The 57134-nt window shown below is 57.5% G+C and carries 56 protein-coding genes (2 of these 56 running past the window's edge); 31 read left to right on the top strand and 25 right to left on the bottom strand.

Features of this window, described 5'->3' with window-relative positions:
• From K5Q35_RS10465 to K5Q35_RS10510, 10 genes are all read left to right on the top strand, one after another.
• Positions 1–5 carry the 3' portion of a carboxymuconolactone decarboxylase family protein gene (locus K5Q35_RS10465; protein WP_013962382.1) on the top strand. The gene continues 415 nt to the left of window position 1, outside the view, so the window shows 5 of its 420 coding nt (coding positions 416–420); its start codon lies beyond the left edge, outside the window; its stop codon occupies positions 3–5.
• A complete protein-coding gene (locus K5Q35_RS10470; protein ID WP_013962381.1) occupies positions 2–604 on the top strand; it encodes an NADH-quinone oxidoreductase subunit J in 603 nt (200 codons plus the stop codon). Before K5Q35_RS10465 ends, K5Q35_RS10470 begins: the two co-directional genes overlap by 4 nt.
• A gap of 3 nt (positions 605–607) precedes the next feature.
• Entirely contained in the window at positions 608–1090 is a 483-nt protein-coding gene (locus tag K5Q35_RS10475; RefSeq protein ID WP_220799533.1) for a hypothetical protein, read from the top strand.
• 93 nt (positions 1091–1183) lie between these two features.
• Positions 1184–1489 carry an NADH-quinone oxidoreductase subunit NuoK gene (nuoK, locus tag K5Q35_RS10480; protein WP_011569388.1) on the top strand — a complete coding sequence of 102 codons (306 nt, stop codon included), beginning with the start codon at positions 1184–1186 and terminating at the stop codon, positions 1487–1489.
• 131 nt (positions 1490–1620) lie between these two features.
• Positions 1621–3726, top strand: a complete 2106-nt coding sequence (gene nuoL / locus K5Q35_RS10485; RefSeq protein ID WP_220799534.1) for an NADH-quinone oxidoreductase subunit L — start codon at positions 1621–1623, stop codon at positions 3724–3726.
• A complete protein-coding gene (locus tag K5Q35_RS10490; RefSeq protein ID WP_220799535.1) occupies positions 3726–5267 on the top strand; it encodes an NADH-quinone oxidoreductase subunit M in 1542 nt (513 codons plus the stop codon). Before nuoL ends, K5Q35_RS10490 begins: the two co-directional genes overlap by 1 nt.
• 12 nt (positions 5268–5279) lie before the next feature.
• Positions 5280–6722, top strand: coding sequence for an NADH-quinone oxidoreductase subunit NuoN (gene nuoN / locus K5Q35_RS10495; protein ID WP_013962377.1), 1443 nt, complete (start codon positions 5280–5282; stop codon positions 6720–6722).
• Between the two features lie 33 nt (positions 6723–6755).
• Positions 6756–7517, top strand: a complete 762-nt coding sequence (locus K5Q35_RS10500; protein ID WP_220799536.1) for a biotin--[acetyl-CoA-carboxylase] ligase — start codon at positions 6756–6758, stop codon at positions 7515–7517.
• 16 nt (positions 7518–7533) lie between these two features.
• Entirely contained in the window at positions 7534–8307 is a 774-nt protein-coding gene (locus tag K5Q35_RS10505; RefSeq protein WP_013962375.1) for a type III pantothenate kinase, read from the top strand.
• 4 nt (positions 8308–8311) lie between these two features.
• A complete protein-coding gene (locus K5Q35_RS10510; protein ID WP_220799537.1) occupies positions 8312–9979 on the top strand; it encodes a ribonuclease J in 1668 nt (555 codons plus the stop codon).
• 59 nt (positions 9980–10038) lie between these two features.
• Here K5Q35_RS10510 and K5Q35_RS10515 read toward each other — a convergent pair whose 3' ends face one another.
• Positions 10039–11493 (bottom strand): DEAD/DEAH box helicase, encoded by a 1455-nt coding sequence (locus K5Q35_RS10515; protein WP_013962373.1) that lies wholly within the window; start codon positions 11491–11493, stop codon positions 10039–10041.
• Between the two features lie 365 nt (positions 11494–11858).
• Entirely contained in the window at positions 11859–13466 is a 1608-nt protein-coding gene (locus tag K5Q35_RS10520; protein WP_220799538.1) for a peptide chain release factor 3, read from the bottom strand.
• A gap of 119 nt (positions 13467–13585) precedes the next feature.
• On the opposite strand from K5Q35_RS10520, the gene K5Q35_RS10525 reads away from it, so the two are divergent.
• The 4 genes from K5Q35_RS10525 (at position 13586) to K5Q35_RS10540 (ending at position 16352) form a co-directional block, all read left to right on the top strand.
• Positions 13586–14365, top strand: a complete 780-nt coding sequence (locus K5Q35_RS10525) for an SDR family oxidoreductase (RefSeq protein ID WP_220799539.1) — start codon at positions 13586–13588, stop codon at positions 14363–14365.
• A 178-nt stretch (positions 14366–14543) separates the two neighbouring features.
• On the top strand, positions 14544–15650 hold the full coding sequence (locus K5Q35_RS10530; RefSeq protein WP_013962370.1) for an ABC transporter ATP-binding protein: 1107 nt from the start codon (positions 14544–14546) through the stop codon (positions 15648–15650).
• Entirely contained in the window at positions 15650–16000 is a 351-nt protein-coding gene (locus tag K5Q35_RS10535) for a Lin0512 family protein (protein ID WP_013962369.1), read from the top strand. The genes K5Q35_RS10530 and K5Q35_RS10535 overlap by 1 nt, the downstream gene beginning before the upstream one ends.
• Entirely contained in the window at positions 15993–16352 is a 360-nt protein-coding gene (locus K5Q35_RS10540) for a Lin0512 family protein (protein ID WP_220799540.1), read from the top strand. Before K5Q35_RS10535 ends, K5Q35_RS10540 begins: the two co-directional genes overlap by 8 nt.
• 53 nt (positions 16353–16405) lie before the next feature.
• On the opposite strand, the gene K5Q35_RS10545 is transcribed toward K5Q35_RS10540, so the two are convergent.
• Positions 16406–17071 carry a YafY family protein gene (locus tag K5Q35_RS10545; protein WP_013962367.1) on the bottom strand — a complete coding sequence of 222 codons (666 nt, stop codon included), beginning with the start codon at positions 17069–17071 and terminating at the stop codon, positions 16406–16408.
• A complete protein-coding gene (locus K5Q35_RS10550) occupies positions 17058–17387 on the bottom strand; it encodes a hypothetical protein (RefSeq protein ID WP_013962366.1) in 330 nt (109 codons plus the stop codon). The genes K5Q35_RS10545 and K5Q35_RS10550 overlap by 14 nt, the downstream gene beginning before the upstream one ends.
• Positions 17388–17606: 219 nt before the next feature.
• On the opposite strand from K5Q35_RS10550, the gene tatA reads away from it, so the two are divergent.
• Genes tatA through K5Q35_RS10570 form a run of 4 tightly spaced genes read left to right on the top strand, consistent with a single transcriptional unit; the run spans position 17607 to position 19965 of the window.
• Positions 17607–17819 (top strand): twin-arginine translocase TatA/TatE family subunit, encoded by a 213-nt coding sequence (gene tatA / locus K5Q35_RS10555; protein ID WP_011569372.1) that lies wholly within the window; start codon positions 17607–17609, stop codon positions 17817–17819.
• Positions 17820–17822: 3 nt separating this feature from the next.
• Complete coding sequence (gene tatB, locus K5Q35_RS10560; RefSeq protein WP_013962365.1) at positions 17823–18278, top strand: Sec-independent protein translocase protein TatB; 456 nt, start codon at positions 17823–17825, stop codon at positions 18276–18278.
• Complete coding sequence (tatC, locus tag K5Q35_RS10565; RefSeq protein WP_220799541.1) at positions 18275–19123, top strand: twin-arginine translocase subunit TatC; 849 nt, start codon at positions 18275–18277, stop codon at positions 19121–19123. The genes tatB and tatC overlap by 4 nt, the downstream gene beginning before the upstream one ends.
• Entirely contained in the window at positions 19120–19965 is an 846-nt protein-coding gene (locus tag K5Q35_RS10570; RefSeq protein ID WP_220799542.1) for an ATP-binding protein, read from the top strand. The genes tatC and K5Q35_RS10570 overlap by 4 nt, the downstream gene beginning before the upstream one ends.
• A 75-nt stretch (positions 19966–20040) precedes the next feature.
• Here the strand turns inward: K5Q35_RS10570 and K5Q35_RS10575 are convergent, their stop codons facing one another.
• The 16 genes from K5Q35_RS10575 to pyrC form a co-directional block, all read right to left on the bottom strand.
• Positions 20041–21249, bottom strand: coding sequence for a LysM peptidoglycan-binding domain-containing protein (locus K5Q35_RS10575; protein ID WP_013962362.1), 1209 nt, complete (start codon positions 21247–21249; stop codon positions 20041–20043).
• 73 nt (positions 21250–21322) lie between these two features.
• Entirely contained in the window at positions 21323–21976 is a 654-nt protein-coding gene (locus K5Q35_RS10580; RefSeq protein ID WP_013962361.1) for a protein-L-isoaspartate(D-aspartate) O-methyltransferase, read from the bottom strand.
• Entirely contained in the window at positions 21973–22758 is a 786-nt protein-coding gene (surE, locus tag K5Q35_RS10585; RefSeq protein ID WP_013962360.1) for a 5'/3'-nucleotidase SurE, read from the bottom strand. Before surE ends, K5Q35_RS10580 begins: the two co-directional genes overlap by 4 nt.
• 88 nt (positions 22759–22846) lie before the next feature.
• On the bottom strand, positions 22847–23482 hold the full coding sequence (locus tag K5Q35_RS10590; protein ID WP_220799543.1) for an SDR family oxidoreductase: 636 nt from the start codon (positions 23480–23482) through the stop codon (positions 22847–22849).
• A gap of 31 nt (positions 23483–23513) precedes the next feature.
• Positions 23514–23930 (bottom strand): DUF1801 domain-containing protein, encoded by a 417-nt coding sequence (locus tag K5Q35_RS10595; RefSeq protein WP_220799544.1) that lies wholly within the window; start codon positions 23928–23930, stop codon positions 23514–23516.
• Positions 23931–23935: 5 nt separating this feature from the next.
• A complete protein-coding gene (purF, locus tag K5Q35_RS10600; RefSeq protein WP_044025328.1) occupies positions 23936–25420 on the bottom strand; it encodes an amidophosphoribosyltransferase in 1485 nt (494 codons plus the stop codon).
• A 185-nt stretch (positions 25421–25605) separates the two neighbouring features.
• Positions 25606–26160, bottom strand: coding sequence for a CvpA family protein (locus tag K5Q35_RS10605; RefSeq protein ID WP_013962356.1), 555 nt, complete (start codon positions 26158–26160; stop codon positions 25606–25608).
• A gap of 27 nt (positions 26161–26187) precedes the next feature.
• Entirely contained in the window at positions 26188–27549 is a 1362-nt protein-coding gene (gene radA / locus K5Q35_RS10610) for a DNA repair protein RadA (protein ID WP_013962355.1), read from the bottom strand.
• Positions 27550–27704: 155 nt separating this feature from the next.
• Positions 27705–28358, bottom strand: a complete 654-nt coding sequence (locus tag K5Q35_RS10615; RefSeq protein WP_013962354.1) for a hypothetical protein — start codon at positions 28356–28358, stop codon at positions 27705–27707.
• Positions 28359–28551: 193 nt separating this feature from the next.
• The gene (locus K5Q35_RS10620) at positions 28552–29298 is read right to left on the bottom strand and encodes an ABC transporter ATP-binding protein (RefSeq protein ID WP_013962353.1); all 747 of its coding nucleotides are present in this window, start codon (positions 29296–29298) and stop codon (positions 28552–28554) included.
• Complete coding sequence (locus K5Q35_RS10625) at positions 29295–30065, bottom strand: ABC transporter permease (protein WP_013962352.1); 771 nt, start codon at positions 30063–30065, stop codon at positions 29295–29297. Before K5Q35_RS10625 ends, K5Q35_RS10620 begins: the two co-directional genes overlap by 4 nt.
• Positions 30065–31099 carry an alanine racemase gene (alr, locus tag K5Q35_RS10630; RefSeq protein ID WP_220799545.1) on the bottom strand — a complete coding sequence of 345 codons (1035 nt, stop codon included), beginning with the start codon at positions 31097–31099 and terminating at the stop codon, positions 30065–30067. The genes K5Q35_RS10625 and alr overlap by 1 nt, the downstream gene beginning before the upstream one ends.
• Positions 31100–31210: 111 nt before the next feature.
• Positions 31211–31999: a DUF1194 domain-containing protein gene (locus K5Q35_RS10635; RefSeq protein ID WP_013962350.1), complete on the bottom strand. Its 789-nt coding sequence runs from the start codon at positions 31997–31999 to the stop codon at positions 31211–31213.
• A gap of 222 nt (positions 32000–32221) precedes the next feature.
• The gene (locus tag K5Q35_RS10640) at positions 32222–33715 is read right to left on the bottom strand and encodes a replicative DNA helicase (RefSeq protein ID WP_013962349.1); all 1494 of its coding nucleotides are present in this window, start codon (positions 33713–33715) and stop codon (positions 32222–32224) included.
• 236 nt (positions 33716–33951) lie between these two features.
• Positions 33952–34629, bottom strand: coding sequence for an orotate phosphoribosyltransferase (locus K5Q35_RS10645; protein ID WP_013962348.1), 678 nt, complete (start codon positions 34627–34629; stop codon positions 33952–33954).
• 52 nt (positions 34630–34681) lie between these two features.
• Positions 34682–35716 (bottom strand): dihydroorotase, encoded by a 1035-nt coding sequence (pyrC, locus tag K5Q35_RS10650; RefSeq protein ID WP_220799546.1) that lies wholly within the window; start codon positions 35714–35716, stop codon positions 34682–34684.
• 238 nt (positions 35717–35954) lie between these two features.
• Here pyrC and K5Q35_RS10655 point away from each other — a divergent pair, with 238 nt between their 5' ends.
• Both K5Q35_RS10655 and K5Q35_RS10660 read left to right on the top strand, forming a co-directional pair.
• Entirely contained in the window at positions 35955–36863 is a 909-nt protein-coding gene (locus tag K5Q35_RS10655) for a MoxR family ATPase (RefSeq protein WP_220799547.1), read from the top strand.
• A 48-nt stretch (positions 36864–36911) separates the two neighbouring features.
• Positions 36912–38168, top strand: coding sequence for a VWA domain-containing protein (locus K5Q35_RS10660; protein WP_220799548.1), 1257 nt, complete (start codon positions 36912–36914; stop codon positions 38166–38168).
• A gap of 100 nt (positions 38169–38268) precedes the next feature.
• Here K5Q35_RS10660 and purL read toward each other — a convergent pair whose 3' ends face one another.
• Complete coding sequence (purL, locus tag K5Q35_RS10665; RefSeq protein WP_220799549.1) at positions 38269–40428, bottom strand: phosphoribosylformylglycinamidine synthase subunit PurL; 2160 nt, start codon at positions 40426–40428, stop codon at positions 38269–38271.
• Positions 40429–40712: 284 nt separating this feature from the next.
• Positions 40713–41618: a LysR family transcriptional regulator gene (locus K5Q35_RS10670; protein WP_220799550.1), complete on the bottom strand. Its 906-nt coding sequence runs from the start codon at positions 41616–41618 to the stop codon at positions 40713–40715.
• Positions 41619–41786: 168 nt separating this feature from the next.
• Between K5Q35_RS10670 and K5Q35_RS10675 the strand changes: the two genes are divergently transcribed.
• The 10 genes from K5Q35_RS10675 (at position 41787) to K5Q35_RS10720 (ending at position 53086) form a co-directional block, all read left to right on the top strand.
• Positions 41787–45185 carry an indolepyruvate ferredoxin oxidoreductase family protein gene (locus K5Q35_RS10675; protein ID WP_220799551.1) on the top strand — a complete coding sequence of 1133 codons (3399 nt, stop codon included), beginning with the start codon at positions 41787–41789 and terminating at the stop codon, positions 45183–45185.
• A gap of 73 nt (positions 45186–45258) precedes the next feature.
• The gene (locus tag K5Q35_RS10680; RefSeq protein WP_220799552.1) at positions 45259–46143 is read left to right on the top strand and encodes a lysophospholipid acyltransferase family protein; all 885 of its coding nucleotides are present in this window, start codon (positions 45259–45261) and stop codon (positions 46141–46143) included.
• Positions 46144–46167: 24 nt separating this feature from the next.
• A complete protein-coding gene (locus K5Q35_RS10685; protein ID WP_013962339.1) occupies positions 46168–46977 on the top strand; it encodes a glutamate racemase in 810 nt (269 codons plus the stop codon).
• 30 nt (positions 46978–47007) lie between these two features.
• Entirely contained in the window at positions 47008–48036 is a 1029-nt protein-coding gene (argC, locus tag K5Q35_RS10690; protein ID WP_013962338.1) for an N-acetyl-gamma-glutamyl-phosphate reductase, read from the top strand.
• Positions 48037–48043: 7 nt separating this feature from the next.
• The gene (gene ccmE, locus K5Q35_RS10695) at positions 48044–48487 is read left to right on the top strand and encodes a cytochrome c maturation protein CcmE (protein WP_220799553.1); all 444 of its coding nucleotides are present in this window, start codon (positions 48044–48046) and stop codon (positions 48485–48487) included.
• A gap of 78 nt (positions 48488–48565) precedes the next feature.
• Positions 48566–49177, top strand: coding sequence for a holin-associated N-acetylmuramidase (locus K5Q35_RS10700; protein ID WP_013962336.1), 612 nt, complete (start codon positions 48566–48568; stop codon positions 49175–49177).
• Entirely contained in the window at positions 49168–49758 is a 591-nt protein-coding gene (locus K5Q35_RS10705; RefSeq protein ID WP_013962335.1) for a holin family protein, read from the top strand. Before K5Q35_RS10700 ends, K5Q35_RS10705 begins: the two co-directional genes overlap by 10 nt.
• 58 nt (positions 49759–49816) lie before the next feature.
• Positions 49817–51787, top strand: coding sequence for a heme lyase CcmF/NrfE family subunit (locus tag K5Q35_RS10710; RefSeq protein ID WP_220799554.1), 1971 nt, complete (start codon positions 49817–49819; stop codon positions 51785–51787).
• Positions 51784–52239, top strand: coding sequence for a cytochrome c-type biogenesis protein (locus tag K5Q35_RS10715; RefSeq protein ID WP_220799555.1), 456 nt, complete (start codon positions 51784–51786; stop codon positions 52237–52239). The genes K5Q35_RS10710 and K5Q35_RS10715 overlap by 4 nt, the downstream gene beginning before the upstream one ends.
• A gap of 70 nt (positions 52240–52309) precedes the next feature.
• The gene (locus K5Q35_RS10720) at positions 52310–53086 is read left to right on the top strand and encodes an enoyl-CoA hydratase-related protein (RefSeq protein ID WP_220799556.1); all 777 of its coding nucleotides are present in this window, start codon (positions 52310–52312) and stop codon (positions 53084–53086) included.
• A 5-nt stretch (positions 53087–53091) separates the two neighbouring features.
• On the opposite strand, the gene K5Q35_RS10725 is transcribed toward K5Q35_RS10720, so the two are convergent.
• The 3 genes from K5Q35_RS10725 to gltX all read right to left on the bottom strand — a co-directional run bounded on the left by K5Q35_RS10725 (position 53092) and on the right by gltX (position 56501).
• The gene (locus K5Q35_RS10725) at positions 53092–53409 is read right to left on the bottom strand and encodes a hypothetical protein (RefSeq protein ID WP_220799557.1); all 318 of its coding nucleotides are present in this window, start codon (positions 53407–53409) and stop codon (positions 53092–53094) included.
• Between the two features lie 289 nt (positions 53410–53698).
• Entirely contained in the window at positions 53699–54994 is a 1296-nt protein-coding gene (gene gltA, locus K5Q35_RS10730) for a citrate synthase (RefSeq protein WP_013962330.1), read from the bottom strand.
• A 106-nt stretch (positions 54995–55100) separates the two neighbouring features.
• On the bottom strand, positions 55101–56501 hold the full coding sequence (gene gltX / locus K5Q35_RS10735) for a glutamate--tRNA ligase (protein ID WP_220799558.1): 1401 nt from the start codon (positions 56499–56501) through the stop codon (positions 55101–55103).
• Between the two features lie 24 nt (positions 56502–56525).
• On the opposite strand from gltX, the gene K5Q35_RS10740 reads away from it, so the two are divergent.
• On the top strand, positions 56526–57134 hold the 5' portion of the coding sequence (locus tag K5Q35_RS10740; protein ID WP_220799559.1) for a ComEC/Rec2 family competence protein. 1503 nt of this gene lie beyond the right edge of the window; the window shows 609 of its 2112 coding nt (coding positions 1–609); the start codon lies at positions 56526–56528; its stop codon lies off the right edge, out of view.

Consider the following 57134-nt stretch of genomic DNA (forward strand, 5'->3'; position numbering starts at 1 on the left):
AATGACGGTTTTTGCCTTTTATCTCTTTGCGATCAGTGTGATCGCAGGCGGTTTGTTCACCGTCATCAGCCGCAACCCGGTGCATTCGGTCCTGTGGCTCATCCTCGCTTTTCTCTCGGCAGCCGGTCTATTCGTTCTGCTCGGCGCTGAATTCGTCGCGATGCTTTTGATCATCGTTTACGTCGGGGCCGTCGCGGTACTGTTCCTTTTCGTAGTCATGATGCTTGACGTGGATTTTGCGGAACTCAAGGCGGAGATGTCGAAATACCTGCCGCTGGCGTTGCTGATCGGCGTTGTGTTGTTGATGCAATTCGCCATCGCTTTTGGCGCATGGGAAAGCAACGCTGCTGCCGAAGGCATGCGCGCGCAGGTGACACCCGTGGATCGGCATAACACCGAAGCCTTGGGCTTGATCCTATATGATCAGTATTTCCTGCTGTTCCAGTTGAGTGGACTGATCCTGCTGGTCGCCATGATCGGGGCGATTGTGCTGACGCTGCGCCACCGCTCTGACGTGAAACGCCAGGATGTCGTGGCGCAAATGATGCGTGACCCGGCCAAGGCGATGGAACTCAAGGACGTCAAATCGGGGCAGGGCCTCTGATCCATGACGCGTTGGGCTTCATATCATGTGCTGAGCGCGATTGCCGTATTTGCGGCGTCCTCAGCCTTTGCCGTGACGGCGTCGGAGTGCACACGCACCACCCATGTCAGCCACGGCGGTGAGGCGGATCACGTCGATCTGGGAGAGGGTCGCGTGATCTGGCGCGACTGGTGGTCACAGGAGGGGTCCGCAACGGATATCGTAATTGCGGATTGCCAATCGGGCGACGTGCTGCAATTCCGCACGGCTGAGGAAAACATGAACAAACGACCGCCCTTCGACCGGACCGAAGACGCCATGGCAATTGTGGCGCAGCATGAAAAGGGTGCGCGGGTTTTTGCAACGCTGGGGCGCATGTCGGATGACCTGAAAAAGGTGGCGCGGGATGTGTCGGTTGAGGTATGGGCGCTTGAGCCCTGCGCCTGCGCCGCTTTTTATCCGGGCCTGCGGGGCGACAAGGAAGCATTCAGGCTGGAAGGCCTGTAACGAAAGGGCTCGATTTGAGCTTAGCGTGGCGGGGCAAATGCCCCGGCGACATAGGAACGAAAACGGGGTCTTAGCGCTCCGGAAGGAAGAACAATGATTGGTTTGGAACACTATCTTACCGTTGCTGCCACACTATTCGTGATCGGGATTTTCGGGCTCTTTTTGAACCGTAAGAACATCATCATCCTTCTGATGAGCATCGAATTGATGTTGCTGGCGGTGAATATCAACCTCGTCGCTTTCTCAAGCTTTCTCGATGATCTCGTAGGGCAGGTTTTCACGCTCTTCGTTTTGACCGTCGCTGCCGCCGAAGCGGCGATTGGCCTCGCTATCCTCGTCTGCTTCTTCCGCAACCGGGGCACGATTGCGGTCGAAGACGTCAACGTGATGAAGGGCTAAGACATGCACCGATCAAAGACGCACGCGCAGCACACGGCTGACAGTTTTTTGGTCAGCGGGGCGATATGCCCTTGGGCTGGCCTGAACGAATATGACCCAGATTGCCGTGGTGGCACCAAGGAAACAGACTGATGGAAACAATACTCCTCTTTGCCCCGCTTGTTGGTGCGCTCCTGTGTGGTTTCAGCTGGAAATTTATCGGAGAAGCTGCCGCCTGCTGGATTGCCACCGGGCTACTTTTCCTGTCGGCTCTCTTGTCGTGGGTTGTGTTTCTCACCTTTGACGGCATGACTGAACAAATCCAGATTTTGCGCTTTATCGAAAGCGGTAGTCTCAGTACGGATTGGGCGATCCGACTGGACCGGCTGACCGCGATCATGCTGGTCGTCATCACCACCGTGTCGAGCCTCGTTCATCTTTATTCCTTTGGCTACATGGATAAAGACCCGCAGTGGAAAGACGACGAGAGCTACAAGCCGCGCTTCTTTGCCTATCTGTCGTTCTTTACCTTTGCGATGTTGATGCTGGTGACGGCCGACAACCTTGTGCAGATGTTTTTTGGCTGGGAAGGGGTGGGCGTCGCGTCCTACCTTCTGATCGGCTTTTACTATCGCAAACCCTCGGCAAATGCGGCGGCGATCAAGGCGTTCGTCGTCAACCGCGTGGGTGACTTTGGCTTTGCGCTGGCGATTTTTGCGCTGTTTTTCCTGACGGATAGCATCAATTTTGATGACATCTTTGCCGCCGCGCCAGAACTGGCAGAGACGCAGCTGACCTTTCTTTGGACCGAATGGAACGCGGCAAATCTGATTGCCTTCCTGCTTTTCATCGGCGCGATGGGGAAATCGGCGCAGTTGTTTTTGCACACATGGCTGCCGGACGCGATGGAAGGGCCAACGCCTGTGTCCGCGCTGATCCATGCGGCCACGATGGTCACGGCGGGTGTTTTCCTTGTGTGCCGGATGTCACCGATCATGGAATTCGCACCCGAAGCCATGGCATTTGTCACCGTGCTGGGCGCAACAACGGCGTTCTTCGCCGCCACGGTGGGCCTCGTCCAGACCGACATCAAACGGGTCATCGCCTATTCGACCTGTTCGCAGCTGGGGTATATGTTCGTCGCTGCAGGTGTTGGCATGTATTCAGCGGCCATGTTCCACCTGTTTACACATGCTTTCTTCAAGGCGATGCTGTTTCTCGGCGCAGGCTCGGTGATCCATGCGATGCACCACGAGCAAGACATGATGAACTACGGCGGCTTGCGCAAGAAAATCCCCTATACCTTCTGGGCCATGATGATCGGCACGCTGGCCATCACAGGTGTTGGTATCCCGGTTTGGATTGTGACATTGGGCGAGATACCGATCGGGTTTGCGGGCTTCCATTCCAAAGATGCGATCGTGGAAAGCGCTTTTGCTGCCGGGTCCATGTATGGGTTCTGGGCGCTTGTGATCGCCGCACTGTTCACCAGTTTCTATAGCTGGCGTCTGATGTTCCTGACGTTTTACGGCACGCCACGGGGCGACAAACACACCCACGACCACGCGCATGAAAGCCCGATGGTCATGATTATTCCGCTTGGTGTGCTGGCGCTTGGGGCGATTTTTGCTGGTATGGTCTGGTACGGGTCGTTCTTTGGCCACACGGATAAAGTGGCGAAGTTCTATGGCATTCCCTATGCCGAAGCCTCTGAGCATGGCGCTGAGGGTCATGGCGATGACAAGGCCGAGGACAGCCATGGTACCAAAGAGGGCGAGCATCATTACGTCTTTGCCGGGGTGCCGGGTGAAGGGGCGCTGTACATCGCACCCGATAACACTCTGCTCGATGACGCCCATAAGGTGCCATATTGGGTCAAGACATCGCCTTTCGCGGCCATGTTGATCGGCTTTCTGATGGCCTATTGGTTCTACATCGTGAACCCCGAACTGCCCAAGCGGCTGGCCGAAAACCAACGCCCCTTGTACCTGTTCCTCAAGAACAAATGGTACTTTGACGAACTCTATAACATCGTGTTTGTCATACCGGCCAAATGGATCGGCTCATTCCTGTGGAAACGCGGTGACGGGGATGTGATCGACGGGGGGCTGAACGGCATCGCCATGGGCATTATCCCGTTCTTTACCCGCCTCGCCGGGCGTGCGCAGTCCGGTTATATCTTTACCTATGCCTTCGCCATGGTCATCGGCATCGCAGTGCTGGTCACTTGGATGACACTGTCAGGAGGGGCCAACTGATGGGCAATCTTCTTTCCATCGTAACCTTTATTCCGGCCATGGCGGCGTTGATCCTTGCTGTCTTTTTGCGCGGCGATGATGAGGCGGCCAACCTCAACGCCAAGCGCGTGGCGATGTTTGCCACGGTGGCGACCTTCCTTGTCTCGCTGTTCATTCTGGCCGGGTTTGACCCGCAGGACACCGGGTTTCAATTCGTGGAAGAACGCGACTGGCTGCTGGGTCTTGAATACAAAATGGGCGTCGATGGCATCTCGGTGCTCTTCGTGATGCTCACGACATTCATGATGCCGCTGGTGATTGCCGCGTCGTGGAATGTCACCCTGCGGGTCAAGGAATATATGATCGCCTTCCTGCTGCTTGAGACGCTGATGCTTGGCGTCTTCATGGCGCTGGATCTGGTCTTGTTCTATCTCTTCTTTGAGGCTGGCTTGATCCCCATGTTCCTGATCATCGGCATCTGGGGCGGGGCGAACCGCATCTATGCGAGCTTCAAGTTCTTCCTTTATACCTTCCTTGGCTCCGTGCTGATGCTGGTGGCGATGGTGGGTATGTTTGCCGATGCGGGCACCACAGATATTGAAATGCTGTTGCGTCATGAATTCTCCTTTGCCGATTTCGACCTTCTGGGCATTCAGATTGTCGGGGGGATGCAGACACTCCTGTTCCTTGCCTTCTTTGCAAGCTTCGCCGTCAAGATGCCCATGTGGCCGGTGCATACATGGCTGCCGGATGCCCACGTTCAGGCCCCGACTGCCGGGTCCGTGGTGCTGGCGGCGATCCTGTTGAAACTCGGCGGCTACGGGTTCATCCGTTTCTCGCTGCCGATGTTTCCGGTGGCGGCTGATATCTGGGCGCCGATGATCCTGTGGCTGTCGGCCATCGCGATCGTCTATACCTCGCTGGTGGCACTCGTGCAGGAAGACATGAAAAAGCTGATCGCCTATTCGTCCGTGGCCCATATGGGGTTTGTCACGATGGGTATCTTTGCGGCCAATCAACAGGGCGTCGATGGCGCAATTTTTCAGATGATAAGCCACGGGTTCATTTCCGGCGCGCTGTTCCTGTGTGTTGGCGTGATCTATGACCGGATGCACACCCGTGACATCGACGCCTATGGCGGTCTGGTAAACCGGATGCCGGCCTATGCGCTGATTTTCATGTTATTCACGATGGCCAATGTGGGTCTGCCGGGCACATCTGGCTTTGTCGGCGAGTTCCTGACACTCATGGCCGTGTTTCAGGTCAACACATGGGTTGCCGCAGTGGCCACGACCGGAGTGATTTTCTCGGCGGCCTATGCGCTCTGGCTTTATCGCCGCGTGGTGATGGGGGATCTGATCAAGGAAAGCCTGAAATCTATTACCGACATGACGTCGCGCGAGCGTTGGATATTCGCACCCCTTGTGGCGATGACGCTGCTTTTGGGGGTTTACCCCGCATTGGTGCTCGATATTACCGGGCCGTCGGTGGCGGCATTGGTTGCAGGCTATGATACGGCGCTGAGTGCAGCAGAAGCTGCAAGCCAGCTGGCGTCGAACTAAAGGATGGATACGATGATAACCGCTGATCTGACCCTCATCCTGCCGGAAATTATCCTGTCGCTCTACGCCATGGTGATGCTGCTGGTGGCTGTTTACACGACCAAGGATGGCATGGCCTCGGTGCTTGTCTGGTTGACCGCCGGTCTGATGGTGGCACTGGGCGCATGGATTACAGTGGACGGTGAAGGGACAAACGTCGCCTTTGGCGGCATGCTGATCGAAGATGGGTTCGCCCGTTTTGCCAAGGTGACGATCCTCTTTGCCGCCGCCGCCGTTTTGGTGATGTCCGAAGGCTACATGAAGGCGCGCGACCTGCTGCGCTTTGAATATCCGCTTTTGCTGGCTCTTTCCGTGGTCGGTATGATGGTCATGGTATCCGCCGGTGATCTGATGGCGCTCTATATGGGGCTCGAGCTTCAGTCGCTTGCGCTCTATGTGATCGCGTCGCTGCGCCGGGACAGTGTGAAATCCACCGAAGCCGGGCTGAAGTACTTTGTGCTTGGCGCGTTGTCCTCTGGTCTGCTGCTCTATGGGGCATCGCTGATCTACGGCTATGCCGGAACAACGCTCTTTTCGGGGATCATCGAGACGGCGCAGCATGGCGACGTCTCCCTCGGTCTGCTGTTCGGCCTCGTGTTCCTGATCGCCGGACTAGCGTTCAAAGTCTCCGCCGTGCCGTTCCACATGTGGACACCGGATGTCTATGAGGGTGCGCCCACCCCTGTCACCGCCTTTTTCGCCACCGCCCCCAAAGTGGCCGCGATGGGGCTGTTTGCGCGCGTGCTGCATGACGCGTTCGGCAATGCCATCAGCGACTGGAGCCAGATCGTCGCGCTCTTGTCGCTGTGTTCCATGTTCCTCGGCGCGGTCGCCGCCATTGGGCAGACGAACATCAAGCGTCTGATGGCCTTTTCGTCGATTGCGCATATGGGCTACGCGCTGATGGGTCTGGCCGCTGGCACGGTGCTGGGTGTGCAGGCGATGCTGATTTACATGGCGATCTATGTAACGATGAACGTCGGCACCTTCGCCTTTATCCTGATGATGGAAAAGGATGGCCAGCCGGTCACGGATATCTCATCTCTGAACATGTATTCCAAGAAGGAACCGGGCAAGGCGCTGGCCATGCTGGTCTTGCTGTTCTCGCTGGCGGGCGTGCCGCCGATGCTTGGGTTCTTTGGCAAATTCTATGTCTTGCGCGCCGCCTATGAAGCGGGGTTCGCATGGCTGGCCATTGCGGGGGTCATCGCATCGGTCATCGGGGCCTATTACTATCTGCGCATAGTATTCTTCATGTATTTCGGCGACGAAAAGGAAGACGGGTTGGACAAGGGGGGATCGCCGGTTTTGTCAGGCTTCCTGCTGGTGTCCGCGGCCATCATGGTACTGGGCATTGCCAATATGTTCGGTGTCGAAACCGCCGCCGCCTCCGCCGCTGCAACACTTGTTAACTGACCGACAGGATCGCGTGCCTTTGTGCCGGGGTACATGCCGTTGACGGGTGATAGCTGGCCTGAAGGCTATGGTCGATTGCAATTGAACGAAGTCGACAGCACGCTGGATGAAGCCGCGCGACAAGCCCCCAAGGCTGCGACTCCGCTGTGGGTTTTTGCGCGGCGGCAGACCACAGCAAGAGGCAGACGCGGGCGGCCATGGTCCATGCCCGAGGGTAATTTTGCGGCGACGCTGCTCTTGCGTCCCGCAGGGCCACCGACGCAGGCCGCGCTGCGGTCATTTATCATGTCTCTGGCGCTCTACCGTGCGTTTGTCGAAGTGACAGGCCGGGAGAAGGGTTTGGCCTTGAAATGGCCCAACGACGTGTTGCTCAACGGTGGCAAGGTCGCGGGCATTTTGCTTGAGAGCACGGGTGCGGGCCAGCAGACTGGTTTTTTGTCCATTGGCGTTGGGGTCAATCTTGTTGCCGCCCCGCCAGCAAGTGATGTCGAGGCGACCGCCCTGAAACCGGTGTCGATCCTGAGTGAAACGTCCGTTCGGGTGCTGCCTGAGACCTTTTTTGAGGTGCTCGCCTGCCACTTTGCCAATCTTGAACAACAGTTTCAGCAGTACGGTTTTGAGCCGATCCGGACCGGGTGGCTGGCACATGCTGCCCGCATCGGCGAGGTGATAACGGCACGCACGACCCGAGAGGAATACTCAGGGACTTTCGAAGATGTGGACGCCGAGGGGCATCTCGTGTTACGCGGCCCGCGCGGTGTCATGTCCATCGCAGCAGCAGATGTCTATTTCTGAGAAGGGGCGCGCGGCTATGTTACTGGCAATTGATTGCGGCAACACGAATACCGTCTTTTCCCTCTGGGACGGGACCCGTTTTGTTGCGACCTGGCGCACGTCGACAGAATGGCAGCGCACCGCAGATCAATACTATGTCTGGCTCAGAACGCTGATGCAGTTTCAGAAACTCGAAGTCGACATCACCGATGTAATCATCTCCTCGACCGTGCCGCGTGTGGTGTTCAATTTGCGCGTCTTTGCGGACAGGTATTTTAACACGCGCCCGCTTGTGGTTGGCAAACCCGACTGCCTGCTGCCCGTCGATGTGCGCGTGGACGAAGGGACGCAGGTCGGCCCGGACCGGCTGGTCAACACAGTCGCTGGGTTTGACCTTTTCGGTGGTGATCTGATCATGGTCGATTTTGGCACCGCGACAACCTTTGATGTCGTCGACACCGATGGCGCCTATGTCGGTGGTGTGATCGCCCCCGGCGTGAACCTGAGCCTCGAGGCGTTGCATCAGGCCGCTGCAGCCCTTCCGCATGTCGATATCACCAAACCGCAAAGCGTGGTGGGCACAAATACTGTCGCCTGCATGCAATCTGGCGTTTTTTGGGGTTATGTCGGCCTCGTGCGTGAGATATGCGACCGGATAAAGGCGGAACGCGCCCGCGAGATGCGCGTGATTTCAACGGGTGGGCTGGCACCCCTTTTCCAGCAATCTGAGGCGCTTTTTGATGCGTATCAGGAAGATCTGACAATGCACGGTCTGACCGTGATTTATAAGTATAACAAGGAAAAAGAATAATTCTATGAGCAGTGAAAGACTGATCTATCTGCCCCTCGGTGGGGCGGGCGAAATTGGCATGAACGCCTATGTTTACGGATACGGCAAACCGAATGCGGAACGGCTGATCGTGGTGGATATGGGCGTGGCCTTTCCGGATATGGATGGCAGCCCCGGCGTTGACCTGATCCTGCCCGATATCACGTGGTTGCAGGAACGGCGCGACCGGATTGAGGCTGTGTTTGTGACCCATGCGCATGAAGACCACGTGGGCGCCGTGGCACATACCTATGAGCGGTTGGGTGCGCCGATTTACGCCCGCGCGTTCACGGCCAATATTGCGCGCCGCAAAATGGCAGAGCATGGCCATCCTGAAAACGCTGTGCACACTGTATCGCCCTGGCCCGAAACGGTTTCGGCCGGGCCTTTCCAAGTGAGCTTTTTGCCGATTTCCCATTCGATCCCTGAAAGCTCGGCCATGGTGATTGATACGCCCGAAGGGCGCGTGATCCACTCAGGTGATTTCAAATTGGATGAAACCCCGCTGGTGGGTGAAGCCTTTGATCCCGAACTCTGGGCTGAGGTCAGCAAGGACGGCGTCAAGGCGCTGATCTGTGACAGCACGAACGTGTTTTCGCAACATCCCGGTCGCTCTGAGGCGTCGGTTGGGCCAGAGATCACAAAGCTTGTCCAAAGTGCGCAAGGCATGGTTGTCGCGACGACATTTGCCTCCAACGTGGCGCGCGTTAAAACGCTCGCGGATGCGGGGGTGCGGGCAGGGCGTTCCATCGTTCTGATGGGGCGCGCAATGCGCCGCATGATCGAGGCATCAGCCGAAACCGGCGTCTTGCAGGATTTTCCATCCGTCGTGAGCCCGGAAGAAGCCAAATCGATTCCACGCGAAAACCTGATGTTGCTCGTCACTGGCTCGCAGGGGGAGCGGCGCGCGGCCTCGGCGCAACTCGCGCGCGGCAAGTATCAGGGCATGGAGATGAAGGAGGGAGACCTGTTCCTGTTCTCATCCAAAACCATCCCGGGCAACGAAAAAGGGGTGATCCGGATCATCAACGCCTTTTCCGAACTGGGGGTTGATGTGGTGGATGACAGCTCCGGGCTCTATCATGTTTCGGGCCACGCAAACCGGCCCGATCTGGAACGCCTTAGCGAGATCGTCAATCCGCAGGTTGTGATCCCCATGCACGGCGAACATCGCCATCTGCGCGAACATGTGAAAATCGCCGAACAAAATGGCAGAACGGGTGTTCTGGCCGTGAATGGCATGATGGTTGATTTGTCCGGGAACAAGCCCAAGATCGCGGAATATGTTGAAACGGGCCGTACCTATCTGGATGGGACAGTGCAGATCGGTGCGTTGGACGGTGTCGTGCGGGATCGTATTCGCATGGCGCTGAACGGGCATGTGGTGGTGACGCTGATTGTGGATGAAGACGACGAACCGCTTGGCGATCCATGGTGCGAACTCAAGGGGTTGCCGGAAACCGGACGCAGCAAGGCGTCCTTGGTCGACGTGCTCGAAGCGGACCTTGGCCAGTGGCTCGGGCGGGCGGATCCCAAGACGATGCGGGATGATGATCGTCTGAACGAAGGTCTGCGCCGCGTTGTGCGTCAGACGTCACAAGACGAGATTGGCAAGAAGCCTGAGGTCAGCGTGATCGTCAGCCGGTTAAGCTAAACGAAAGGCCGGGCTGCTTTTGGGAAAGCAGCCCGGCCTTTCTTGTCTTGCAGTCGCTATCAGCTCCCGATCCGCTCCTTGAAGCTGAGACCTATGAATTCCGGGGTATGATCGCCCAAGCCGATCACGCCCGCTCCACCACGATCTCTGCCGGACGTGCTGCGGTTCCGGCCGCCCCGTGCACGGGGTGCCTGCGCTGGTTCAGCGGCAGGAGGGGCTTCTGCAGGTGTTGGTGCGATCTCGGGTTCAGGCACTGTATCTTGCGGTTTGTCACTTTTACGCGGCGCGCGTGTTCGCGTGCGTTTCGGTTTTTCCGTTACAGCCGGCTCACTCGCGGTCGTCTTTTCCTCTGGCTCCGCCGGGGTGCCCAAGGGATTGTCCAGCCGCGGTATTTCCCGCTGCACAAGCCGCTCGATGTCTTCGAGGTTGCGCTCATCGCGCGGCACGCAGATCATGATCGCCTTACCGTCACGCCCGGCACGTCCGGTGCGACCGATGCGGTGGACATAATCCTCGGCATGGCCGGGCACGTCGAAGTTGAACACATGGCTGACCGCAGGCACATCAAGGCCGCGTGCGGCCACATCAGAGGCGATCAGAAATTTCAAGGACCCGTCGCGAAACCCGTCAAGCGTGCGTGTTCGCTGGCTCTGGTCCAAGTCCCCGTGAATAGGGGCCGCGTCATAATTGTATTTCTTCAATGACTTGGCGACAATATCCACGTCCGTTTTGCGGTTGCAAAAGATGATGGCATTGGTGCATTTTTCACCTTCGGCATCAATCAGGGCGCGCAGTAACTTGCGTTTTTCCGTTCCTTCACGATCTTTGCGAGAGGCTTTGAACTTGAGCACGCCTTGCTCAATGGTTTCACTGGCCGTTGCCTGACGCGCTACTTCGACCCGTTCCGGTGCGGACAGGAAGGTGTTCGTGATCCGTTCAATTTCCGGTGCCATGGTGGCTGAAAAGAACAGCGTCTGGCGGGTAAACGGTGTCAGGCTGAAGATACGTTCGATATCTGGAATGAACCCCATATCAAGCATCCTGTCCGCCTCGTCCACGACCATGATCTGCACGCCAGTCAACAGCAATTTGCCGCGTTCGAAATGATCGAGCAAACGCCCAGGCGTCGCAATCAGGACATCGACACCTTTATCAATCAGCTTGTCCTGTTCTTTAAAGGACACACCACCAATCAGCAGTGCCTTGGTGAGCTTGAGGTGTTTCGTATAGGTATCAAAGTTTTCAGCAACTTGTGCCGCGAGTTCACGCGTAGGGCACAGCACAAGACTGCGCGGCATCCGTGCGCGGGCGCGCCCACGGGCCAAAAGGGTAATCATCGGCAGCGTGAAGCTGGCGGTTTTACCGGTCCCGGTTTGCGCAATCCCCAATACATCACGACCTGCAAGAGCAGGGGGGATCGCACCAGCTTGAATTGGGGTGGGGGTTTCGTACCCGGCTTCGTCAATTGCCTTCAATACTTTAGGATTGAGGTTCAACTCAGAGAATTTTATCATATGTATCCGTAATTTGCGGACACATTCTCGGCCCGCGGCAGCTTTCACATCGGCCCGCATGGCCCAAAACGGCGGTTCTCCCGCGATATGCTGCGCCTGCTTACCAATTCGTCAGCGATTGGTCAAACAGTTGACACAGAACAATTAAGGATTCCGTTTGTGCCGATGCGCTTTAGAGTAAAACGCGGTGGCATGCGCCCCCGGTTTGTCTGAATCTATGCATGAAAATAGCTGGAAAAGAACGCTTCTGGTATTTTGGCAACTGGCTCAACGCCATGGCCCGGCATGTCAAAACCAGTCCTTCTTTTGCCAGACAGACCAAGATGAGGCATCGGGAATGCGCGCCGTGTATACTGGCGCGCGTTTTACACCATCATTTCCTTGGTCGCGGTTAATGTCACCTGCGGATAATCCCGCTCCACCCTGTCGATGTCCCACTGCAGTCGCGTCAGATAGACAATGTCGCCGTCGTGGTCCTTTGCGATATGCTGCTTGTTGCTTTCGGTGAACTTGTCGACCGCCAGCTTGTCGCCGCTGACCCAGCGCGCTGATGTGAACTGTGACGCCTCGAACCTGACCGGCAGGCCGTATTCCAGTTCAATGCGACTGGCCAGCACTTCGAATTGCAACTGCCCGACCACTCCGACGACAAACCCCGAGCCAATGGCGGGTTTGAACACTTTGGCAGCCCCTTCTTCGGCGAACTGCATCAGGGCTTTTTCCAGATGCTTGGCCTTGAGCGGATCACCTGCACGCACGGTCTGCAAAAGTTCCGGCGCGAACGAGGGGATACCTGTCACGCGGATCGCTTCGCCTTCGGTCAGCGTGTCGCCGATGCGCAACTGGCCGTGGTTCGGAATGCCGATGATATCGCCTGCCCAAGCCTCTTCCGCCAACTCGCGGTCAGAGGCGAGAAACATAACCGGGTTTGAAATCGCCATCGGTTTTTTCATACGGACATGGGTCAGTTTCATGCCCCGGTTGAAATGGCCGGACGCGATGCGCACAAATGCAACGCGATCCCGATGCTTTGGATCCATGTTCGCCTGCACCTTGAAGACAAAGCCGGAGACTTTCTTTTCCTCAGGCAAAATCTGGCGCGGTTCGGCGGATTGAATCTGCGGTTGTGGGCCGTATTGTGCGATGCCCTCCATCAGTTCCTTGACGCCAAAGGAATTGATGGCGGATCCGAACCAGATCGGTGTCAGCGATCCTTCGTGCATCGCTTCGATGTCAAGCGGTGGCAAGAGTTCGCGTGCCATCTCGAGATCTTCGCGCAGCTTTTCAAGCAATTCTTCCGGGACCAGCTCGGCCAGTTTAGGATCGTCCAAGCCATTGATCTCGACGCTTTCCGCAACGCGGTTTCGGTCGGCGCGATCCATCAGTTCCAGTCGGTCCCGTAGGATATCGTAACATCCGATAAAGTCTCGGCCCACCCCGATGGGCCAACTGGCCGGGGTCACGTCAATGGCGAGGTTTTCTTGTATTTCGTCAATAATTTCGAAAACATCCCGGCTCTCGCGGTCCATTTTGTTGCAAAATGTCAAGATGGGCAGGTCGCGCATACGGCAAACTTCAAAGAGTTTCTGCGTTTGGCTTTCCACACCTTTCGCCCCGTCAATCACCATCACCGCTGCATCCACGGCGGTGAGCGTGCGATATGTGTCCTCGGAAAAATCGCTGTGTCCGGGCGTATCTACAAGGTTGAAGCGGAACTCTTTGAAATCAAATGACATGGCGGAGGCGGAGACAGAGATGCCGCGGTCCTTTTCCATCGCCATGAAATCGGAGCGTGTGCGGCGTGCTTCGCCTTTCGCGCGTACCTGACCCGCCATCTGGATGGCCCCGCCAAAGAGCAGGAATTTTTCGGTCAATGTGGTCTTGCCGGCATCCGGGTGGCTGATGATCGCAAACGTGCGCCGCCGGGCAATTTCAGGCGGCAAATCCGCGCGGTTTTTTGATGTATCGAGCATGTCTGCGGCTATAGGCGCTGCAATGAGGCAAAGCAAGAGAGCAGCGGGAAATGTCGCTTGCCTGCTGGTGCAGCTTGCGTTTTTGATGCTACGCAAAGGCCAACAAAGGGGAACAGACCATGGATTTGGGAATAAAAGGCAAGCGCGCCATCATCTGCGCGTCATCAAAGGGTTTGGGGCTGGGCTGCGCGCGCGCGCTTGCGGCGGCTGGCGTGGATGTGGTCATGAATGCGCGCGGCGTTGACGCTCTCGAAGCGGCGGCAAGCGCGATCAGAACCGAATTCGACGTGGACGTCACGACCGTTGCAGGCGATATCGCCACTGACGCGGGGCGCGCCAAAGTTCTCGCGGCGGCGGGTGAAGTGGACATTCTGGTCAATAATGCCGGTGGTCCCCCCCCGGGTCTCTGGCAGGATTGGGACCGCGATGATTTCATCAAGGCGCTGGATGCCAACATGCTGGCCCCGATTGCGATGATCAAGCATCTGGTGCCCGGCATGATGACGCGCGGCTGGGGCCGGGTGGTGAACATCACCTCGCAATCCGTCAAGGCACCGATCCCGCAACTTGGCCTGAGCAATGCAGCCCGCAACGGTTTGACCGGCTATGTGGCGGGGACAAGTCGTCAGGTCGCTGAAAAAGGGGTGATCATGAATAACCTTTTGCCGGGCATACACGATACGGACCGGGCGCTGGCCCTTGATGGCGGCGTGATGGAGCGCGAGGGCATCACGAGGGAAGAGGCCCGCGCGAAACGCAGCGCCACCATTCCCGCACGCCGCTACGGTACGGCAGAGGAATTTGGCGCAACATGTGCGTTTTTATGTTCGCAACATGCGGGGTTCATCGTGGGGCAGAACATCCTGCTGGACGGCGGTGCCACGAACGCAACGATTTAAAAGAGGCGACGGGCGTCCTCGAAACCCGGTAATGGTTCTGCAGATGGCGCGCGAAATGCGGCTCCGACTGGATTGACATGCGGCGTGATCAAAACCGGGCGCTGTCGGTGCTTGCGGGCGCGCGGTTGGGCTGATAGCTGCTATTCCGAGAAGTTCTATAAGATATCCGGAGAACTCTGTGACGACTGATGCGCCCCGGCTCGAAATTAAAGATATTTGCTGTGCATTTGATGGTCGCCGGGTTGTAGATAACGTCTCATTGCGCATCAACCGGGGCCAGGTGACCTGTCTTTTGGGGCCGTCGGGCTGCGGAAAATCCACAACGCTGCGTGTGATCGCGGGCGTTGAGATGCAGGACAGCGGTGAAATCTATGTGGATGGCAAACTGATTTGCGATACCGCGCATCGCGTCCCTCCGGAACGGCGTGAAATCGGGCTCATGTTTCAGGACTTTGCCCTGTTTCCACATCTGAGTGTGGCAGACAACGTGGGCTTTGGCCTCAAAACCGGTGGCAAAGCCGAAAGACGTGCCCGGATCGAAGAGTTGTTGGAGCGTGTGGACCTGAAACGTTTCATCGACGGCTTTCCGCATCAACTTTCCGGGGGCGAGCAACAGCGGGTCGCCTTGGCGCGTGCGTTGGCCCCAAAACCGAAAATCATGCTGATGGATGAGCCGTTTTCCGGCCTTGATAACCGGTTGCGAGACGGCATCCGGGATGAAACGCTGACGATCCTGAAAGAGCAGGACACGGCTGTTTTGCTGGTCACACATGAACCCGAAGAAGCCATGCGTATGGCCGATGAAATTGCGCTGATGCGCGATGGCCGTATTGTCCAGCAGGGCGCGCCCTATAATGTCTATACGCGCCCCATGGACAGGGCAGCCGTCGCGTTCTTTTCAGATGCAAATGTCATTGCGGCCGAGGTGAACGGCGCGCTGGCGCGCACCCCCTTTGGCAGCTTTCTGGCCCCCGGTGTGCCCGATGGCACGCCCGTTGACATCGTGTTTCGCCCGCAGCATCTGCGCATCGATTTTGACCGCGCAGGACAAGGGCCCAAACCGACGGCCAGTGATGGCACCGCCGTGCGGGCGCTGGTTGAAAGATCGCGCTTCATGGGCAACGAAAGCCTTGTTGAGTTCCGGCTGGATCATGACGGGTCGGTTTTGAAATCCACCGTACCGAACGTGTTCCTGCCCAAACCCGGCACGGTGATGTGGCTGACAATACGGCGGGACCGGTGTTTCATCTTTCCGGTCTCGGAACGGACAGACAAGGGAACATGATGCAAAAACTGTTGGTTGAATTTGGCATGGGCACCTCGCTGCGGCGGGGGGATTACACACAAGCGGCTGTGCGGGGCGTAAAGGATGCGCTTTGGCACAACTCCATCAATCTGGCTGAACTGTTCGGGTTTGAGAAAACGGACATGCGCATTCTCGTGGATGTGGGGGTTCAGGCACCCGAGAAAGTCGATGTTGGCGAAGTGCTCAAGGTATTTCCCTATGGTCAAGCGGAGGTCCGCGTGCAGGTGGGTGGCCTCGATATTCCGCGCCCGGATGGCGACGGGCATCCGACGATAATGGCGAATGTGGCGCTGACCGTGGGCTTTGACATGGAGCGGATCAATGACTGAACAACGCATGATCATCGAAATGGGTATGGGCAATGATCTGCACGGTCAGGATTATACCAAGGCCGCCAAACGCGCGATTGAAGACGCGTTTCGACATTCCTCGATTCCTTTGTTCGGCGTGCTGGGGCTGAGCCATGAGGTCATGCGCGTTCAGGTGACCGTTGGGGTTCAGGACCCGGATGCGGTGGATGCACAGGCGCTTGTGGGCACGCTGCCGCGCGGGCGGGCATCGGTCCGAGTTGTTAAGGGTGGGCTGAACGTTGAAACCGTAAGCGGTGATCCCATCGTAGTGGCGCAAGCCAGTGTTGAGGCATTCCTGCCGCTACAAACCGGGTGGACGCTCAAAAGCTGAGCAAGCAGCCAGCGGTCATAGGGCGCACAGGATCCTGAACAAATCCGCAGTGGTTAAGGCGTGTAATCCGCCAGTGTTTTGCCGGGCTCATCAACAAATAGCTCCGGCAAGGCTTGTGCGGTCTCGATCAGATCGACGCGAAAGACGCGAAACGCTTGCCTGAGTTCGCACCACGCCGTCAACGTCCAGATGCGCCCCCAATATTCCATATGCAGCGGGCGCACGATCCGACGGGTGCGGGCATTTCGCTTTGATTGGTAATTCAATTCGACCTTTTGGCGGGCCTTGATCGCGGCGCGCAAGGTTGGCATATGCGCAAATGCGCGGGTCGCATCGGCGAAGGGATAGACGGCAAATTTCCATTCATCGGCCTGTGCGATAACGCGGCTTGGGGACACTGCGTCAATTTTTGCCCCGAGGCTCAATGCGGCAGCCTTGAGGTCGGGATCAGCCGCTTCGCCGACAATGGCGATGCCGAGGTTCAGCGCTTCCATCTCAGCAACGGAGAGCGTCAACGGGGGCAGGGTGATCGCCTCAGTAATCATATACCCCACGCCCCGTTCCCCCTGCACCGGAACGCCGGAGGCGACCAGCGTGTCCATGTCGCGGTAAATCGTGCGCGTGGACACTTCCAACTGCTCGGCCATGTCCTGCGCGCGGTGCAAGTTGCCGTCGCGCAGGATCTGTATGATGTCAAAAAGACGGTCAGTGCGGCGCATGATCCTCCGGTGCCCAAGAAAAATGAATGTCGGCGTGGCGCAGGTTGACGCTTTGCGCATCAATCATTTTCATGAAAGGTGCCGCTTCGGGGGCGGCCATGATTGCGCTCGCGGCGTCTTTTGCCGCTGTCATCGACGTCCATGTGATGTGATCCACCCAACCGCCGGTCTCGTCACGGCTGAGGGTGCGCGATATAACCGCGCCAGTCCGATGTAAAAACGGCGTCATTTGCGCGGCAGCCTTCGCAAAGTGGTCCGGGTCCGTGCCCGCGTTCAGACGAAAAGTTACGATTTCAGCTACAGTGGTGTCAGTCATGCACGTATTCCTTGTATGTGATCTGCAATGCGATGCTTCTGACAGGATGCAACTGACATAAACCTGTCAGTTGAGTTTTGCGAGCGCTAAAATTAACGCAATTGATCGCCGCAACTCTCCTTTTGATGCAGATTGCGGTTTAGCCTCTGTCCCGCTTTTTCTACAGTTAAACATGACAGCCCTGCATTTGACGGGCGAATTTCTTTTGGGAGCATGAGAATGTTAAACAATATTGGTCTGCCGGGACTTTTGCTGATCGCGGTCGTGGTGCTTGTCCTCTTTGGGCGCGGTAAGATTTCCAGCCTGATGGGGGAAGTCGGTAAGGGCATCACGTCCTTTAAAAAAGGTGTGAGCGAAGGACAGGACGAGATCACGACCGCATCTGAGCAAGCGAAAGACGTGACACCTGAGACTGAAAAAGACAAGGTCTGAACCATGTTCGACCTTGGCTGGACAGAGATGCTGGTCATCGGCATCGTAGCGCTTATTGTGATTGGTCCCAAAGACTTGCCCGTGATGTTCCGCACGCTTGGGCAGTTCGTCGGAAAGGCCAAGGGCATGGCGCGTGAGTTCAGCAGAGCGATGAATGACGCCGCCGCTGATTCTGGTGTCAGCGACGTCACCAAGAGCCTCAAGGCGGCCGTGAACCCTGTGAATTCCGCCATGGACAGTGTGAAATCCGCCGCATCGGATCTGGGCAAGTTTGATCCCGACAGCGAGACGGGCAAGCTGGCAGCTGACAAAGCGGAGCGCGCACAAAATGCCAAAAAGATCCAGGCCGCCACAGCGCGCGCCGCAGCGGATCGTAAGCTGAAAGAAGCGCAAGAGGCGCAGGCCCGCGCTTCAGAACTCGAGGCTGCCGTGACGCCCCCTGAAAAGAACGAGACATGAGCGCATCCGAAGACATGGACGAAAGTGCTGCACCGCTGATCGAGCATCTGGCCGAGCTGCGCACCCGGTTGATCCGCTCGGTCATCGCGTTTTTGATCGGTATGATCATCTGCTTTACCGTGGCAACGCCGATATTCAACTTTCTGACGGACCCGCTCTGTGCGGTTCTGGCGGATCGCGGACAGGATTGTGATCTGATCTTTATCAGCCCGCAGGAAGGCTTCTTTGTCGCGATCAAAGTGTCGTTGCTGGGTGGCTTTATGCTGTCTTTTCCGGTGATCGCGCATCAGATGTGGCGGTTTGTGGCCCCGGGTCTGTATAAAAACGAAAAGGGCGCTTTTCTGCCGTTCCTGATCTCGTCGCCGGTGATGTTTCTGTTGGGAGCATCCTTTGCCTTCTACGTCGTGACGCCACTGGCTTACGATTTCTTTCTGGGGTTCCAGCAGTTTGGCGCTGAGGGCGAGGCGGTCGTCGGCGATCCCAGTTCCAGTCCGGGGTTGAGCGTGGTCTTTCAAGGCTCGGCACAGGAATACCTGAACCTGACAATCAAATTCATTGTGGCCTTTGGCATGTGCTTTCAATTGCCCGTGTTGCTGACGCTTATGGGTAAGGCCGGTCTGGTCAGTGCCGAGGGGCTGGGCAACGTGCGCAAATATGCGGTTGTGGCCATCCTTGTGCTCGCGGCTCTGGTCACACCGCCTGATGTGATAACGCAGGCGATCCTGTTCGTGGTGGTTTATGGGCTCTACGAGGTGTCGATTTTCCTCGTGAAACGCGTTGAAACCAAGCGCGAAGCCAAACTGCGGGCCGAAGGGTATTATGACGATGAGGATGACCCTGCGTGATCAAAGACCCGATGGAAAGGATCGCCGCTGCGCTTGAGCGCATGGCACCCGCACCGCTGGAAGCGCCTGATTTCTCTCAAGCTTCTGCTTTCGTGTGGCATACGGAACCGGACCGGCTGGAACCGGTTGAAAACGTATCGCGGATTGATTTGCCCTTGTTGGTTGGTGTGGATCGCTCGCGGGACACGTTGTTTGCCAATACCGAGCAGTTTGCCAAAGGGTTACCCGCAAATAACGCGCTTTTGTGGGGCGCGCGTGGCATGGGAAAATCAAGTCTGGTCAAATCAATACACGGTAAAGTTCATGCGTCACATGAGGTTCTGCGTATTGTCGAATTGCAGCGCGAGGACCTGCCGTCGGTCGGCCGGTTGCTGAACTTGCTACGGGGCAGCCGCTATCGCTTTATCCTGTTTTGTGACGATCTGTCGTTTGGCCATGATGACGCGCATTACAAAAGCCTGAAAGCGGTGCTTGATGGTGGCATCGAGGGACGCCCCGATAACGTGGTGCTATACGCGACATCCAACAGACGCCATCTGATGCCGCGCGATATGATTGAGAATGAGCGGGGGTCAGCGATCAACCCTTCCGAAGCGGTGGAAGAAAAGGTGTCACTCTCTGATCGCTTCGGTCTCTGGCTGGGCTTTCACCCCTGTGATCAGGATCAATACCTGCAAATGATCCGCGGGTATTGCGACGCGCATGGCGTGGATATTGATGACGACACGCTGCGTGCCGAAGCGATTGAATGGCAAGCGACGCGCGGATCACGCTCCGGGCGTGTGGCGTGGCAGTATTTCACTGATTTGGCTGGGCGCAAGGGTGTCACCCTGAACGCATAGTGGCCAAGCGGTTCAGTTTGCAAATTCAACACATCGACTTTGCAAAGCTCTTTTTGCCGCGCCTGATTTACGGCGCTATTGCAGAAACGGCATAGGATCCACGCTGTCAAACCCGCGCCGTACTTCAAAATGAACAAAGGCATCATCGCCATCGCGCAGCTTGGCAATGCTTTGCCCTCGTGTCACCCTGGTGCCCTTTTCGACGCTGACGTCGGTCACATTGGCATAGACGGTCAGTAATTCGGGTTCATGTCGGATCACGATGATCGGCACGCCTTCGGCACTTTTGGTGACGGCCGCAACGGTGCCGGCATCCGCTGATTTCACGTCCGATCCGGGGGCGGCTTTTATGTTGATGCCCTCATTGCGGCCCTTGGAATACTCACGAATGATGGACCCGTTCACCGGAAACAACATGCGGGCCACATCAGAGGCCGCCGTACGTTCACCCACATCAATGGAGGGCTGCGGCTGTGTCTCGGACAAGAGCGGTTCGGGCGGTGGCAGTGGTCTGGTCGCACTGGGAGGCGTTGGTGTGGGAGAGCCGGTTCCAGGCTTTGGCGTGGCGTCTTCGGTTTGCGCGGCAGGGGGAGATTGCATCGCGACCGGGATCAGCAAAAACTGCCCTTCGCGGATGGCAAAATCGGACCCGAGGCCATTCCACTCGGCCAGTGATTTCACAGGAACCTGATAGAGGCGCGAAATGGTATAGGCGGTTTCGCCGCGTTCAACCTTGTGGCGCACGGGTTCTTTTCCGGTGCTTGCAGGCTCAGCCGTGCCAGAGGCGGGCGGCAGGGCCGCGACACGCACGTCACCGTTGTTTGTCTCGGGGGCGCGGTCGATAGCATTCCCGGCCAATGCGCCAATATCAACACTGCCCGGTTGAATGGGGCCATCGCTTTGTGCACCTGTCAAAGGGCTTGGTTCGGCCACGCGGTTTGGCAGGGCGATGATTTCACCACTGCGCAACGGCGCGGTTTCATCAATGCCATTGAAGCTGGCGAGGGCAGGTGCGTCCACGCCCAAGCGCGTCGCGACGCTTTGGATCGTATCTCCCTGTTCTGCCACGGCGACCTGATAGTTGGGATAGGAGATCACGCCCCGATTGTCCGGTTGCGGACGCTGTTCCGTGCCGACCTGACTTGCTGCATCTGCTGTGGAGAACCCGCCACCGATGCCGCGCAAATCGTAATCGAAACCTTGCGTGCATGCGCCGAGCAGCGCCACGGTGCTTGCGCTCAATAACAATAGGCGAACCCGCGTGCGGGAAATATGTCTGACCATCTGCATGTCCTCAACGTTGCTCTTTGAGCGTGAGCCGGTTTTCCGGCCGCTTATTCGTTAACACTATAACAGCTTATCCGTCCTTTCCCAAGCCTTCCAGCAAAGGAACAAAGCGGACTTGCCGCAACTCGTCATATTCAAGACCATCTTCGGTCTTGTGAACAACGATCAGATGCTGAACGGCGTCAGATTGTCCGACGGGAATGACCATGATGCCCCCGACTTTGAGCTGCTCCATCAGCGTGCTGGGAGGATCTTCTGCGGCGGCAGTGACGAGGATGCGATCAAAAGGGGCCTGATCCGCAAGGCCATAGCTGCCATCTGCGGTGATCGCGGTGATATTTGTGAGGTTCATCTCTTCGAAAAGGGTGCGGGCCTCGCGTACCAATCGGCTGTGGCGGTCCAGCGTATAGACCCGGCGGGCCAGACGGCTGAGGATCGCCGCCTGATACCCGGAGCCTGTGCCCACCTCCAGCACCTTGTCGCGCGGGCTGATCCTGAGCGCCTGCGTCATCAGCCCGACAACCGATGGCTGGCTGATGGTCTGACCGCAGGCAATCGGCAGCGGCATGTCCTCATAGGCGCGCTCAGCAAAAATCCCCCGGATAAAGGGTCCGCGGTCGATACTCTCCATCGCTGAGAGCACGCGTTTATCTGTGACACCCTTGGAGCGCAGCGCATAGAGGAACTGCATCTTGCGTTCTGCCTCAGACACGTCTGTCATCATGTATTGATGCCTGCCAGCGGAGCCATCATGTCATGCGCGGTCAAATCCGCCCGCATCGGCGTGACCGAGATGTACCCCTCCAGATTCAACTGCGCGTCAGATCCGGGTGCGGTCGGGCGATGCTGATCGCCGCCTTTGATCCACAAAAAACGCCGACCCGATGGGGCGTTATGCGGCTCGGTCGAAAACCCCAGACCCTCGCGGAAGCCTTGCGTTGCCAACCGGATACCGAGGACTTCGTCGGCCGGAACAGGGGGGAAGTTCACATTGTAAAACAGGCGGTAGCCACCTGTTTCCTGCGGTGTATGCGCAAGGATGCGCTGCACCACATCGACACCATGCTGTGCTGAGGCCTCGAAGGGGTTCTCGATGGAGTTGTTGCGCGGCCCGTAGTATTGCGAAAGGGCAATCGCGGGTAACCCTTGCAGGGCTGCTTCCATGGCGCCGCCAATGGTGCCCGAGTAAAGCGTGTTTTCAGCAGAGTTATTGCCCCGGTTCACGCCGGAAAGCACCAGATCGGGCGGGCTGTCTTTCATCACATCGTGCAAGCCAGCCAGCACGCAATCTGCCGGTGACCCTTCAGCGGCAAAGCGGCGCGGTCCCATTTGCGCAACCATCATGGGGCGGGTGTAGCTGATGCAATGGCCGACGCCGGATTGTTCGAACGCAGGTGCGACTGTCCAGACTTCGCCCTTGTCACCCGCCAGCCGGGTTGCGATTTCTTGCAAAATCATCAGCCCGGGTGCGTTTATCCCGTCGTCGTTCGTAATTAAAATGCGCATATCCAAGCCCCTTTTGGCTTTGATAGGCGAGCGGGTGGAGCGCAGCAAGAGAAGCAGCCCTCTGTCATGTATTTTGGATGCTGAAAGCTCAGAGTTGTGACAGAAGTGCTTCGGCTGCGTCCTTGGCGGGCGTTAACACATCGCGGTTCTCACCGGGATAGAAGCGCCCGCGGGTCGCGGTTGGCATCGGTGGCGGTGTCAGAATATGCACCTTTGGTCCCGTCGTCGCGCTCTCGGCCTGCCACGAGCGGGCCAGCGCAATCTGCGCGGCCTTGCTGGCGCCGTAGCTGCCAAAGAACTTTTCCCCTGCGCATGGATCATCAAAGAACACCGCTTGTCCGTCTGCACCGAGGAGTGGCGAGACAAAAGAAATTAATGTCGCAGTTGCGGTGACATTGGCGGCGATGGATTTGGCCAGATCCTTGCTGTCGATATGGCTTGTCGGTGTCAGGGGGGCCGCATGAATGGCCGCGTGCAGCCACAGATCAAGGCTGCCCCAACGGTCAAATATCCCGCGGCAGAGCGTCGCCATGGCGTCCGAATTGGTGATGTCCATGGGCGCGAGCGTGCTTGTGCCGCCTTTTGCCTGGATGTGGTCGTCCAACTCTTCGAGAGCGCCGGTTGTTTTCGCAACGGCGATGATGTGATGCGTAGGTGCGAGCGCTTCGGCAAGAGCGTATCCGAGGCCGCGCGATGCGCCGGTAATGAGAGCAGTTTTTGTCATGCCCTGCTGGTGCCGTGTTATCGCGCGGGCGTCAAGCGTTCTTGCGGTGGTAGGTCAGTGTCAGAACAGCGCAATGCGCGATGGCCTGCTCGGGCAGCGGTGCATCCAATGGCAGATAAAGCGCGCGCTTGCCTTGATGTTCGAAACTTGTCGGATAGAGGCTTCGCATCGTGTCCGCGAGCGTGGTGTTGCAATTCACAAACATGCCAATCTGGTTGGGGCGCGCTTGCTGCCACGCGAGACGAAGCGTTGATCCCACCTTTGGTTTGTCCGGGTGCCACGCAGGCTGTCCCCATTTCAGCGTTTCGATCAGGTTTACGTCCTGCGCATCGGCGACTGAACCCAGAACAATAGCCCGGATGTCATGAAAACGGTCTTTCGCCTTTCGCGGCCAGACCGTGATACGCTGATCGACGAAGGCGGGCAGGGGTGGTATGGCCCCCGACACTGCGTTTACTCGGCTGCGGGCTTCATTTCAAAGCCGTCTTCGATTTGATCTGAGGGGACAACCGGGTATTCGCCGGAAAAACACGCATCACAATACTGTGGCTGTTTCGGGTTCCGGCCTTTCGCCTCGCCCACGGCACGATAAAGGCCATCCAGTGAGATGAATTTCAGGCTATCGACCTGCAAATGGTCTCGCATTTCCTCTTCGGACATGGTTGCCGCCAGCAGCTTTTCGCGTTGCGGCGTATCCACACCGTAAAAACAGGGCCACGCGGTCGGCGGTGAAGCAATGCGGAAATGCACCTCTTTCGCGCCGGCATCCAGGATCATCTCTTTGATCTTGCGGCTCGTAGTCCCGCGCACCACGGAATCGTCCACCAGAATGACACGTTTGCCGCGGATCAGTGCCCGGTTCACGTTCAGTTTCAGGCGCACGCCCATGTTGCGGATCTGCTCGGTTGGCTCAATAAACGTGCGTCCCATATATTGATTGCGGATGATCCCCATCGCATAGGGGATACCCGACTCCAGCGAATAGCCAATCGCCGCAGGGGTGCCTGAATCGGGAACCGGACAGACAAGATCAGCCTCAACCGGGCTTTCCTTGGCCAATTCACGCCCAATCGCCTCGCGGGTTTCATAGACAGACCGGCCGCCAAGAATGCTGTCGGGACGCGAGAAATAGACATGTTCGAAAATGCAGAAACGTGGTTTTTGCGGGCGAAACGGAAACTGGCTGTCGACACCCTTTTCCGTAATGACGACCATTTCACCGGGTTCAATTTCCCGAATAAACTCGGCCCCGATGATATCCAACGCACAGGTTTCCGAAGAAAGCGCCCAGCCATCCCCGATTTTGCCCAGAACAAGTGGTCGCACCCCAAGCGGATCACGCACGCCGATCAATTTAGTGCGCGTCATCGCGACAACTGAGAATGCCCCTTCAACCCGGCGCAAGGCGTCTTCCATGCGCTCTGGAATGTTGCGTTGCAAAGACCGCGCCATCAGGTGGATGATGCATTCGCTGTCGGAAGAGCTTTGAAAAATTGAACCGCGTTCGATCAACTCGCGACGCAGGGCGTTCGCGTTGGTGATGTTCCCATTATGGGCGATGGCAGCACCGCCCATGGCAAATTCACCAAAAAACGGCTGGACGTCACGAATGGCTGTCTGGCCTTTTGATCCGGCGGTTGAATAACGCACATGCCCGATCGCAATTGGTCCCGGCAGTGTTTCCATCACTGATTTGCTGGTGAAGTTGTCCCGCACATATCCAAATCGGCGTGCTGATTGGAACCCTTGTACCTTGTCGTGGCTGACGATGCCGCCCGCCTCTTGTCCGCGATGTTGCAAGGCGTGCAAACCGAGGGCCACGAAATTGGAGGCATCGACGACACCAATGACGCCAAAAATCCCGCATTCTTCTTTCAGTTTGTCGTCGTCATCGCTGTCGCGCAGATAGCTGGTATCAAACGGATGAGCGGGTGGCATAATTTTGGACAACGGGGCAGCTCCGAATCCGATTTGCGGTTGAGCACTGTTTAGGCGCTGCGCATGCTTATGTCACGAACCTATGACGGTCTTGGCGCCGATTGTCGCGGTCTTTGCTGAAGTGAGCACCTGTGGCGTGACATTTTTTCTCGCACTGCGGGAAAACCATGCATCTATAGCAGGTGTTACTGTCCGCAATTGCTGACCAGTGCTTCGTATTGCCCGGTGATCCATCCCAACGCCTGCTCGGGCTCGGCGCCTTCGATTTCGTCGGTCAGTTGAGAGAAAACCGCGGCAGAGCGGCTGTTGTCGACGATGGTGTAGCTTTCGCCTGTGACGACGGTGTTATAGACGAAGAACCCGACGGCAACGAGCAATACGCCACGCGCAACCCCAAACAGAAAACCGAGGCCCTGATCCACGCCGCTGAGTGCGGAGCGCTGGATGACTGAAGAAAACAGTGGGGTAAAGAGAGACACAATGATCAGCGAGACGGCAAAGACAGCAGCAAACGCCCCGATGATCGACAATTCGCAACTATCGGCCAGAAATTCGCCAACTACCGGCACTTCGCGCACCATGGGTTCGACCTGTGGGGCAAACATGAAGCCAAGGATGGCCGCCGCAACCCAGCCGACAATCGCCATGATCTCGCGCACGACGCCGCGACTATAGGCGAGCAGCGCCGAGATGACGATCACAAGGGCCACGACCCCGTCAATCATTGTGAAGTTTTCCATAGCCTCAACTGCCTCTTTACGTGACGCTTAGCCTGCGCCAAAAATCTCGCCTACAAAGCCTGTCAGGTCCGGCATCGTATTTAACGAAATACCACTGACCCCGACCGCTTTACCGCCCTTGGCAGCAATGGCGCTGGTAAAACCAAGTTTTTGCGCCTCTTTCAACCTGTTTTCGGTCTGGGTGGCCGGTCGCAGGGCACCTGACAGGCTGATTTCACCAAAAACGACGGTATCTGCGGGGAGCGCGGCGTCTTCGCGTGCGCTGAGCAAGGCCGCCGCAACCGCAAGGTCCGCCGCCGGTTCTGACACTTTCATGCCGCCCGCGACATTCAGATACACATCCAGACCTGCGAAGGGGATGCCACATCGCGCCTCCAGCACGGCAAGGATCATTGCAAGCCGCCCACCATCCCAACCGACAACCGTGCGCCGCGCCTGCGAATGGGGGGACGGAGACACCAGTGCCTGAAATTCAACGAGGACAGGACGCGTGCCCTCAACCCCGGCAAATACGACAGACCCGGGTGAGGGGGCCCCCCGTTCGCTCAGAAACAGCGCGGAGGGGTTGGCGACTTCGTCCAGCCCGCCGCCCGTCATCTCGAAAACACCGATTTCATCGGCGGGACCAAATCGGTTTTTAACCGCGCGCAGAATGCGGAACTGATGCCCGCGTTCGCCTTCAAAATAAAGCACCGTATCGACCATGTGTTCGACCACGCGCGGCCCTGCGATCTGGCCGTCTTTGGTTACATGTCCCACAAGGATCACGCTGATGCCTTTGCGTTTGGCAAAACTCGTCAGCTCATAGGCGGCGGCCCGCACCTGGCTGACGGAGCCGGGCGCGCTTTCGACATTGTCGGCCCACATGGTCTGGATGGAATCGATAATGGCAAGCTGGGGCTTTTCTGCTTCCAGTGTCGTGAGGATGTCGCGCAGGTTCGTCTCGGCCGCCAGTTGGACGGGCGCGTCGGTCAATCCCAAACGCTGTGCGCGCATGCGTACCTGCGCCGAGGCCTCTTCGCCCGAGACATATATGGTTTTCAAACCACTGCGTGCAAATTGGGCTGCGGCCTGCAGCAGCAGCGTGGATTTGCCGATACCCGGATCGCCACCGACAAGTATGGCAGAGGCCGCAACCAATCCGCCGCCCAAAACGCGGTCCAGCTCTTTGATGCCGCAGGTGGTGCGGGGCGGAGGGGCTTCTTCGGTGGAAAGATTGGTGAGCTTAACGGATGAGCCACGTTTCCCCCCGAGCGATTTCGCGGGACCTTTCGAGATGCCTGCGTCCTCGGAGATCGTATTCCACTCGCCACAGGTTTCGCAGCGTCCGGCCCATTTGGTTGTGACACTTGCGCAGGCGGAGCAGGAGAAGGAGGGGGATTTAGCCATGGCCTCTTGTGGCGCAGACGAGGATTGCCGTCAAAGAGATTTTAAGCGGCCGGTTCGTGCAGGTTCCACCAAGCCGCGCAGCAAAGCAGGCCTCAGAATTTTCTGAGGCCTGCCTTGGCGTTCTGTGCACCTTGAGGTGCGTGGTGTCGTGTGGTTCAGGCCGCGCGGCGCTTCATCCAGCCAAAGATGCCCACACCCGCAAGGAGCAGTGGCAAACCGGCGGGCAGCGGAACTGCGGAAATCTCATCACCTGTCACCTCGATCAAATATCCCGTGCCACCACCGTGATCCTCACGCAGCAACTGCAGGAAGTTCGTGCCGGCCTGAACCGTGCCGAGATCAAGCGTGAATTCTCCCAAACGCGCGCCACCCGGTGCCATTGCACCACCTTGGAACACACCGTTGAGCCAGACGAAAATACCGTTGTCGACCCCGATGCTGAGGTTGAGGTTTGCAAGCCCGTTTGCACCAGCGTCAAAGGCATAAATGACCGCTGTTTCATCGTTGACTGTCCAGTTGCGCGGAATTGCCTGCTCGTTTGTGGACCATGCACCGCCGGGTGTGGATGGCGTTGTCAACCAGTCACCCAAGGCAGAAGCCGCGGCCGTCAGATCAGGTGCATCGCCGGGACCAAATGATTGTGTAGGGTCGCCATCGCCCACGCCAGGGAATGCGTTGGAGGTGCCGTTCAGGACATTTCCAATACCCGCGTTATAGAGGCCCTGCGTGCTGGAATCGATGATTGTGACTGCATGACCTGCTGCTGCCGTTGCAACGACAATCGCTGCCGCGAGGACGAACTTTTTCATACCCAATTTATCCACTGGTTAAACCGAAACTTGTTAAAACGTCTAAAATTCTCTTGAATCGAAATGCCACAAAGGCATGTGCGTCGCAATTACAATGACGCTAAATGGTTAATGCTTCGATCAAGGCCCGCGCGGAAAAAATATCGGATTTGCCGCTGTGTATACGCGTGCCAAAATGCATCCCCGCTTATGTCTATCGGACGGATTCAATCGGCCCTTCGGCGCTGCCATTGATGAACTGTGTGAGATAGGGATCACCGGAGTCGTCCATCTGCGCTACCGGGCCAGTCCACTGAATGACACCCTCATGCAGCATGGCAATATTGTCAGCAATCGCGCGCACACTTGTCATGTCATGTGTAATGGTCATTGCCGTTGCCCCCATTTCCACGACGATTTCGCGAATGAGATCGTTGATGACACCGGACATGATGGGATCAAGGCCGGTCGTGGGTTCATCGAAAAAGATAATCTCCGGCTCAGCGGCGATTGCGCGGGCGAGGCCCACACGTTTCTGCATGCCGCCTGACAACTCTGCCGGTAAGCGGTCTGCCACATCGGGCTTCAGCCCCACGCGCCGCAGCTTTTCAATCGCGATGGCGCGCGCTTCGTCTTTGGGCCGCTTCAGTGAGCCGCGCAGCAACCGAAAGGCCACATTCTGCCAGACCGGAAGACTGTCAAACAGGGCGGAGCCCTGAAAAAGCATGCCAAAGCGGGCGAGAAAGGCATCCCGGTCGCCGGTTGCCGCATCCTTGCCATCGACTATGATCGTGCCGGTGTCCGGTGTGACAAGCCCCAATATGCATTTCAGCGCAATTGACTTGCCGGTCCCGGAACCGCCGATGATGACCATTGACGACCCTTTGTCGATCTGCAGGTCTATCCCGCGCAGAACGTGGTTTGAACCAAAGGATTTATGAACGCCTTCCATGCGGATCATAGCGTGAAGAATACCCCCGTCAGAACGAAGTTTGCGGCCAGAATGAGAATGGCCGCCCCCTCGACGGCCCCTTTTGTGGCACGACCAACACCCATGGCACCGCGGCCTGAATTCATGCCGTGATAACACCCCATGAGAGCAGCGCAAAAGCCAAACACGGCCCCTTTGGTCAGGGACGAGATCACATCCAGCGGTTCCAGAAAGTTCACGGTGTTGTTGATATAGGTCGCCGCATTGAACCCAAGGGTTCCGGTTGCGACAGCATAGCCGCCGAAAATGCCGATGATATCCCCGATAGCCACCAGCAGCGGCACCACCAGCACCGCCGCAAGAACGCGCGGCACGGTGAGATATTTCATCGGGTGCGTGGATAGCGTTACGAGCGCGTCAATCTGTTCCGTCACCTTCATGGTCGCAATCTCGGCAGCGATGGATGACGTAACCCGCGCGGCAATCATCAGACCGACAAGAACCGGGCCCAATTCGCGCACCATACCGACCGCAACAATTTGGGGCACGACGGATTCGGCGTTAAACCGGGACCCGCCTGCGTAGATCTGCAGGGCAAGCGCGCCCCCGGTAAAAAGAGCCGTCAGCCCGACAACGGGCAGGGACAGCCAACCGATATTCACCAGTTGCGTCACGAATTCGCGGCCATAAAAAGGCGGTCGCACCAGATGGCTGATGCATTGGCCGCCAAAGATAGCGATCCGGCCAATGGCTGCCAGTGCGCCCATAATCACGCGGCCTATGACGGCGAAAAACATCACTGCGTGTAGACCCTTTTGTATCTTTCGCCGAGAGACGTCAGTATTTCATATCCAATGGTATCTGCAAAGTCCGCAACCGTGTCGACCGACTGGTGACGGCCAATCAGTTGCAGGCTTTCCGGGTCTGCGCTGAGTGCCGTGACATCGACACCGATCAGATCCATGGAAACGCGGCCCACCACGGGTACGGCGACATCACCTGCATGCAGGTGCGCCTTGGCCCCCATCGCGCGGATCAGGCCATCGGCATAGCCAGCCGAGATCGTGGCAATCCGCGCAGGTTCCGCCGCCGTCCATGTGTTTGCATAGCCAACCGTCTCTCCGGGGTGCACGTCGCGCACCTGAATAACCGGCACGTCCAACTGCACAACGGGCAGCGCATCGACAAAAGGCAACCCGCCATACAGGCCAATGCCCGGTCGGGTCAGATCGAAATGGTAATCGCTGCCCATCAACAGCCCCCCCGTAGCCGCAAGGGAGCGGGGAGCAGAGATGTCGTGCGTCATCTCGATAAAGCAGTCCAGCTGCTGGCGGTTCATTTGGTGCGACGGCTCATCCGCGCAAGCCAGATGCGACATCACGAGGCTGGGAGGGCGCTGCGTGGCAACTTCGCGCACGCTGCGCCATTCAGCGTCTTCCATGCCGAGCCGATTCATGCCGGTATCAAGCTGGATGCCAAAGTCATGGTCGGGCAGGGCCTCAACATGTCTGATCAACTGGTCGATGGAATTGATCATCGGCGTGAGACCTGCGTCTCGGATCAGAGGGGTGTCCCCCTCCATATGGCCGGAAAAAACGCTGATTTGCGGCCCCGTGCCAAGGACTTCGCGCAGGGCGGCCCCTTCTTCGGCGACGGCGACAAAGAAATGGCGGGCACCGGCCCGTGCGAGTACGGATGCGGCAGTGCGCAGACCCAAACCATAGGCATTGGCTTTGACGACAGCCGCTGTTTCGCTGTCTGATCGCGCGTTCAGATTTCGCCAGTTCGCCGCCAAGGCAGAAAGGTCAATTGTCAGGACTGCAGTGCTCATGGCGCGTTCATGACACGAATGCGCGCAAGGTCAAGTCTTTGGGCAAATATGCAGCGCACCCTTTGCCGGAAATTGCCGGTTGATCACATAAAAGCTGTTCTTTTCATGCGTTCAGGGGATTTCGAAGTAGGTCCGATTGGCCTCGCGCATCTTTTCGCCGACAAGACAGTCGTAAGGGGAAGGCACAGCAAACTGCGCCTGTCTGACATAGGGTGGCAAAGCGGAGACTTCGAGGATCAGTTTTCGCTTGATGGCGGCGGGAAACTCATTCCAGCTGAGTACAGGAACGACAAAAGCGCCCGGCCCGCCGATCACGCAGTTTTCATAGTAGATATCAAGATCGGGAATGCCCCAGAATTCAGACAGTAAATCGACGGTCATCAGCGGCAACCCATTGATCACAAACCCCCGCGCCACCGCTGCATCGCGCAATTGGGTCACCGGTGGGCCCTGATTGTTCGGGCCATCGCCCGACACGTCAATGACACGCCGCAATCCGGTAAAGCCATTGTGCTCAAAACTTTCCATGGCATAGGCAAGCGCACCGGATATGGATGTCCGGCGCATGGCCGGGGATTTCCTGGCCGCTATTGTCTCTGCGATATTCTGTGCATCCTGCGTTGTGGCCAATATTTGCCACGGCACCACGATCCGCTGCGCCTGATCGCCTGCCCACTCAACATAGGTGACCGCAATACGACCCAGTGGCCCGTCCTTTATCGCGGCGAGCACATCCGCGTCCATCAGTGCTTGGGAGTAGCCTTGCCGTTGCAGTTCCAGCTCGTCCCGGTTCATTGACCTTGATACATCAACGGCGAGGAAAAGCTCGACATCAACTTCGATGTCTTGTGCAGGCAGGATCACGGGCCACAGAAAAAGCACCAGAGTGAGGATTCGCATGCCCTATCTCACGGAAGATCGATACGCCTGTCCACTCAATTTTAAACGAATGCATGGCTTCTGATGGCTCTGCGTCCATCGCGCTCGGGGCTGGCTAACAGGGCCGGATGTGCTGTTCGGGCACAGCGTCGGACAAATGCGACAGGCAGAATTGACCTGCTGCGTGGGCGGGATAGCGCGCAGATACGGCCATCGTGTCCGCCCGCAGATGGGGAACCGCGCCTAAAACTCGCGGTCGCTGCCTTGTTGCCATGGCTGAACCAGATTGCCAAAGCGCGTGAAACGCCCCTCAAAGCTAAGCTCAACTGTTCCGATGGGTCCATGTCGCTGCTTGCCGATGACCACTTCGGCGCGGCCATGCAGACGTTCCATCTCTTCTTGCCATTTTGCCATGGCCTCAAGGTCATGATCGCCGGGTTTTTCGCGTTCTTTGTAATACTCTTCGCGGAACACGAACATCACAACATCCGCATCCTGTTCGATGGACCCTGATTCTCGCAAATCGCTGAGCTGGGGGCGTTTGTCTTCGCGGTTTTCAACCTGACGCGACAGCTGCGACAGCGCAACGACCGGGATATCCAGCTCTTTGGCGATGGCCTTGAGGCCCATGGTGATTTCTGAGATTTCATTGACGCGGTTTTCAGATTTCCCCGTTCCGCGCACCAGCTGCAGATAATCCACCATCAAGACATCAAGCCCATGGGTCCGCTTGAGCCGCCGGGCGCGGGCGGCAAGCTGCGCGATGGGCAGTGCGGGCGTGTCATCAATGTAAAGAGGGCAGGCCTCAAGCGATTTCGCCGCATCCACAAAGCGTCTGAATTCGGTTTCTGTCATGTCGCCGCGTCTGATCTGTTCCGAGGGCACTTCGGAGGCTTCTGACAATATCCGTGCGGCGAGTTGCTCAGCGCTCATCTCAAGGGAGTAAAACCCGACAACGCCACCATCGACGGCACCTTCACTGCCATCAGGGAGCGCGCCGCGTTTGTAGGCCTTGGCAATGTTGAACGCGATATTTGTGGCCAGAGAGGTTTTCCCCATTGACGGGCGGCCTGCGAGGATAAGCAAATCCGACCGATGCAATCCACCGAGTTTCTTGTCCATATCGATCAGGCCGGTCGAGACGCCGGACATGCCACCTTCGCGTTGATAGGCGGCGTTGGCTACATTAACTGCATCTGTTACTGCCTTGAGAAAGCTTTGAAAACCGCTTTCGGACTGTCCTTGTTCAGCAAGCGCGTACAGCGCCTGTTCCGCTTCGACAATCTGCTCACGCGGTTCAGAGGCCACGTCCACATGCGCGGCCTTGTCGGAAATCGTGCGCCCAAGCTGGATCAGGTCGCGCCGCACGGCCAGATCATAGATCATCTGCGCATAGTCCTTGACCGCAAATGCAGAAATTGCGGCCCCTGCCAGTCGCGCCAGATAGGCGGGGCCGCCAAGCTCCTTGAGGCCTTCATCGTCTTCCATGAAGGCTTTGAGCGTGACCGGGGAGGCAAGGCTGTTCTTGGCAATCCGCGCGGCGGCAATCTCGTAAATCCGAGCATGGACCGGGTCGTAAAAATGCTTGGGACCAATGATTGACGCCACACGGTCATAAATGTCGTTGTTGGTCAGAACGGCACCCAACAGCTGTTGTTCTGCTTCGATGGAATGCGGCATCGTTTCTGGCGATTGCACATCAACGCCGGTCGGATTGAAGGTCGATATCTCGTTCATGACTGTCCTTGCCTGCGCGGCATTTGCTGCTGCTGTTTTTTGTAACGCTTATGTGACAGATGTAGTTGAAAATTCCCCTGCCGCCTATCGGGACAAATCTGGGGATAACAAGGGCTGGACCCTGTGCACGACCCTTTATGTCCGCTGATATAGTATCAGGATGTAATCTTGGCGCAACATCTTGATGCAGGTTTTGATTCCCTGAGCAGGAAGTGAACCTGAATGTGGAGAAGATTTTATTTCTTGTTTGCTTCTTGCCACTTACGAGGATCACTCAGGAATTTTTCCACTTCACTGAGCGTTGCGTCATCGAAAACGCCCTGTGCCTTTGCTTCGGCGAGCACGTCCCACCAGGTGCAAAGTGAATGCAATGCGACGCCGTGATCGCCCAGTGTTTTCGTCGTTTCGGGAAAGATATCATAATAGAAAATCACCGCCGTATGCCCGCAGGTCGCACCCGTCTCGCGGATCGCGTCCACGAACGACAGCTTGGAGCCGCCATCGGTGGTCAGATCCTCAACCAGCAGCACACGTTCGCCTTCGCTCATCGCCCCTTCGATACGCGCATTGCGGCCATAGCCTTTGGGTTTTTTGCGCACATATGTCATGGGCAGGGCCATGCGTTCGGCCACCAGTGCTGCAAAGGGAATGCCGGCAGTTTCCCCGCCGGCGATGTTGTCAAAGGCCTCAAAACCCACGTCGCGCATGACGGTGACGGTCAGGAAATCCATCAAGGTGGCGCGGATGCGCGGAAAGCTGATCAGTTTGCGACAATCAATATACGTCGGGCTGGGCAGACCGGAAGAGAGCGTAAAGGGGTCTTTCGCGTTGAAATGTACCGCGTGGATTTCAAGCAGCATGCGGGCCGTGAGGCGTGCCATTTCTTTCGCATCGGGGTAGGCGGAGGGGATCATATCGCTGTCTTTCGTGTTTGGATGGCTGAGCAGGGCGCTTTCGCAGAGACGATTACACCACCGTCCAATTCGGAACAAATCCGGGGTCAAATACGGTCACTGGTCCATCCTCTGTTTCGATATGGCTGGGGAATGTGGCGGGCGTTTTTGTCAGGGTCAGGCGTGTTTCGTTGACGGGCAGACGGTAGAACGCAGGCCCGTTCAGGGACGCAAATCCTTCCAGACGCTCCAGCGCTTGTTCTTCTTCGAAAACATGCGCGAGGATGGACATGGTGTTGGTCGCGGTGAAGCACCCGGCGCAGCCGCAGGGCAGCAGCTTGTTGGCGTCCGTATGCGGGGCAGAATCCGTACCGAGGAAAAACCGCGCGTCACCTGACGTGGCCGCGGCGCGCAAAGCCAGCCTGTGTTCTTCGCGTTTGGCCACGGGCAGGCAATAGTAATGCGGTTTGATTCCTCCGGCGAGGATATGGTTGCGGTTGATCACCAGATGATGGGTCGTGATCGTCGCGCCGAGCGTGTCGTCCTGCGCCGTGGCATAATCCACCGCATTGCGCGTCGTGATATGTTCCATCACCACGCGCAGCCCCGGTGTCGCCTGCCGGATCGGGTCCAGAACACGGTCGATGAACACAGCCTCGCGGTCGAATATGTCGATGTCATCATCGGTGACTTCGCCATGAACACAAAGCGGCAGTCCGATCTCTGCCATACGCTCGAGCACGGCGCGGATCGTGTCAAAATTCGCCACACCGCTGGCTGAATTTGTCGTGGCCCCCGCAGGGTAGAGTTTGACCGCATGGACCAACCCGCTGGCGTGCGCAGCAGCCACATCATCAGGATCGGTGTCTTCCGTCAGATAGAGCGCCATCAGCGGCGTGAATTCGGCACCCTCAGGGAGCGCTGCAAGAATGCGCGCATGATAGTCTTGCGCCTGCGCAAAGGTGACCACAGGCGGAAAGAGGTTCGGCATGATGATGGCGCGGGCGAAATGCGCGGTGGTTTCGGGCAGGACGGCGCGCAGCATCGCGCCATCGCGCAGGTGCAGATGCCAGTCGTCGGGGCGGCGGATTGTCAGCGTTTTTGTCATGTTTCTGCGCTAGCATAGGCACGCGCGAGGCACCAGAGGCTGGCGTTTTCTTTCGTCTTGGCGTGGTTGATTTCGGGGCGTTTCAAGGCATCGCCCAGGCGGCGCAGGCGAATACCTGGAACCTGTCTTGCCGGTAAGGAGGCAGAAAAGATCGCCGGAAACCCGATATAGACCGGCGTGATTGCTTGACGCTCCGCGTGAAGGGTGCAGTGTACTGTCAGCAACAGCAGGAGCCAGCATGATCACGCCCAAAACCATCGACGCCATTCAGGAAATGCTGGCAGATCAGGGTTATGTCTGTGATCGCGCCCTTGGCACGGTCGTATTTCTGGCGCTCAAACTGGGGCGTCCTCTGTTTCTGGAAGGCGAAGCGGGGGTCGGCAAGACAGAGATCGCCAAAGCGCTTGCTGCCGGGCTGAACCGCCGCCTGATCCGCCTGCAGTGTTATGAGGGGCTGGATGCGTCCAGCGCTGTGTATGAATGGAACTTCCCGGCACAGATGGTTGCAATCCGTACTGCCGAGGCGACGGGTGCTGCATCGCGCGGCGCACTTCAGGCGGAGCTTTTCAGCGACGAGTATCTGATTGAGCGACCGCTGCTGCAGGCGATGCGCCCGGATGAAAACGGCGCGCCGGTGCTCTTGATTGACGAATTGGACCGTACCGATGAGCCGTTTGAGGCCTTTCTGCTCGAAGCACTCAGCGATTTTCAGGTGACGATCCCGGAGCTTGGGACGATCAAGGCGCCGGAACCGCCCATCGTGATCCTGACCTCCAACCGCACGCGGGAGGTGCACGACGCCTTGAAACGGCGGTGTCTCTATCATTGGGTGGATTATCCGGATTTCGAGCGCGAGATGGAAATCCTGAGCGCCCGCGCCCCCGAAGCCGCCGCAGCGCTCAGCCGTGAAGTTGTAGCCTTCGTGCAGGCGCTGCGCACGGAGGATTTGTTCAAGAAACCCGGTGTGGCCGAAACAATCGACTGGGCGAAATGCTTGTTGGCGCTGGATGTCATCAACCTCAGCCCCGATGTGATTGCCGATACGCTGGGCGCGATCCTCAAATATCAGGATGACATCCAGAAACTGCATGGATCTGAAGCCAAACGCATTCTGGATGAGGTCAAGGCGACGCTGGAGCCGGTGTGATGCGGGTACAAACCGATTGCACCGGGCACCATAAAATAGGCGTGCAAGATGCCTGAATACGCGCCGTTGGAGTTGCCTGACGAACCGAAACTCGCAGGCAACATCACCCATTTCGCGCGGGCCTTGCGGCGTGCCGGGGTGCCGATTGGGCCGGGGCGGGTGATTGATGCGGTCCGTGCCGTAGAAGCGGCGGGGTTTACCGAGAAGCGCGATTTCTACTGGACGCTGCATGCCTGTTTCGTGAACCGGCCTGAACATCGCGCAGTTTTCGCGCAGATTTTCCGGCTCTATTGGCGCGACCCGCGATATCTTGAGCATATGATGTCCTACATGATCCCGGCGGTGCGGGGGGTGCAGGAGGACCGTAAAGCCAGATCGGCCGAAAAACGCGCGGCAGAGGCCTTGCTTGACGGGGCCGAAGCACCGGATTTGTCGCAAGGGGAAGAGGGCGAGGAAACCGAGATCGAGATTGACGCAAGCCTCACCATGTCGTCCGAGGAACGGCTGCGCACGCTTGATTTCGAGCAGATGAGCGTTGCCGAAGTCGCCGAGGCCAAACGTATGATCGCGCGTCTCAGCCTGCCGGTCAAACCGATCAAATCGCGACGTGCGCAGGCGAGCCTGACGGGCCAAAAGGTCGATGCTGCGCGTACGCTGCGCCAGTCGATGCGGCAGGGCGGTGATCTGCACAAGATCGCTCTGAAACGGCCACGCCCGCGCTGGCCGAACCTTGTGGTGCTCTGTGATATTTCAGGGTCCATGAGCCAATACAGCCGCATGGTGCTGCATTTCCTGCATGCTGTTGCGAATGAAAAAGGGGCCGGATGGGCCAAGGTGCATGCATTTACCTTTGGCACGCGGCTCACCAATATTACCCGCCACCTGCGCCAGCGTGATGTGGATGCCGCGCTGGCCGCCGCCGGGGCCGAGGCGCAGGATTGGGAAGGCGGCACGCGTATCGGCAGGTGCCTTGAGGCCTTTAACCGCGACTGGTCGCGCCGGGTGATGGGGCAGGGCGCGGTCGTGCTGGTGATTACCGATGGTCTGGATCGCGATAGCCCGGATCGGCTGGCAAAACAGATGGAGCGGCTGCATCTGTCATCGCGTCGCCTGATCTGGCTCAACCCGCTGCTGCGCTGGGAAGGGTTCGCACCAAAGGCCCAAGGGATTGCCGCGATGCTGCCCCATGTGGACAGCTTTCGCGCAGGTCACTCGATTGCCTCGCTCGAAGACCTTGCCGCCGCGATTTCCCGCCCCGATGACATGGGCGAGAAAGACAGGTTGATGCGCCTAATTGGGGTCTAGAGCGTCTGACGAAATACATGCAACTTTTTAGCATCATGTAACGCGTTGAAATCTTTGATTTCAGGCAGCTTTATGTGATTAAAGTTTCTCGCATGACGCTTTAGGCCAGTGCCGCGCCAAAACTCCGGCGATAGACGTCGGATAGTTCGGACAAGGCAGCGCTGGACGCGCCAAACCGCACCGCATGGCCGGTGAATTTCCCGACCGATGTCAGGGTCAGACCCGCCTGATTTGCCGCGATCATCAATGCTTCGGCCTGATCGAAATTGCAGGCAATCAGGTATCTGCCCTGATCTTCGCCGAAAAGTGTGGCGGTATCAGCAGCGTCAAGACAGACACCAACGCCCGCGCCTTCGGCCAATTCAAAGGCCGCCAAAGCCAACCCGCCGTCGGATAAATCCGTGCAGGCCTTAATGTAGGCGCGGTTTGCCCGGATGAAATCGCCATGTGCCTTTTCCTGATCAAGGTCCACCGGCGGGGCGTCGCCCTCGGCGCGGTTATAGACTTCGGACAGGATCGCGGATTGACCAAGGTGGCCGTGCGTCTCGCCCAGCACCAGCGCCACATGTCCGTCGCGCACGTCGCAACCGATTACGTCATCGAGGTGCGCGATCAGACCAACGGCCCCGATGGTCGGTGTGGGCAAGATCGCGGTGCCATCGGTTTCATTATATAATGACACATTGCCCGACACGATGGGCATATCCAGTGCTTCGACCGCCGCCGAGATGCCTTTGATCGCGCCGACGAACTGGCCCATGATCTCGGGCTTTTCGGGGTTGCCGAAATTCATATTGTCGGTCGTCGCAAGGGGCGTGGCGCCAACTGCCGAAAGGTTGCGATAGGCTTCGGCCACAGCCTGTTTGCCGCCCTCGACCGGGTTGGCTTTGACATAGCGCGGCGTCACATCCGATGTAAAAGCGAGCGCCTTGTCGGTGCCATGCACGCGCACAATGCCCGCGCCAATGCCGGGAATGCGCACTGTATCAGCCATGACCATCGTGTCATATTGGGTAAACACCCAGTCCTTTGCCGCGTAATTGGGGCTGCTGATCAAGGCGCGCAGACCGTCAATCGGGTCCACATCCGGCACATCACCGAGCGGGTCAGCGGCTGGTGTCGCAACCCAAGGCCGGTCATATTCGGGGGCGGTGCCCGCCAGAGTCTTGAGCGGCAGGTCCGCTTTGACCTCACCATTGTGGACGATGAGAAACCGATCCTCGGCAATAGTTTCACCGACGATGGCGAAATCAAGATCCCATTTGTCGAAGACGGCTTTGGCTTCCTGTTCCAACTCGGGGCGCAGCACCATCAGCATGCGTTCCTGACTTTCCGACAGCATCATTTCATAGGCGGTCATCGCCTTTTCGCGCACCGGTACTTTTTCCAGATCGAGCCGTACGCCCAGATTGCCCTTGTCGCCCATTTCGACCGCGGAACAGGTCAGCCCTGCGGCGCCCATATCCTGAATAGAGATCACCGCCCCGGTCTGCATCAATTCCAGCGTGGCTTCCATCAGGCGCTTTTCCGTGAAGGGGTCACCGACCTGCACCGTGGGCCGCTTTTCCTCGATGGTATCGTCGAATTCGGCGGAGGCCATGGTTGCCCCACCAACACCGTCCCGACCCGTCTTGGCACCCAGATAGACCACCGGCATGCCGACGCCCGAGGCGGCGGAATAGAAAATCTTGTCCGTGTCTGCCAAACCGGCGGCAAAGGCATTCACAAGGCAGTTGCCGTTATAGGCCGGATCAAATCGCACCTCGCCCCCGACGGTCGGAACGCCAAAGCAATTGCCATATCCGCCCACGCCCGCAACCACACCGTTGACCAGCTGTCGTGTCTTGGGGTGGCTGATTTCGCCGAAACTGAGCGAGTTCATCGCTGCGATCGGGCGCGCGCCCATGGTAAAGACATCGCGCAGGATGCCGCCAACACCGGTGGCCGCACCTTGATAGGGCTCAATATAGCTGGGGTGATTATGGCTTTCCATCTTGAAGACCACGGCCTGACCGTCGCCAATATCGACGATCCCTGCGTTTTCGCCCGGCCCGCAAATGACCTGAGGGCCGGTTGTGGGCAGCGTGCGCAGCCATTTTTTCGATGACTTATACGAACAATGCTCATTCCACATGGCCGAAAAAATGCCGAGTTCCGTGAAGGTCGGCGTGCGTCCTACGATATCGAGGATGCGATCATATTCGTCAGGGCTGAGCCCGTGGCTGGCAATCAGGTCTGATGTGATGGCAGGCTCTTGCATAGGCCTTATTGTCCCCCGGCTGGCAAAACTTGGCGTCCTCTTACAGGCCTGCGCGCGCGGGGGAAAGAGGCGATCCTGCCAAGGCGATGTTCAGTGTGTGGACAAACGCGCAAAAAAAAGGCCGAGCGCGAGGCTCGGCCAAGTCCAACAGGGAGGTGTGAAGAGTGCGCGCAAGCCGCGCCGTCTTCACAACTCTGAATTAATAGGCAAGCTGCCCGCATTCAAGGCAGTTTGTGTACAAATGACGTCATGCCCGCTATGCGCCGGACGCATGTCTCGCCAGGTCAGACGCCGGAATTTGCGCGTAGTCTTTTACGATAGCTGATGATTTCATCCTGCACAAAGTCCTTGAAGGCAGAAACCCGCTGCGATTGGCGCAACTCTTCCGGATAAGCGAGGAACACAGGCACGTCAGCAGAGCTCAGATCAGGCAGCACCCGCACGAGGTCAGGGAAATCCTCGGTCACATAGTCAGGTAGGACGCCGATCCCCAGATTCTGCAAAACGCCCTGCAAAACGCCATAATAGTTGTTCACCGTCAGCATCGAGCGGATGTTCTGCGTCATGAGATGCTGCACGAGGCTTCGACCTGCGCCGACCTGATCACTGTCGATGTTTTGGCAAATCAGGCGGTGGTCTTTGATCTCTTCGATCGTCTGTGGTGCGGCGTAGTCAGCCAGATAATCCGGCGTGGCGTAAAGGCACATACGGATCATCATCAGTTTCTTGCGGATCAGATCGGCCTGGCTGGGTTCCTTCATGCGGATCGCCACGTCCGCCTCGCGCATTGGCAGGTCCAAAACGCGCTCTTCGAGCATCAGATCGACTTTGAGATCGGGGTATTTTTCATAAAGCTTGGGCAGGCGCGGCGCCAGCCATAATGTACCAAAGCCTGTGGTGGTCGTCACGCGTAACTCACCGAATACCTCTTCTTCGCTGTCGCGAATGCGCGCGGACGCCGTATCAAGGCGCCGTGTCATGGCGGCCGTTGCGTCAAACAACAACTCGCCCTGTTCGGTGAGGATCAGGCCCCGCGCATGCCGGTGGAACAGGGTCGCATTCAATGATTCCTCAAGCCCGCGGATCTGACGGCTGACCGCGGATTGAGACAGATTCAACTTGTCACCGGCATGTGTCAGCGATCCCGCATCTGCGACGGCATGAAATATTCTAAGCTTGTCCCAATCCATATCTACTCTCTTGATCACTGTCAGTGTGGTAGCGCTATCTCGGCACGAAAGACAGGGGCGGCGATCGGGAAAGCGTGAATTCGCGTAAATTTTCCTAGGCATGTCAGCATAGGTGACCTATTATTGAAGAAAAGGTGCGATCCTGCGCGCCCGCTGAGGAGGTATCAGATGAGCTCCGAGAAAATAACGCTCAACGATCGCTATGATCTGGAGAAGTCTCCGGTTCTGCTAAATGGCACCCAAGCGCTTGTCCGGTTGATGTTGATGCAAAAGGCGCGGGACCGGGCAGAGGGTCTCAACACGGCGGGGCTTGTGACGGGGTATCGAGGGTCACCATTGGGGGCTGTCGATATGCAGATGCAGCGCGCGGCGCAACCGCTCACCGCCCATGACATCACCTTTCAGCCCGGCCTGAACGAAGACCTCGCCGCGACCGCTCTTTGGGGCAGCCAGCAAGCTGAACTGCGCGGTGAGGGCAAGTACGACGGCGTTTTCGGGCTTTGGTATGGTAAGGGGCCAGGGGTCGATCGCTCTGGTGATGTGATGCGCCACGCGAATATGGCCGGGACGTCGAAATTCGGCGGTGTTCTGATGGCCATGGGGGATGATCATACCGGCGAAAGCTCGACCGTGCTGCACCAATCAGAAATGGCACTTGTTGACGCCTATATGCCGATTGTCAGCCCTGCGGGTGTGCAGGAAATACTGGACTACGGGCTTTATGGATTTGCGCTCAGCCGGTTTGCGGGCCTGTGGGTCGGTGTGAAAACCATGAAAGACACCGTCGAAGTCACAAGTGTCGTTGAGACGGGGCTGGAGCGCTATAAATTCGTCACACCCGCTTTCGACATGCCGGATGGCGGCCTGAACATCCGCCTTGTGGACGAACGGATCGAACAGGAAGCCCGCCTGATCGACTACAAGCGTTATGCCGCTGAAGCCTTCGCGCATGCGAATAAAATGGACAAGCGGGTGTGGGGCAAGCCCGGTGCCAAAATCGGTTTCGTTGCAGCTGGCAAGAACTGGCTGGATCTTGAGCATGCGTTGAGCCTGCTCAACATTGATGCGGCCGAAGCCGACAGAATTGGGGTGACCACCTATAAGATCGGGCAAACATGGCCTTTGGACATCAAGGGGTTTGAGGCTTGGGCAGACGGGCTTGATCTGATTGTCGTTATTGAAGAAAAACGCAAATTGATCGAGGTGCAGATCAAGGAGGCGTTGTTTGACAACCGTGCCGGGCGGCGGGTGGTCGGCGGGACGCGCGATGGTGCGCCATTCTTTGCGGCCAAATGGGCGCTTGATCCCATTGAGATTGCGCTGAAACTGGGTGGTCTGCTGCTCGATGAGGGGCGCAACACCGATGGGATTGCGGCGGGTCTTGCCACCTTGGAAGATGCGCAGCGGGCGGATAACGCTGAGGAAATCGCGGCGCGTTTGCCCTATTTCTGTTCCGGATGCCCCCATAATTCATCAACCAAAGTGCCTGAAGGCTCACGCGCCTACGCCGGTATCGGCTGTCATTTCATGGCGCAGTGGATGGACCGTGAAACGCTGGGCTTTACGCATATGGGCGGTGAGGGGGCCAATTGGATTGGCGAAGCGCCGTTTTCCACCCGCACCCATGTCTTTCAGAATATCGGGGATGGGACCTATAACCACTCAGGCATTCAGGCGATCCGTGCCGCCGTCAGTGCGGGTACGAACATCACCTACAAGATACTCTATAATGATGCTGTCGCGATGACGGGGGGGCAGGGCAACGACGGTGGTCTTACCGCCTCCCGGATTGTGCAGGAGGTGCGTGCGATGGGTGTCGACACGCTTGCCGTTGTCTATGATGATAAAGAAGACGTGGATTTGCAGTCCTTTAAAGGCGTCGAGCTGCATGAGCGCGCGGATTTGCAAACTGTTCAGGAAAGGTTTGCAAAGACCTCTGGTGTGTCCGTCATCGTCTATATTCAGACCTGCGCGGCGGAAAAACGGCGCCGGCGTAAACGGGGTCTGTTTCCGGACCCTGACAAACGCCTGTTCATCAATACCGACGTTTGCGAAGGCTGCGGCGATTGCGGAATCCAATCAAATTGCGTCTCGATCGTACCGAAGGACACCGAGCTGGGGCGAAAGCGTGCCATTGATCAGTCTTCCTGCAACAAGGATTTCAGCTGCATCAAAGGGTTTTGCCCTTCCTTTGTGACCCTTGAAGGGGCGCGCATTCGCAAAGAGCCCACAGCGCAGTTCGATCTGCCAGACCTGCCGCCACCGGACCTGCCGCAGATTGAAAGCACATGGAACATCGTGATCACCGGGGTCGGTGGCACCGGTGTCGTCACCATCGGTGCGATTCTGGCGCAGGCGGCCTTCATCGACGGCAAAGGGGCCGGTGTCATGGAAATGGCAGGCCTTGCCCAAAAGGGCGGTGCGGTACACATCCACTGTCGTCTTGCAAATAAGCCGAGCGATATCAAGGCCATCCGCGTATCTGCGGGTGAAGCGCATGCGCTGATCGGGGGTGATCTGGTAGTATCTGCAGGGGCAAAGACCCTCGGGCTGACCTCGGCGGGAAAAACAGGGGCTGTTGTGAACAGCCATGAAATCATCACTGGTGACTTTACCCGTGACACTGAGTTTCGACTGCCCAGCGAGCGGTTGACACTCGCACTTGAAGCACGCCTGCAGTCGCGACTGGATCTTTTCGATGCCTCAGAGCTCGCGCGCGTCGTGTTGGGAGATTCGATTTTTTCCAACATGATGATGCTGGGGGCCGCTTGGCAAAAAGGGCATGTCCCGCTGAGCGAGGCGGCGTTGAGACAGGCGATTGAACTAAATGGTGCCGCAGTTGATAAAAACCTGCGTGCGTTTGATGTGGGACGGTGGGCCGTTTTGCATGGTGAACAAGCGCGTGCCCTGACGACATCCAACGTTGTGGCTTTGCCCAAGACACAGGCGGAGAAAATCGCGTTCCGGGCTGCCCACCTCAAGGCCTATCAAAACGGGCGTCTTGCGTGGCGCTACCTCAAGTTATTGGATAGGATTGATGACAATGCGATCAAGGACGCAGCTTTAACTGGGTATCACAAGGTGCTGGCTTACAAGGATGAATACGAAGTCGCACGGCTTTTGATCACAAGCCGGGAAAAGGCAAAGGTTGAGTTTGAAGGTGATTTCAAGCTCAGTTTCAATCTCGCGCCACCGCTGATGTCAAAGACCGGGCCAGACGGGCGGCCACAAAAGCGGGAATTTGGCCCCCGGCTCGAAACCCCATTGCGGTTGCTGGCCAAGTTGAAGTTCTTACGCAGAACTCCGTTTGATCCTTTTGGATACACCGCTGAACGTCGTATGGAGCGCGCGCTGATCAAACAATATGAGGCCGACATGGCGGAGGTTCTCCCGCTGGTTACGCAAGCGACACGTGATGCGGTCGTTTCATTGGCGGGATTGCCTGCTCAAATCAAAGGGTTCGGGCCGGTAAAAGCGACCAACGAAGCGAAGGCGGCGAAACGGCGCGAAGAGCTTTTGTCGGTCATCCGGGCGGGTGGTCCTGCTGTTGCTGATGCGGCAGAATAATCGTTAACCCATTGTCATAAAAATTTGGGAATACTAGTGTTTAATTTCGGCCCCGAATTGTTTGGAGACTAGGATGGGTGCGCTGCGCCGCAACATAACCCGAGATATCAGTTATGCGCATAGCGCTGAAACCAAAGGTGGCCGTGCGGTGATCCGTTTGATGGAGAACTCCACGGGGCGTTTGCGCCTCATCAAACGCGCGCGCGGGTATGAGAATGAAGTGGCTGCTGGAAAAGATTTTTTTAGTGTGATGGCCGCGCGTTATGGCCTGACATTGGATCTGGTGAAAGGGCATCTGGATCTGATCCCACATGAGGGGCCGCTCGTTGTGATTGCCAATCATCCCTACGGAATTCTGGATGGTCTGATGATGGGGCACATTCTTGAACAGACCCGCGGTGATTTCCGAATCCTTGCAAACTCCGTTTTTCGAAAAGCCGAAGATATTAACCGCATCGTGCTGCCGATCAGCTTTGATGACACCAAAGAAGCCCGCATGCTCAACATCGCCACGCGCAAGCAATCCCTGCACTATCTGTCGCAGGGCGGCGCAATCGGTGTCTTTCCAGGGGGTACGGTCAGCACTGCGGTCAAGCCGTTTTCTAAGCCCATGGACCCCGGCTGGCGTGGCTTTACGGCCAGAATGATCGCGAAATCCGGGGCCTCGGTGCTGCCGATCTACTTTGACGGGCACACAAGTCGGTTGTTTCAGATTGCCAGTCATATGCATGTGACGCTGCGCATGGGCTTGCTGATCAACGAGTTCGGAAAGAGGGTCGATACCCCGGTTCGCATGTCAATCGGCAAGCCAATTGGTCCGGAAATTCTGGCCCCTTTGGCAAAAGACAGCAAAGCGATGATGGATTTCTTGCGAAAAGCGACGTATGAGCTGTCACCGGATCCAGCAAAGAGCTTTGATCTGGGGTATGAATTTGAAGATCGGCACCGCGTTGGATGAGGTGCCCAAAAAGGCGCAACGCAGATGTCGGTTGGAATTTTTGATAGTGGGCTCGGTGGACTAACCGTTCTTGATGCGGTCCAGACACGGCTACCGGATGTGTCCTTTGCCTATCTGGCTGACAGTGCGCATGCGCCCTATGGCGTGCGCACGGCGGATGACATTTACGATCTGACCTGTCGGTCGGTCGCGCGTCTGTTTGATACGGGCTGCAATCTGGTGATCCTCGCCTGCAATACAGCCTCGGCGGCGGCATTGCGCAGGATGCAGGAGTCATGGGTGCCGGACGACAAGCGTGTTCTCGGTGTCTTTGTGCCCTTGATTGAAGCCATGACGGAACGGCAGTGGGGGGATAATTCGCCGCCACGAGAGGTCGGCGTGAAACATGTTGCGCTGTTCGCGACGCCAGCAACCGTGGCCAGCCGGGCGTTTCAGCGCGAGCTCGCGTTCCGTGCGATTGGTGTCGATGTTGAGGCGCAGGCCTGCGGCGGTGTTGTGGATGCGATTGAGGACGGTGACATGATGCTCGCCGAGGCGCTGGTGCGCAGCCATGTGGACGCATTGCAGAGGAAAATGCCGACACCTGACGCGGCAATTCTGGGCTGCACGCATTATCCTCTGATGCAGGACATATTTCAGAAAGCCTTGGGCGAAAACGTGCGCGTGTTCAGCCAGGCCAATCTGGTGGCGGATAGTTTGGCCGACTACCTCGAACGGCACCCCAAGATGCACGGGACGGGCAGCCCTGTGTTTTTGACGACCGGGGACCCGGGCCGTGTCAGCGACCGGGCCACGCAGTTTTTGCGACGACGTATCGAGTTTTCAGCCGCCTGATCTGACACTCTTTATTGACGGACTATAAACATGACTTACTCCATCGCTATTCTTGGTGCCTCTGGTTATACAGGCGCCGAACTGATCCGCTTGATTGCGGGGCATTCTTCGCTAAAAATTACTGCATTGGGAGCTTTTTCGAAAGCGGGCCAATCAGTCGCGCAGGTGTTTCCGCACTTGCGTCATCTGGACCTGCCAACGCTTTTGCAAATAGATCAGATTGACTTTGCAAACATCGATTTGTGTTTTTGCGCCTTGCCGCACAAGACCAGCCAAAGCGTAATTGCGGCATTGCCCCCGGACCTTAAAGTCGTCGACCTCAGCGCGGATTTTCGGCTGCGCGATCCGGATGACTACGAAAAGTGGTACGGCAACAAACATTCAGCACTGACGCAACAAGCCGAGGCGGTCTATGGGCTGACGGAATTCTATCGCGATGACATAAAAACCGCGCGGCTGGTTGCAGGCACCGGGTGCAACGCGGCGACGGGTCAATATATGCTGCGCCCCTTGATTGCCGCAGGTGTCATTGATCTGGACAATATCATTCTGGATTTGAAGTGCGCGGTTTCCGGGGCGGGGCGCAGCCTCAAAGAGAACCTGCTGCACGCAGAGCTGTCCGAAGGCTACCACGCCTATGCAACGGGCAGCACGCACCGGCACCTCGGTGAGTTTGATCAGGAGTTTTCACAGATCGCGGGACGGCCGGTTCAGGTCCAGTTTACACCGCATCTCATCCCGGCCAACCGGGGCATTCTTGGAACCGGATATCTGCGAGGTGACGCGGCTCAGATCCACGACACATTGTCGCAAGCCTACGCAAACGAGCCGTTTGTCGATGTATTGCCCCTCGGTCAAACGCCAAGTACGCGGCACGTAAGGGGTTCAAATTTCTGCCATATCGGCGTTGTTGCGGACAGGCAGCCGGACCGTGCGCTGGTGGTGGCGGCGCTGGACAACCTGACCAAGGGCTCAAGCGGTCAGGCGTTGCAAAATGCGAACCTGATGTTAAATATTGAGGAGACCGAGGGGCTGATGATGGCACCGTTGTTTCCGTGAGGCGGATATGAAAAACCTAAAGAAGCAAAGACGCATTCAAGTCATAGCGCTCGCGACCGTCGCGCTTGTCTTGTCGACGGCGCTGATCGGGTATGCAATGCGCGACGGGATCAACTTTTTTCGCGCACCAACGCAGATATTGGCCGAACCACCCGCGCCCTCCGAAGTGTTTCGGATTGGCGGTTTGGTTGAAGAGGGTTCAATCGTGCGCGGGCAAGGTAAAACGATCCGCTTTAGCGTGACAGATGGCAACGGTGTTGTCCCGGTCACTTACACCGGTGTGTTGCCTGATCTGTTTGAAGAGAACCAAGGTATGGTCGGCACGGGAAGTTACATCAACGGCGTCTTCGAAGCATCTGAAATACTTGCGAAACATGATGAAACCTACATGCCTGCTGAGGTCGTCGACATGCTGAAACAACAGGGTGTCTACAAAGGTACTGAGGGTTGATTGCGTACGCTGTGGTTAAACGATTTTAATCAATAGCTTTGATCTTTGCGTGGAGAAATCCGGGGCAAAGGTAGCAAGATGCAAACAGTTCGTGAGATCGCAAAGGAAATCGTGCGGCGAGAAGGCGGGTTCGTAAATGACCCCGACGATCCCGGAGGGGCAACGAACTTTGGCGTTACCATTCACACAATGCGCAGGCTCGGGCTTGATCTTGATCACGATGGGTCCGTTACCGAAGCCGACGTGCGGGCGCTAACCGTCGATCAGGCGATTGATATCTTTGAAAAACACTATTTTCAAAAACCACTGATCGCGATGTTGCCGCAGCCGATGCATGCCACCGTTTTCGACATGTATGTGAATGCCGGGTCTAATGCGGTGAAAATTCTGCAGCGTTTGCTGCGCGATATGGGCCACGATCTGGTCGTCGATGGCGCATTGGGGCCCAAGAGCATAGGGGCCGCGCAGGCCGCATTTGCGAATGCGCCGGATCATTTGGTGGATGCCTACGGTATTGCGCGCCGTAATTACTATTTCCGCATCGGTGACCGCCGGTCTGCGAGCCGCAAATTCGCAAAGACACGGGCAGGTGGCAAAGGCGGTTGGATCAAACGCGCGGAAGAGTTCATCTCGGCGCGGTATCACCTGACAGATCAACAGTTTAAGGAAAGGGTCGCAGCATGGGCTTGATCGGAGGATTACTCAGCATCGTTTTTGGCAATGAGCGTAACGTCGTAAAGGAAACTGTTGAAGTCTTCAGGGCGAATGCCGAAGAAGACGCCGCCCGTGCTCAGGAACTGCGTATTGAGGCGTTGGGCCAATACGGACGTGAGTTTGAAAGTGCGAAAGACTCCGCCTTTAATCGTGTCATGGATGGCGTGAACCGCGTGCCACGCCCTGCACTGGCGCTGGGAACGCTTGGGCTGTTCCTCGCGGCGATGGTTGATCCGATCTGGTTCGCGGCGCGCATGCAGGGCATTGCTCTGGTGCCAGAGCCTTTGTGGTGGTTGCTCGGGGTGATCGTGTCTTTTTACTTTGGCGCGCGGCATCAAGTCAAAAGCCAACAATTCCAGCAATCCATCGCCAAAAGCGTGGCCCTTGCCCCGAAAGTCGTCGAAAATATCGGCATGTTGCGGAGCTTGCGGGCCACGACACCCGGGACGGCAGATACCGCAGGGGATGTGCGGTTGAAGGCCGTGGCGCTTCAGCCCGACAGCAATGCAGCCCTTGAAGACTGGCAGAGCACCAGCGCAACCCCCGCGACAAAGTGATCACTTAAACCATCCGATTATCGTTGGATGAACGCTCCCGGCGGCTTATAGTCTGGGTATGATTACAGAACTCGGACACTTCGCCCTCATCCTCGCCTTCATGGTTGCCATCGTACAAACGGTCATTCCTTTGATTGGTGCCCATAAACGATGGCCATCCTGGATGGCCGTTGCGGAACCTGCGGCAAACGCTCAGTTTTTGCTGACGGCGTTTTCATTTGGTGCTCTGATGTGGGCATTTATCGTGTCGGACTTCAGTCTGCAGTTGGTGACGCTGAACAGCCATTCGGCCAAACCAATGCTTTACAAAATAAGCGGCACATGGGGCAACCACGAAGGGTCCATGTTGCTCTGGGTGCTGATTGTTGCGCTGTTTGGCGCGATGGCGGCTTGGTTTGGTGGCAACCTGCCGCCGACGCTGAAAGCCCGCGTGCTGAGTGTGCAGGCCGCGATTGGTGTCGCTTTCTTTGCGTTTATCATCTTTACGTCGAACCCGTTCACGCGCCTTGCCGTGCCGCCCTTTGACGGCCAGGATCTCAACCCGCTCCTTCAGGACCCGGGATTGGCCTTCCATCCGCCGTTTCTCTATCTGGGCTACGTTGGCCTTAGCATGGCGTTCAGCTTCGCGGTCGCCGCCCTGATTGAAGGGCGTGTCGATGCAGCTTGGGGCCGTTGGGTGCGTCCCTGGACGCTGGCGGCCTGGGTGTTCCTGACAATTGGTATCGCTCTCGGTTCTTGGTGGGCCTATTACGAATTGGGTTGGGGCGGTTTCTGGTTCTGGGACCCGGTGGAAAATGCATCCTTCATGCCGTGGTTGCTGGCTGCTGCCTTGCTGCACTCTGCCATCGTGGTGGAAAAGCGCGAAAGCCTCAAAAGTTGGACCATACTGCTGGCCATTCTCGCCTTTGGTTTTTCACTGATTGGTACATTCATTGTCCGCTCGGGTCTTTTGACCTCGGTGCATGCCTTCGCGAATGACCCGGAACGTGGTGTGTTTATCCTGATGATCATGGGCTTTTTTATGGGCGGCGCGTTGATCCTCTTTGCTTTCCGGGCAGGCGCGATGGAGGCGCGGGGCGTCTTTGGTGTCGTCAGCCGTGAAAGCGCGCTGGTTGCGAACAACCTGTTGCTGGCTGTGTCGTGCTTTGTCGTTTTCGTCGGCACCATGTGGCCGCTCGTGGCCGAGATGTTCTTTGACCGCAAGCTCAGCGTGGGGCCGCCGTTCTTCAACATGGCCTTTTCGCCCTTCATGCTTGTCCTTGGCATTCTGCTGCCCATCGGGTCAGCCATGCCTTGGAAGCGGGCGCATATCGCGCGCGCTCTGAAACCGCTGCGCTATGTGTTCGTCCTCGCGTTGGCGATTGGTGGTCTGGCCTATGCGATGCAATCTGGTCGCAGCCTTCTTGGGCCGATTGGCCTCTTCCTCGCGGCCTGGATCGTGATGGGCACGATCATCGATTTCATCCAACGTGCGGGCCGGGGTCCGGAGCGGTGGGCGCGAATCTGGCGACTGCCGCGGGCAGACTGGGGCAAGATGGTTGCCCATGCCGGCGTCGGTATCACGATGATGGGCGTCTGTGGGATCATGGCCTGGCAATACGAAGACATCCGGGTTGCGCAGTTTGGCGAACCCTATGAGGTCGGCCGCTATACCATCACGCTGGATAAGGTCAGCAATTACGAGGGGCCGAATTTCCTGTCTACCACCGGCTATATCACGCTGGCGCAGGATGGCCGCGAAATTGCACAACTGAAACCGGAAAAGCGCATTTATCCGGTGGCACAAATGCCGACGACCGAGGCTGCGATTGATTATGACCTCATCCGTGATGTGTACGTGGTCATCGGTGATGAGCAGGCGAACGGGGGCTGGGCAGTACGAACCTATGTCAAACCGCTCACCAACTGGATATGGATTGGCAGTGGCTTGATGGCGCTTGGCGGGTTGCTCAGCCTGTCTGACCGTCGGTTCCGCGTCGCCGCAGGCGCGCGCAACAAGTCATCCGCGCTACCGGTAGCCGCAGAATGATCCGGGTTTTTCTGATCATACTTCTGCTTTTGCCCGGTTCGCTGCTTGCAGTGCAGCCAGACGAAATACTGGCTGATCCGGTTATGGAAGAGCGCGCGCGCGAGATCTCCAAAGGCTTGCGCTGCCCGGTCTGTCAAAACGAGAGCATCGATGAAAGCCACGCGAATATCGCGCGTGATTTGCGTCTGTTGGTCCGCGACAGGCTGGTGGAAGGGGATAGCGACGCGGAAGTCGTCGACTTCGTGGTCGCGCGCTACGGTGAATTCGTGCTGCTTAAACCGACCATCGGCGGTTCGAACTGGATGCTGTGGGCGGCGGGGCCGTTCATGCTGCTGCTGGCGATGACTGTTGGTTTTTTCTATCTGCGGGGCCGGGATTCTGCGCGTGCACCGCAAGAAGACGCTTTAAGTGTTGATGAGGCCGCCCGCCTCAAGGAAATCCTGAAAGAATGACGTTTCGTTTCACTTTCGCATATGGTCAAACGCTATAAAGTCGGACCACATGCGAAGTGAAGGAAGTTTCATGGAATACCAAACGCTGACCTATGCGCTGGACGACGGGGTGGCTGTGATCACTCTGAACCGGCCGGAAAAGATGAACGCCCTCACCACACAGATGCGGGCGGAGCTGACTTACGCCATCACGCAAGCGGGTCGAACGGCGCGGGTCGTGGTGCTGACAGGTGCCGGCTCAGCGTTTTGTTCCGGGCAAGACCTTGGGGACAGACCGGGTGCCGCCAACCTTGATCTTGAACGGACGTTGCGCGATGAATACGCCCCTCTGATACGCGCGATTGTCGGATGCCCCGTGCCAACCATTGCAGCGGTCAACGGCGCAGCAGCAGGTGCAGGCGCAAACCTCGCCCTTGCCGCGGACGTAGTGATTGCAACGGAAAGCGCGTTTTTCATGCAGGCATTTTCGCGTATCGGTCTGATCCCGGATGCGGGCGGAACCTATACTTTGCCGCGCACCATGGGGGCCGCAAAGGCGATGGGGGCCGCGCTTTTTGCCGACCGGATCACAGCGCGACAGGCCGATGAATGGGGCATGATCTGGGAGGCTGTGGCGGACGATCAGTTCGATGCCCATTGGAAAGCGCGTGCAACGCATCTGGCTGAAGGACCAACCGCAACCTATGCGGCCATCAAGTCGGTTTTGCGCGGCAGCTGGGACAATGGCTTCGAGGACCAACTGACGTTGGAGGCGCGCCAACAGGGCGCCTGCGGAAAATCGCGGGACTTCAAGGAAGGTGTTTTGGCGTTTACCGAGAAACGCGCCGCGCGTTTCGAGGGGCGCTAACGGCGTCAGCGCGGCGCGGTATAGCGCGCAATCAGAACAACGTCTTCCTTGTGTAGTTCGGGTTCGTTTGCACCCGCCACGATCGCCACGGCAACGCCGTCTGCCAATACCGTCTGCACAGGCCATGTGCTGCGCGAAATCGTAATTTCTGGCGGCTTGTCGACATGATCGTAGTAAACGGCAATCTGGCCATGATCTGCGCCGCGCCCTGTCTCGATGACAGCGCCTTCAGGCCCGGGCGGGGGCGTCAGATTAAAGTGGAGGTGGCGTGCTTGCTGCTCTGCTGATGTGTAAACCTGATCGCGGCATCTTTGTATTCCCACCACGTTTCCTTCGCGATTTTTCTACTGCTCTCGTCCGTGCGCATGCGCGCTCAGTGCCGACAAGATAGAGGCGTCAGAGGGGTGGCGTCAATTTTATGGAAACATTGTGACAAGTGTCGAAACAATACCACAAAAGTGCCATATTCAACGGCTGTTGGCGTGAACAGTTAAGTTAATTTGCATGGGCTTTTAACGAATAGTACAGGCTGCGATTCGCCCGTCGGTTGATAGAAAACGGGCTGGAACGCATCACGTTCCAGCCCGTTTTCTTTCGTTGGCTTCGAAACCGTCAGCGCGTTTCGATATCGGAGTAATCGCGGGTCACTTCACCAAGATAGAGCTGGCGCGGGCGACCGATCTTGTGCTGTGGATCGCTAAGCTGTTCTTTCCACTGAGAAATCCAGCCTACTGTCCGCGCCACGGCAAAGATTGGCGTGAACATTGACGTGGGGAAACCCATCGCCTCCAGAATGATGCCCGAGTAGAAATCAACATTCGGGAAGAGCTTCTTGTCGGAGAAATACGGATCGGCCAGTGCTGCCGCTTCCAATTCTTTGGCGACCTGCAGCACGGGGTTGTTCTCAACGCCGAGCAATTCCAGCACTTCATCGGCGCTTTGCTTCATCACCGTGGCGCGTGGATCGTGGTTTTTGTACACGCGGTGGCCAAAACCCATCAGGCGGTAGGGGTCGTTTTTGTCCTTAGCCCGCGCGATGAACTCCGGGATGCGGTCCGGTGTGCCGATCTCCTTGAGCATCTCCAGACAGGCTTGGTTGGCCCCGCCATGTGCAGGCCCCCAAAGGCAAGCAATCCCGGCGGCGATACAGGCGAAGGGATTGGCACCAGAGGAGGAGGCCAGCCGGACCGTAGAGGTCGAGGCGTTCTGCTCATGATCCGCATGGAGCGTAAAGATACGGTCCATGGCACGGCTCAGGATCGGATTAACCTCATAATCCTCCGCAGGTACCGCGAAACACATACGCAGGAAGTTCGATGCGTAATCAAGATCATTGCGCGGATAGATAAAGGGTTGCCCGATGGAATACTTGTAAGCCCATGACGCAATCGTCGGCATTTTGGCAATCAGACGGTGGCTGGCGATCTCGCGCTGGTCTGCGTCGGAAATATCGGTGCTGTCATGATAGAAGGCAGACATCGCGCCCACCACGCCGACCATGATGGCCATTGGATGCGCGTCGCGGCGGAACCCTCGAAAGAAGTTCTGCATCTGCTCGTGCAGCATCGTGTGATGCGTGATCAGCCCTTCGAACTTCTCCAGTTCAGCGGCAGACGGCAGTTCGCCGTAGAGCAGCAGATAACAGACCTCAAGATAGTGCGACTTGCCCGCCAGTTGATCAATCGGATAGCCGCGGTGCAACAACTCGCCCTTGCCCCCGTCGATAAAGGTGATCGTGCTGTCACAGCTTGCGGTCGACGTGAACCCCGGATCATACGTGAAAACGCCTGCCTGCGCATAGAGCTTGCCAATATCGATGACGTCCGGCCCGGCGGTTGGGCTATAGATGGGCAGTTCGATTTCTTTGCCATCGATGGTCAGTGTCGCTGATTTTGTGCTTTCGGCCATAGGTGGTCCTTCCATTCATCATTGCAGGTCGCACTCTGCGCCCCGGTGCCTGATGCCTTAGGATCAGGCGCTTCTATGCGCTTCTGAAATTGTACCGCAGGGGCCGTCAATCAGCAGCATCGTTCAGCCGTGCGCAGGTCTCTTCCGGACCCAAAACCAGCATCATATCAAATACAGAAGGCGTAACAGATTTCCCGGCCAGGGCAGCGCGCAAAGGACCGGCGAGTTTACCGAACTTGGTATCCTTGCTGTGAGCAAACGCGTTTAAAGTCGCCTCTAGATTTTCTCGGTCCCAGCTAGCATTTTGCAACTGCGGCGTCAATTCCCTCAGTATACCACGGAATACATCATCCAGCGATTTCGCCGCTTTCTCATCTGGTGTTATCGGGCGTTCAGTCAAAGCAAAGTGAGCTTTTTCAAAGAGTTCTGGAAAGGTCTTCGCGCGTTCTTTGACGCAGTACATGGCCGTTTCAAACATGTGTGATTGTGACGCGGTCAGTGCGGGCTGGCCGGAGACGACCCGGAAAGCCTCCGCTTCTTGCCGCAGCGCGGCATCATCCGCGCAGGCGATGTGCTGCCCACACAGGTTTTCGAGCTTTTTGGTGTCAAATCGTGCGGGGCTTTTACCGATTCCGCTGAGGTCAAACCATTCCTTGGCCTGCGCATCTGTGAAAAACTCATCGTCTCCGTGACTCCACCCCAATCGCGCCAAATAATTGCGCATGCCGGCGGCAGGGTAGCCCATGACCTGATATTCCTGCGCACCAAGTGCGCCGTGCCGCTTGGACAGTTTCTTGCCATCCGGGCCGTGGATCAGCGGGATATGCGCCCAGACCGGTACATCCCAGCCAAGGGCATTGTAGATCATCATCTGCCGCGCTGCATTATTGAGGTGATCATCGCCGCGGATCACATGCGTCACGCCCATATCATGATCATCGACAACGACCGCCAGCATGTAGACAGGCGTGCCGTCGGATCGCAACAGCACCATGTCGTCCAATTGGTCATTGCGGATGTTAACATCCCCCTGCACCTGATCATGGATGATGGTTTCACCCTCCTGCGGTGCTTTGATCCGGACCACATAGGGTGCATCCGGATGCTCGTCCGGCGCGACGTCCCGCCAGGGCGAGCGATAGAGCGTACTACGGCCTTCGGCGCGCGCCGCTTCCCGAAAGGCGCTGATTTCCTCTTGCGTGGCAAAGCATTTATACGCTTTGCCCGCAGCCAGCAGGTCCATGGCCACGGCGGCATGGCGTTCCGCGTTGTCGAATTGGCTCACAATTTCACCATCATGGTCCAGACCAAGCCATGCCATCCCGTCCAGAATGGCCTGCGTGGCCTCGGGCGTTGAGCGGGCGCGGTCGGTATCCTCAATGCGCAGCAGAAACTTCCCACCCCTGCCGCGTGCATAGAGCCAATTGAACAGGGCCGTGCGCGCCCCGCCAATGTGTAAAAAACCAGTCGGGGAGGGCGCGAAACGAGTAACAACGGGCGCAGTCATGCTTGCGTTTACCTTTCAGTAACCATGGGGAGCGTATTTCTAGCCTCGTGTCTATCTAGTGCAGTGAACGGGGGCAAGACGGTGCTGCTTGCACGCATCAGATCACAATTGCTGCATCAGCGCGGGTATCTCTTTGAATGGGCACCGGTCTGTCTGGCCGTGGGCATCGGCCTTTATTTTTCCCTGCGATTTGAACCAGCGCTGGCGCATCTTGCAGCGCTTGCGGGCGGGGCGGTTCTGGTGCTCGTGCTGTCGCGCTTCTTGGGTGAGGCGTTCAGCCCGCTGGCCATTGCGTTGACGCTTGTGGCCACGGGCTTTCTACTCGCCGCGCACCGCGCGCATGATATGTCCGGCCCGGTGATGGGCTGGCGTTACTATGGCCCGATCGAGGGGCGCGTAGTCAACCTTGATCGCAGCGGCTCTGACGCGCTGCGCATTACCCTTGATGAGGTCGCGCTCGAAAACCTGCGCCCCGAACGCACCCCGCTGCGCGTGCGCATCTCGCTGCACGGCGATCAAAGCCATAGCGTGACCCCAGCACCCGGCATGCGCATCATGACAACGGGGCATTTGTCGCCCCCCGGCGGGCCGGTCGAACCGGGTGGTTTTGACTTCCAACGGCACGCCTGGTTC

The organism is Roseobacter sp. OBYS 0001, from assembly GCF_019654895.1.
Lineage (GTDB): Bacteria > Pseudomonadota > Alphaproteobacteria > Rhodobacterales > Rhodobacteraceae > Roseobacter > Roseobacter litoralis.

Bases quoted from the DNA above. Each gene is read 5' to 3' on its own strand.
- K5Q35_RS10590 (WP_220799543.1), bottom strand. From the start codon at position 23,482: ATGACAAAAACTGCTCTCATTACCGGCGCATCGCGCGGCCTCGGATAC.
- K5Q35_RS10505 (WP_013962375.1), top strand. From the start codon at position 7,534: ATGTTACTGGCAATTGATTGCGGCAACACGAATACCGTCTTTTCCCTC.
- K5Q35_RS10720 (WP_220799556.1), top strand. From the start codon at position 52,310: ATGGAATACCAAACGCTGACCTATGCGCTGGACGACGGGGTGGCTGTG.
- K5Q35_RS10625 (WP_013962352.1), bottom strand. From the start codon at position 30,065: ATGTTTTTCGCCGTCATAGGCCGCGTGATTATGGGCGCACTGGCAGCC.
- K5Q35_RS10685 (WP_013962339.1), top strand. From the start codon at position 46,168: ATGTCGGTTGGAATTTTTGATAGTGGGCTCGGTGGACTAACCGTTCTT.
- K5Q35_RS10670 (WP_220799550.1), bottom strand. From the start codon at position 41,618: ATGGATTGGGACAAGCTTAGAATATTTCATGCCGTCGCAGATGCGGGA.
- tatB (WP_013962365.1), top strand. From the start codon at position 17,823: ATGTTCGACCTTGGCTGGACAGAGATGCTGGTCATCGGCATCGTAGCG.
- K5Q35_RS10620 (WP_013962353.1), bottom strand. From the start codon at position 29,298: ATGATCCGCATGGAAGGCGTTCATAAATCCTTTGGTTCAAACCACGTT.
- K5Q35_RS10710 (WP_220799554.1), top strand. From the start codon at position 49,817: ATGATTACAGAACTCGGACACTTCGCCCTCATCCTCGCCTTCATGGTT.
- K5Q35_RS10525 (WP_220799539.1), top strand. From the start codon at position 13,586: ATGGATTTGGGAATAAAAGGCAAGCGCGCCATCATCTGCGCGTCATCA.
- surE (WP_013962360.1), bottom strand. From the start codon at position 22,758: ATGCGCATTTTAATTACGAACGACGACGGGATAAACGCACCCGGGCTG.
- K5Q35_RS10500 (WP_220799536.1), top strand. From the start codon at position 6,756: ATGCCGTTGACGGGTGATAGCTGGCCTGAAGGCTATGGTCGATTGCAA.
- K5Q35_RS10575 (WP_013962362.1), bottom strand. From the start codon at position 21,249: ATGGTCAGACATATTTCCCGCACGCGGGTTCGCCTATTGTTATTGAGC.
- pyrC (WP_220799546.1), bottom strand. From the start codon at position 35,716: ATGACAAAAACGCTGACAATCCGCCGCCCCGACGACTGGCATCTGCAC.
- K5Q35_RS10680 (WP_220799552.1), top strand. From the start codon at position 45,259: ATGGGTGCGCTGCGCCGCAACATAACCCGAGATATCAGTTATGCGCAT.
- K5Q35_RS10700 (WP_013962336.1), top strand. From the start codon at position 48,566: ATGCAAACAGTTCGTGAGATCGCAAAGGAAATCGTGCGGCGAGAAGGC.
- K5Q35_RS10550 (WP_013962366.1), bottom strand. From the start codon at position 17,387: ATGACTGACACCACTGTAGCTGAAATCGTAACTTTTCGTCTGAACGCG.
- tatA (WP_011569372.1), top strand. From the start codon at position 17,607: ATGTTAAACAATATTGGTCTGCCGGGACTTTTGCTGATCGCGGTCGTG.
- ccmE (WP_220799553.1), top strand. From the start codon at position 48,044: ATGAAAAACCTAAAGAAGCAAAGACGCATTCAAGTCATAGCGCTCGCG.
- K5Q35_RS10475 (WP_220799533.1), top strand. From the start codon at position 608: ATGACGCGTTGGGCTTCATATCATGTGCTGAGCGCGATTGCCGTATTT.
- K5Q35_RS10535 (WP_013962369.1), top strand. From the start codon at position 15,650: ATGCAAAAACTGTTGGTTGAATTTGGCATGGGCACCTCGCTGCGGCGG.
- K5Q35_RS10490 (WP_220799535.1), top strand. From the start codon at position 3,726: ATGGGCAATCTTCTTTCCATCGTAACCTTTATTCCGGCCATGGCGGCG.
- purF (WP_044025328.1), bottom strand. From the start codon at position 25,420: ATGCCACCCGCTCATCCGTTTGATACCAGCTATCTGCGCGACAGCGAT.
- K5Q35_RS10470 (WP_013962381.1), top strand. From the start codon at position 2: ATGACGGTTTTTGCCTTTTATCTCTTTGCGATCAGTGTGATCGCAGGC.
- argC (WP_013962338.1), top strand. From the start codon at position 47,008: ATGACTTACTCCATCGCTATTCTTGGTGCCTCTGGTTATACAGGCGCC.
- nuoK (WP_011569388.1), top strand. From the start codon at position 1,184: ATGATTGGTTTGGAACACTATCTTACCGTTGCTGCCACACTATTCGTG.
- K5Q35_RS10675 (WP_220799551.1), top strand. From the start codon at position 41,787: ATGAGCTCCGAGAAAATAACGCTCAACGATCGCTATGATCTGGAGAAG.
- K5Q35_RS10540 (WP_220799540.1), top strand. From the start codon at position 15,993: ATGACTGAACAACGCATGATCATCGAAATGGGTATGGGCAATGATCTG.
- K5Q35_RS10655 (WP_220799547.1), top strand. From the start codon at position 35,955: ATGATCACGCCCAAAACCATCGACGCCATTCAGGAAATGCTGGCAGAT.
- radA (WP_013962355.1), bottom strand. From the start codon at position 27,549: ATGGCTAAATCCCCCTCCTTCTCCTGCTCCGCCTGCGCAAGTGTCACA.
- K5Q35_RS10520 (WP_220799538.1), bottom strand. From the start codon at position 13,466: ATGCTCGATACATCAAAAAACCGCGCGGATTTGCCGCCTGAAATTGCC.
- K5Q35_RS10615 (WP_013962354.1), bottom strand. From the start codon at position 28,358: ATGAAAAAGTTCGTCCTCGCGGCAGCGATTGTCGTTGCAACGGCAGCA.
- K5Q35_RS10605 (WP_013962356.1), bottom strand. From the start codon at position 26,160: ATGGAAAACTTCACAATGATTGACGGGGTCGTGGCCCTTGTGATCGTC.
- K5Q35_RS10705 (WP_013962335.1), top strand. From the start codon at position 49,168: ATGGGCTTGATCGGAGGATTACTCAGCATCGTTTTTGGCAATGAGCGT.
- K5Q35_RS10660 (WP_220799548.1), top strand. From the start codon at position 36,912: ATGCCTGAATACGCGCCGTTGGAGTTGCCTGACGAACCGAAACTCGCA.
- K5Q35_RS10515 (WP_013962373.1), bottom strand. From the start codon at position 11,493: ATGATAAAATTCTCTGAGTTGAACCTCAATCCTAAAGTATTGAAGGCA.
- K5Q35_RS10510 (WP_220799537.1), top strand. From the start codon at position 8,312: ATGAGCAGTGAAAGACTGATCTATCTGCCCCTCGGTGGGGCGGGCGAA.
- K5Q35_RS10635 (WP_013962350.1), bottom strand. From the start codon at position 31,999: ATGCGAATCCTCACTCTGGTGCTTTTTCTGTGGCCCGTGATCCTGCCT.
- K5Q35_RS10715 (WP_220799555.1), top strand. From the start codon at position 51,784: ATGATCCGGGTTTTTCTGATCATACTTCTGCTTTTGCCCGGTTCGCTG.
- K5Q35_RS10640 (WP_013962349.1), bottom strand. From the start codon at position 33,715: ATGAACGAGATATCGACCTTCAATCCGACCGGCGTTGATGTGCAATCG.
- K5Q35_RS10580 (WP_013962361.1), bottom strand. From the start codon at position 21,976: ATGATGACAGACGTGTCTGAGGCAGAACGCAAGATGCAGTTCCTCTAT.
- gltA (WP_013962330.1), bottom strand. From the start codon at position 54,994: ATGGCCGAAAGCACAAAATCAGCGACACTGACCATCGATGGCAAAGAA.
- gltX (WP_220799558.1), bottom strand. From the start codon at position 56,501: ATGACTGCGCCCGTTGTTACTCGTTTCGCGCCCTCCCCGACTGGTTTT.
- K5Q35_RS10545 (WP_013962367.1), bottom strand. From the start codon at position 17,071: ATGCGCCGCACTGACCGTCTTTTTGACATCATACAGATCCTGCGCGAC.
- purL (WP_220799549.1), bottom strand. From the start codon at position 40,428: ATGCAAGAGCCTGCCATCACATCAGACCTGATTGCCAGCCACGGGCTC.
- tatC (WP_220799541.1), top strand. From the start codon at position 18,275: ATGAGCGCATCCGAAGACATGGACGAAAGTGCTGCACCGCTGATCGAG.
- nuoN (WP_013962377.1), top strand. From the start codon at position 5,280: ATGATAACCGCTGATCTGACCCTCATCCTGCCGGAAATTATCCTGTCG.
- nuoL (WP_220799534.1), top strand. From the start codon at position 1,621: ATGGAAACAATACTCCTCTTTGCCCCGCTTGTTGGTGCGCTCCTGTGT.
- K5Q35_RS10645 (WP_013962348.1), bottom strand. From the start codon at position 34,629: ATGATCCCCTCCGCCTACCCCGATGCGAAAGAAATGGCACGCCTCACG.
- alr (WP_220799545.1), bottom strand. From the start codon at position 31,099: ATGAGCACTGCAGTCCTGACAATTGACCTTTCTGCCTTGGCGGCGAAC.